The 57,671-nt window shown below is 29.7% G+C and carries 54 protein-coding genes and 2 riboswitches (2 of these 56 running past the window's edge); of the genes, 46 read left to right on the forward strand and 8 right to left on the reverse strand.

What is annotated here, in order from left to right; translation table 11 throughout:
- From BUB33_RS03215 to BUB33_RS03270, 12 genes are all read left to right on the forward strand, one after another.
- On the forward strand, window positions 1-118 hold the 3' portion of the coding sequence (locus BUB33_RS03215) for a sensor domain-containing diguanylate cyclase (RefSeq protein WP_072973097.1). 1,466 nt of this gene lie to the left of the window's left edge; 118 of the gene's 1,584 nt are visible here — the last part of the coding sequence; its start codon lies off the left edge, out of view; it ends in the stop codon at window positions 116-118.
- Window positions 119-143: 25 nt separating this feature from the next.
- Window positions 144-1,358: an RtcB family protein gene (locus tag BUB33_RS03220; RefSeq protein ID WP_072973098.1), complete on the forward strand. Its 1,215-nt coding sequence runs from the start codon at window positions 144-146 to the stop codon at window positions 1,356-1,358.
- A gap of 79 nt (window positions 1,359-1,437) precedes the next feature.
- A riboswitch (SAM riboswitch) is annotated at window positions 1,438-1,527 on the forward strand.
- 66 nt (window positions 1,528-1,593) lie between these two features.
- Window positions 1,594-1,702, forward strand: a riboswitch (SAM riboswitch).
- An 81-nt stretch (window positions 1,703-1,783) separates the two neighbouring features.
- Window positions 1,784-3,046, forward strand: a complete 1,263-nt coding sequence (locus BUB33_RS03225; protein ID WP_072973099.1) for an O-acetylhomoserine aminocarboxypropyltransferase/cysteine synthase family protein — start codon at window positions 1,784-1,786, stop codon at window positions 3,044-3,046.
- A gap of 3 nt (window positions 3,047-3,049) precedes the next feature.
- The gene (locus BUB33_RS03230; RefSeq protein WP_072973101.1) at window positions 3,050-3,922 is read left to right on the forward strand and encodes a homoserine O-succinyltransferase; all 873 of its coding nucleotides are present in this window, start codon (window positions 3,050-3,052) and stop codon (window positions 3,920-3,922) included.
- 17 nt (window positions 3,923-3,939) lie between these two features.
- A complete protein-coding gene (locus tag BUB33_RS03235; RefSeq protein WP_072973102.1) occupies window positions 3,940-5,169 on the forward strand; it encodes a homoserine dehydrogenase in 1,230 nt (409 codons plus the stop codon).
- 16 nt (window positions 5,170-5,185) lie between these two features.
- Entirely contained in the window at window positions 5,186-6,376 is a 1,191-nt protein-coding gene (locus BUB33_RS03240) for an aspartate kinase (protein WP_072973104.1), read from the forward strand.
- Between the two features lie 263 nt (window positions 6,377-6,639).
- Window positions 6,640-7,041, forward strand: coding sequence for a metal-dependent transcriptional regulator (locus BUB33_RS03245; RefSeq protein WP_072973105.1), 402 nt, complete (start codon window positions 6,640-6,642; stop codon window positions 7,039-7,041).
- Between the two features lie 3 nt (window positions 7,042-7,044).
- Window positions 7,045-7,974, forward strand: a complete 930-nt coding sequence (locus BUB33_RS03250) for a metal ABC transporter solute-binding protein, Zn/Mn family (protein ID WP_072973107.1) — start codon at window positions 7,045-7,047, stop codon at window positions 7,972-7,974.
- Between the two features lie 24 nt (window positions 7,975-7,998).
- Window positions 7,999-8,733: a metal ABC transporter ATP-binding protein gene (locus tag BUB33_RS03255; protein WP_072973108.1), complete on the forward strand. Its 735-nt coding sequence runs from the start codon at window positions 7,999-8,001 to the stop codon at window positions 8,731-8,733.
- Window positions 8,734-9,873, forward strand: a complete 1,140-nt coding sequence (locus tag BUB33_RS03260) for a metal ABC transporter permease (protein ID WP_072973110.1) — start codon at window positions 8,734-8,736, stop codon at window positions 9,871-9,873.
- Complete coding sequence (locus BUB33_RS03265) at window positions 9,873-10,991, forward strand: metal ABC transporter permease (RefSeq protein ID WP_072973112.1); 1,119 nt, start codon at window positions 9,873-9,875, stop codon at window positions 10,989-10,991. The genes BUB33_RS03260 and BUB33_RS03265 overlap by 1 nt, the downstream gene beginning before the upstream one ends.
- 45 nt (window positions 10,992-11,036) lie before the next feature.
- A complete protein-coding gene (locus BUB33_RS03270) occupies window positions 11,037-11,540 on the forward strand; it encodes a dihydrofolate reductase (protein WP_072973114.1) in 504 nt (167 codons plus the stop codon).
- 52 nt (window positions 11,541-11,592) lie between these two features.
- Here the strand turns inward: BUB33_RS03270 and ytaF are convergent, their stop codons facing one another.
- Window positions 11,593-12,213: a sporulation membrane protein YtaF gene (ytaF, locus tag BUB33_RS03275; protein ID WP_072973115.1), complete on the reverse strand. Its 621-nt coding sequence runs from the start codon at window positions 12,211-12,213 to the stop codon at window positions 11,593-11,595.
- Between the two features lie 162 nt (window positions 12,214-12,375).
- Between ytaF and BUB33_RS03280 the strand changes: the two genes are divergently transcribed.
- From BUB33_RS03280 to BUB33_RS03300, 5 genes are all read left to right on the forward strand, one after another.
- Entirely contained in the window at window positions 12,376-13,323 is a 948-nt protein-coding gene (locus BUB33_RS03280) for a calcium/sodium antiporter (RefSeq protein ID WP_072973116.1), read from the forward strand.
- Window positions 13,324-13,387: 64 nt separating this feature from the next.
- Window positions 13,388-15,214: a glutamine--fructose-6-phosphate transaminase (isomerizing) gene (glmS, locus tag BUB33_RS03285; protein WP_072973117.1), complete on the forward strand. Its 1,827-nt coding sequence runs from the start codon at window positions 13,388-13,390 to the stop codon at window positions 15,212-15,214.
- A 27-nt stretch (window positions 15,215-15,241) separates the two neighbouring features.
- Complete coding sequence (locus tag BUB33_RS03290; protein WP_072973118.1) at window positions 15,242-16,414, forward strand: hypothetical protein; 1,173 nt, start codon at window positions 15,242-15,244, stop codon at window positions 16,412-16,414.
- Window positions 16,415-16,463: 49 nt separating this feature from the next.
- The gene (locus tag BUB33_RS03295; protein ID WP_072973119.1) at window positions 16,464-16,991 is read left to right on the forward strand and encodes a YcxB family protein; all 528 of its coding nucleotides are present in this window, start codon (window positions 16,464-16,466) and stop codon (window positions 16,989-16,991) included.
- 266 nt (window positions 16,992-17,257) lie between these two features.
- Window positions 17,258-17,851: a manganese efflux pump MntP gene (locus tag BUB33_RS03300; protein WP_072973120.1), complete on the forward strand. Its 594-nt coding sequence runs from the start codon at window positions 17,258-17,260 to the stop codon at window positions 17,849-17,851.
- A 94-nt stretch (window positions 17,852-17,945) separates the two neighbouring features.
- Here the strand turns inward: BUB33_RS03300 and BUB33_RS03305 are convergent, their stop codons facing one another.
- The gene (locus BUB33_RS03305; protein WP_072973121.1) at window positions 17,946-20,075 is read right to left on the reverse strand and encodes a methyl-accepting chemotaxis protein; all 2,130 of its coding nucleotides are present in this window, start codon (window positions 20,073-20,075) and stop codon (window positions 17,946-17,948) included.
- Window positions 20,076-20,237: 162 nt separating this feature from the next.
- The gene (locus BUB33_RS03310; RefSeq protein WP_072973122.1) at window positions 20,238-21,428 is read right to left on the reverse strand and encodes a coenzyme F420-0:L-glutamate ligase; all 1,191 of its coding nucleotides are present in this window, start codon (window positions 21,426-21,428) and stop codon (window positions 20,238-20,240) included.
- A gap of 110 nt (window positions 21,429-21,538) precedes the next feature.
- Between BUB33_RS03310 and BUB33_RS03315 the strand changes: the two genes are divergently transcribed.
- Window positions 21,539-22,423 carry a LysR family transcriptional regulator gene (locus BUB33_RS03315; RefSeq protein ID WP_072973123.1) on the forward strand — a complete coding sequence of 295 codons (885 nt, stop codon included), beginning with the start codon at window positions 21,539-21,541 and terminating at the stop codon, window positions 22,421-22,423.
- 25 nt (window positions 22,424-22,448) lie between these two features.
- Here the strand turns inward: BUB33_RS03315 and BUB33_RS03320 are convergent, their stop codons facing one another.
- On the reverse strand, window positions 22,449-23,771 hold the full coding sequence (locus BUB33_RS03320; protein WP_072973124.1) for a glutathionylspermidine synthase family protein: 1,323 nt from the start codon (window positions 23,769-23,771) through the stop codon (window positions 22,449-22,451).
- Window positions 23,768-25,072 (reverse strand): glutamate--cysteine ligase, encoded by a 1,305-nt coding sequence (locus tag BUB33_RS03325; protein ID WP_072973126.1) that lies wholly within the window; start codon window positions 25,070-25,072, stop codon window positions 23,768-23,770. The genes BUB33_RS03320 and BUB33_RS03325 overlap by 4 nt, the downstream gene beginning before the upstream one ends.
- Window positions 25,073-25,231: 159 nt before the next feature.
- Between BUB33_RS03325 and BUB33_RS03330 the strand changes: the two genes are divergently transcribed.
- Window positions 25,232-26,209 (forward strand): diaminopimelate dehydrogenase, encoded by a 978-nt coding sequence (locus BUB33_RS03330; protein WP_072973128.1) that lies wholly within the window; start codon window positions 25,232-25,234, stop codon window positions 26,207-26,209.
- Between the two features lie 35 nt (window positions 26,210-26,244).
- Here BUB33_RS03330 and BUB33_RS03335 read toward each other — a convergent pair whose 3' ends face one another.
- The gene (locus BUB33_RS03335) at window positions 26,245-27,039 is read right to left on the reverse strand and encodes a J domain-containing protein (protein ID WP_072973130.1); all 795 of its coding nucleotides are present in this window, start codon (window positions 27,037-27,039) and stop codon (window positions 26,245-26,247) included.
- Window positions 27,040-27,076: 37 nt separating this feature from the next.
- Complete coding sequence (locus BUB33_RS03340) at window positions 27,077-27,469, reverse strand: zinc ribbon domain-containing protein (protein WP_072973132.1); 393 nt, start codon at window positions 27,467-27,469, stop codon at window positions 27,077-27,079.
- A 235-nt stretch (window positions 27,470-27,704) separates the two neighbouring features.
- On the opposite strand from BUB33_RS03340, the gene BUB33_RS03345 reads away from it, so the two are divergent.
- The 24 genes from BUB33_RS03345 (at window position 27,705) to BUB33_RS03460 (ending at window position 54,113) form a co-directional block, all read left to right on the forward strand.
- Window positions 27,705-28,082 carry a GntR family transcriptional regulator gene (locus BUB33_RS03345; RefSeq protein WP_072973134.1) on the forward strand — a complete coding sequence of 126 codons (378 nt, stop codon included), beginning with the start codon at window positions 27,705-27,707 and terminating at the stop codon, window positions 28,080-28,082.
- On the forward strand, window positions 28,075-28,965 hold the full coding sequence (locus BUB33_RS03350; protein ID WP_072973137.1) for an ATP-binding cassette domain-containing protein: 891 nt from the start codon (window positions 28,075-28,077) through the stop codon (window positions 28,963-28,965). Before BUB33_RS03345 ends, BUB33_RS03350 begins: the two co-directional genes overlap by 8 nt.
- Window positions 28,952-29,683, forward strand: a complete 732-nt coding sequence (locus BUB33_RS03355) for a hypothetical protein (RefSeq protein ID WP_072973139.1) — start codon at window positions 28,952-28,954, stop codon at window positions 29,681-29,683. Before BUB33_RS03350 ends, BUB33_RS03355 begins: the two co-directional genes overlap by 14 nt.
- A 127-nt stretch (window positions 29,684-29,810) precedes the next feature.
- Window positions 29,811-31,202 carry a Trk system potassium transporter TrkA gene (trkA, locus tag BUB33_RS03360; protein ID WP_072973142.1) on the forward strand — a complete coding sequence of 464 codons (1,392 nt, stop codon included), beginning with the start codon at window positions 29,811-29,813 and terminating at the stop codon, window positions 31,200-31,202.
- Complete coding sequence (locus BUB33_RS03365; RefSeq protein ID WP_072973143.1) at window positions 31,168-32,616, forward strand: TrkH family potassium uptake protein; 1,449 nt, start codon at window positions 31,168-31,170, stop codon at window positions 32,614-32,616. Before trkA ends, BUB33_RS03365 begins: the two co-directional genes overlap by 35 nt.
- Window positions 32,617-32,747: 131 nt before the next feature.
- A complete protein-coding gene (locus tag BUB33_RS03370; protein WP_072973144.1) occupies window positions 32,748-33,980 on the forward strand; it encodes an efflux RND transporter periplasmic adaptor subunit in 1,233 nt (410 codons plus the stop codon).
- Between the two features lies 1 nt (window position 33,981).
- The gene (locus tag BUB33_RS03375) at window positions 33,982-34,695 is read left to right on the forward strand and encodes an ABC transporter ATP-binding protein (protein WP_072973145.1); all 714 of its coding nucleotides are present in this window, start codon (window positions 33,982-33,984) and stop codon (window positions 34,693-34,695) included.
- Window positions 34,692-35,906, forward strand: coding sequence for an ABC transporter permease (locus tag BUB33_RS03380; RefSeq protein ID WP_072973146.1), 1,215 nt, complete (start codon window positions 34,692-34,694; stop codon window positions 35,904-35,906). Before BUB33_RS03375 ends, BUB33_RS03380 begins: the two co-directional genes overlap by 4 nt.
- 181 nt (window positions 35,907-36,087) lie before the next feature.
- Window positions 36,088-37,056 carry an L-lactate dehydrogenase gene (locus BUB33_RS03385; RefSeq protein WP_072973678.1) on the forward strand — a complete coding sequence of 323 codons (969 nt, stop codon included), beginning with the start codon at window positions 36,088-36,090 and terminating at the stop codon, window positions 37,054-37,056.
- A 129-nt stretch (window positions 37,057-37,185) separates the two neighbouring features.
- On the forward strand, window positions 37,186-37,887 hold the full coding sequence (locus BUB33_RS03390; RefSeq protein WP_072973147.1) for a FadR/GntR family transcriptional regulator: 702 nt from the start codon (window positions 37,186-37,188) through the stop codon (window positions 37,885-37,887).
- Between the two features lie 382 nt (window positions 37,888-38,269).
- A complete protein-coding gene (locus BUB33_RS03395) occupies window positions 38,270-40,051 on the forward strand; it encodes a sigma-54 interaction domain-containing protein (RefSeq protein ID WP_143154881.1) in 1,782 nt (593 codons plus the stop codon).
- Between the two features lie 417 nt (window positions 40,052-40,468).
- Window positions 40,469-41,641: a pyridoxal phosphate-dependent aminotransferase gene (locus BUB33_RS03400; protein WP_072973148.1), complete on the forward strand. Its 1,173-nt coding sequence runs from the start codon at window positions 40,469-40,471 to the stop codon at window positions 41,639-41,641.
- A gap of 57 nt (window positions 41,642-41,698) precedes the next feature.
- Window positions 41,699-42,586, forward strand: coding sequence for a 4-hydroxy-tetrahydrodipicolinate synthase (dapA, locus tag BUB33_RS03405; protein ID WP_072973149.1), 888 nt, complete (start codon window positions 41,699-41,701; stop codon window positions 42,584-42,586).
- A 95-nt stretch (window positions 42,587-42,681) separates the two neighbouring features.
- Window positions 42,682-43,938: a dicarboxylate/amino acid:cation symporter gene (locus BUB33_RS03410; RefSeq protein ID WP_072973150.1), complete on the forward strand. Its 1,257-nt coding sequence runs from the start codon at window positions 42,682-42,684 to the stop codon at window positions 43,936-43,938.
- A gap of 247 nt (window positions 43,939-44,185) precedes the next feature.
- On the forward strand, window positions 44,186-44,617 hold the full coding sequence (locus tag BUB33_RS03415; protein ID WP_072973151.1) for a MarR family winged helix-turn-helix transcriptional regulator: 432 nt from the start codon (window positions 44,186-44,188) through the stop codon (window positions 44,615-44,617).
- A 34-nt stretch (window positions 44,618-44,651) separates the two neighbouring features.
- Window positions 44,652-45,197: a glutathione peroxidase gene (locus tag BUB33_RS03420; RefSeq protein WP_072973153.1), complete on the forward strand. Its 546-nt coding sequence runs from the start codon at window positions 44,652-44,654 to the stop codon at window positions 45,195-45,197.
- Between the two features lie 291 nt (window positions 45,198-45,488).
- Window positions 45,489-46,337, forward strand: coding sequence for an undecaprenyl-diphosphate phosphatase (locus BUB33_RS03425; protein WP_072973155.1), 849 nt, complete (start codon window positions 45,489-45,491; stop codon window positions 46,335-46,337).
- Between the two features lie 135 nt (window positions 46,338-46,472).
- Window positions 46,473-48,254 carry a sigma-54 dependent transcriptional regulator PrdR gene (gene prdR, locus BUB33_RS03430; protein ID WP_084725117.1) on the forward strand — a complete coding sequence of 594 codons (1,782 nt, stop codon included), beginning with the start codon at window positions 46,473-46,475 and terminating at the stop codon, window positions 48,252-48,254.
- Between the two features lie 461 nt (window positions 48,255-48,715).
- Window positions 48,716-50,020 carry a proline reductase-associated electron transfer protein PrdC gene (prdC, locus tag BUB33_RS03435; RefSeq protein WP_072973157.1) on the forward strand — a complete coding sequence of 435 codons (1,305 nt, stop codon included), beginning with the start codon at window positions 48,716-48,718 and terminating at the stop codon, window positions 50,018-50,020.
- A 17-nt stretch (window positions 50,021-50,037) separates the two neighbouring features.
- Window positions 50,038-52,101: a D-proline reductase (dithiol) proprotein PrdA gene (gene prdA, locus BUB33_RS03440; RefSeq protein ID WP_072973159.1), complete on the forward strand. Its 2,064-nt coding sequence runs from the start codon at window positions 50,038-50,040 to the stop codon at window positions 52,099-52,101.
- 15 nt (window positions 52,102-52,116) lie between these two features.
- On the forward strand, window positions 52,117-52,365 hold the full coding sequence (locus BUB33_RS03445; RefSeq protein WP_072973162.1) for a CBO2463/CBO2479 domain-containing protein: 249 nt from the start codon (window positions 52,117-52,119) through the stop codon (window positions 52,363-52,365).
- A 2-nt stretch (window positions 52,366-52,367) separates the two neighbouring features.
- The gene (locus BUB33_RS16970; protein ID WP_072973164.1) at window positions 52,368-52,820 is read left to right on the forward strand and encodes a glycine/sarcosine/betaine reductase selenoprotein B family protein; all 453 of its coding nucleotides are present in this window, start codon (window positions 52,368-52,370) and stop codon (window positions 52,818-52,820) included.
- Window positions 52,821-52,841: 21 nt separating this feature from the next.
- On the forward strand, window positions 52,842-53,093 hold the full coding sequence (locus BUB33_RS16975; protein ID WP_072973167.1) for a proline reductase: 252 nt from the start codon (window positions 52,842-52,844) through the stop codon (window positions 53,091-53,093).
- Window positions 53,094-53,105: 12 nt separating this feature from the next.
- Complete coding sequence (locus tag BUB33_RS03460) at window positions 53,106-54,113, forward strand: proline racemase (protein WP_072973169.1); 1,008 nt, start codon at window positions 53,106-53,108, stop codon at window positions 54,111-54,113.
- Window positions 54,114-54,548: 435 nt separating this feature from the next.
- Here BUB33_RS03460 and BUB33_RS03465 read toward each other — a convergent pair whose 3' ends face one another.
- Complete coding sequence (locus tag BUB33_RS03465) at window positions 54,549-55,217, reverse strand: hypothetical protein (RefSeq protein ID WP_072973171.1); 669 nt, start codon at window positions 55,215-55,217, stop codon at window positions 54,549-54,551.
- 229 nt (window positions 55,218-55,446) lie between these two features.
- Here BUB33_RS03465 and BUB33_RS03470 point away from each other — a divergent pair, with 229 nt between their 5' ends.
- From BUB33_RS03470 to BUB33_RS03480, 3 genes are all read left to right on the forward strand, one after another.
- The gene (locus BUB33_RS03470; RefSeq protein WP_072973174.1) at window positions 55,447-55,668 is read left to right on the forward strand and encodes a hypothetical protein; all 222 of its coding nucleotides are present in this window, start codon (window positions 55,447-55,449) and stop codon (window positions 55,666-55,668) included.
- A 257-nt stretch (window positions 55,669-55,925) separates the two neighbouring features.
- Window positions 55,926-56,813 carry an SPL family radical SAM protein gene (locus BUB33_RS03475; protein ID WP_072973176.1) on the forward strand — a complete coding sequence of 296 codons (888 nt, stop codon included), beginning with the start codon at window positions 55,926-55,928 and terminating at the stop codon, window positions 56,811-56,813.
- A gap of 183 nt (window positions 56,814-56,996) precedes the next feature.
- A protein-coding gene (locus BUB33_RS03480; protein WP_084725121.1) for a biosynthetic peptidoglycan transglycosylase crosses the window boundary here: on the forward strand, window positions 56,997-57,671 show its 5' portion. It continues 69 nt past the right edge of the window; the window shows 675 of its 744 coding nt (coding positions 1-675); the start codon lies at window positions 56,997-56,999; its stop codon lies off the right edge, out of view.

The raw sequence follows: 57,671 nt of genomic DNA on the forward strand, positions 1-57,671 counted from the left end.
AGGTGCTTCCTATTTCACTGAAGATGATGAAAACTTTTTATCTGCAATCAAAAGAGCTGACATGGCATTATACAAATCTAAAAAATCAGGGAAAAATAGAGCTACACTTGATATATAATATGATTAAATATAGAGGTGATTAAATGGAATTAAAAGGAAAATATAATATAGCTAAAGTATTTACAGACAATTTAGAAGACGGAGCAAGAGAACAAATAATAGAGTTATTAAATCAAGATTTTATAAAGGACTCAAAAGTTCGAATAATGCCAGATGTTCATCAAGGTATGGGCTGTGTAATAGGTTTTACTGCTAATATGGGAGATAAGGTAATACCTAATATTGTGGGAGTGGACATAGGATGTGGCATGCTTACTGTTGAACTTGGCAATATAGATATGGACTTACCAAGATTAGACGATATAATAAATAAAAAGATTCCTTCTGGAAAATCCACACATATGGAAAGAAAGTTTAAATTTGATAAATTCAATGATTTATACTGCTTTAGGGATTTGAAGGATACTAAAAGAATAGAAAGAAGTATAGGAACCTTAGGTGGTGGCAATCATTTTATAGAAGTTGGAGTAGATAGTAAGAACAATAAATATTTGGTAATTCATTCAGGCAGTAGAAATCTAGGGAAGCAAGTTGCTGAAATTTATCAAAGATTAGCAATAGATTTATGTAGTGGGAAAGGCGATTATTTTATTAAAAGGGAAGAAATAATTGCTAGTTATAAAGCAGAAGGTAGGAGAAAGGAAATAAAGAAAGTTTTAGAGGAACTAAAGAAGGAATACGATGAACTCAAACCTAAATATCCTAAGTCCTTATGTTATTTAACTGGAGAATATAGAGAAAAGTATTTACATGATATGAAGATATGTCAAGAATATGCAAGTTTAAATCGTGAAATGATGGCAGATATTATATTAAATAATTTATTTGGAAAAGGACTTAATGAGTTTACCTACTTTGAAACCATTCATAACTATATTAATTTCAAGGATAATATTATAAGGAAAGGTGCTATATCCGCCTATGAAGGAGAAAAGATTTTAATTCCTATGAATATGAGAGATGGCTCTATAATTGCAGTTGGAAAGGGTAATGCTGATTGGAACTATTCTGCTCCCCATGGAGCAGGAAGACTTATGAGCAGAAATGTTGCAAAGGAAGCAATTACTATGGATAAGTTTAAGAAAAGTATGGAGGGAATTTATTCTACTTCAATAAATGAACATACATTAGATGAAAGCCCCTTTGCTTATAAACCAATGGAGGAAATAGTGAATAATATTGCTGAAACTGCAGAGATAGTAAATATAATAAAGCCAATTTATAATTTTAAAGCATAAAAAATAATTAATAAAATATTTTTTGCTGTTGACATATTTAATTTTATATGCTAATATCATTTTAATAATTTAATAGTTTTCCTTATCAAGAGTTAGGGTAGAGAATTAGCTCTATGACCCTACGCCAACCTGCCATTAGGTAAGGTGGTTCTGCTAATGCCGATAAGATGATTTAATAGAAAATCAACCTTCTTAGCATTAGCTAAGAAGGTTTTTTAAATTACAATTTAATATTTTCTTATCTAGAGAGGTGGAGGGACTGGCCCGATGAAACCCGGCAACAATTTTAAGCTATAAGCTTAAAAAATGTGCTAATTCCTGCAGTGAAAACTGAGAGATAAGAAGTGGAGTTTTATATTCTTTTATATTATAAATCCCTTCTTATCTAGGAAGGGATTTTTTAATTATAAAAGGAGGAATAAAAAATGAAAAAAGAAACTATTTGTGTGCATGGAGGATATAATCCGAGGTCAGGAGAACCGAGGGTTTTTCCAATAATTCAAAGTACAACCTATAAATATGAAGATCCAGATTATTTGGCAGATTTATTTGATTTAAAGCAGGAAGGACATATGTATAGTAGAATTAGCAATCCAACAGTTGCTGCTTTAGAAGAGAAAGTAAGTATATTAGAGGGAGGAGTAGGTGCTGTAGCTGTGGCATCTGGTCAGTCAGCTACTTTAATAGCCATACTCAATATATGTAAAAGTGGAGATCATATATTAGCATCATCAAATATATATGGAGGTACTTTTACACTGCTATCAGTTACCTTGAAAAAATTAGGAATAGATGTAACCTTTGTTAATCAAAACTTGGAACTAGAAGAACTTATTAAATATGTTAGACCAAATACAAGGGCAATTTTTGCAGAAACCATAAGTAATCCTTCTCCTCAGGTATTGGATTTTAAAAAGTTTTCTAATTTAGCCAAGAAGGTAGATTTACCACTTATTATTGATAATACTTTTCCAACTCCATATTTATGTACTCCATTTGAATATGGAGCTAATATAATAATTCATTCAGCTACTAAGTATTTAGATGGGCATGCTACATCTGTTGGAGGGGTAATAGTCGATGGAGGAAATTATAATTGGGATAATGGAAAGTTTAAAGAATTAACTGAGCCTGATCCAGCGTATCATGGTATTCAATATGTTAAGGAATTTAAAGAAAAGGCCTATATTACAAAAGCAAGAGTACAGCTTTTAAGAGACCTTGGCAATTGTTTAAGCCCTTTTAATGCATTTTTAATAAATCTAGGTATAGAAACCTTACATTTAAGAATTAAAAGACATAGTGACAATGCCTTAGCATTAGCAAAATATTTAGAATTTCATCCTAAGATAAGTTGGGTTAATTATCCCAAGCTAGAATCTAATAATAATTATAAATTGGCAGAAAAATATTTACCATTAGGTGCTTCGGGAATATTAGCATTTGGTATTAAAGGAGGAAAAGAGGCCGCTAAAGAATTTATTAAGAATATAAAATTAACTGGTTTAGTAATACATTTAGGAGAAGTAAGAACATCAATACTTCATCCAGCAACTACTACTCATAGACAGTTATCAGATGAAGAACTAGAATTAGCAGGTATAAGTGGAGATATGATAAGAGTTTCTGTTGGAATTGAGAATATTGAAGATATAATAAAAGATTTTGAAACAGCATTGGGGAATTAAAATATGGGATTGATAATTCATAGAAATATTTCAGCAATAGAACGGCTGGTTAAAGACAATATAGATATTAATTATAAAAGTAATCTCAAGGGTTTACCAAAGATATTAATATTAAACTTAATGCCTAATAAAACAGAAACTGAATATCAGTTATTAAAAATACTAGGAAATAGCTTTATAGATGTACAGGTGGATTTCTTATATACAAAAACATATAAACCTAAAAATATAGCTCTAAATTATCTAGAAGAAACCTATAAAACATTAGATGAAGTAAGAAATGCAAATTATGATGGGATGATAATAACAGGTGCTCCCTTAGAATTTGTAGATTTTAATGAAATATATTACTGGGAAGAGTTAAAGGATATAATAGACTATTCTAATAAATATATTAAATCCACCATCTATTTATGTTGGGCAGTAGCAGCAGGGTTATATTATAATTACAAAATACCAAAACATACAATTTATAAAAAGATAAATGGCATATTTATCCATGAGATTTTAAATGAAAATTCTTTATTACTTAAAAGTTGTGGAGAAAAAATAATTTCTCCACATTCTAGGTATTTTGAAATTAGGGAAGAGGACATAGAAAGCTTCCAAGAATTAGAAATTCTATCTAAGTCAAATGATTCAGGAATATATATATTAGCTCAAGTAGAAGGAAAGGAAATATATATTACAGGTCATCCAGAGTACGGAGAAGATACTTTAAGTAATGAATATAGAAGGGATATAGATAAAGGACTATTGCCGAATCTGCCTAAAAATTATTTTCCCAATAATGATTTTAATTTATTGCCTAAAAATACATGGGGAGATTATTCACAGATTTTAATAGATAACTGGCTACGATACTATTTAATATAAGAAAGGGGAGAGAGCCGATGCTAAATATTGGGTTGTTAGGATTGGGAACAGTGGGAACGGGAATTGTTCAGATATTAGAAGAAAGAAAACAATACTTAGAAAACCTAGTAAAACAAGAAATTAATATATCTAAGGTTTTGGTGAAGGACATAGATAAAAGACGGGACATTAAAATAAATAAAGAGAAATTGACTACAGATATTTATGAAATAATCGAAGATGATAATATTGATTTAATTATTGAAGTTATGGGAGGTTTAGATAAACCTTATCATTGTATAAAAGAAGCATTAAATAAAGGAAAAGATGTTATAACAGCTAATAAAGCTGTAGTTGCAAAATATTTAGAGGAATTAACAGAATTAGCAAAAGAAAGAAATAAGTTCTTTTTGTATGAAGCCAGTGTAGGTGGTGGAATGCCAATTATAAAACCTTTAAAAGAGCAGATAAATATAAATGAAATACAAGAAATAAAAGGGATATTAAATGGGACATCTAATTATATACTTACAAAGATGACATCTGATAACTTAGATTTTGAAGATGCATTAAAGATAAGTCAAGGCTTAGGATATGCAGAGGCAAATCCTATTGATGATATTGAAGGCTATGATACTAGAAGAAAACTTAGAATTTTATCAACTATTGCATTTAAAGATAAAATAGATGAAGAAAATATTTCCTGTTATGGTATTAGCAGTATAAATTGTGATGATATAAGAAATATAAAAGGAATGAATAGTACAGTTAAGTTATTAGGCACAGCAGTTGTAAATGACAATAAATATTATGCTAATGTGGAACCAGTTATTTTAAATCAAAATTCTTATTTTGGAAAGGTTGATAATGCAAATAATTTGGTTTCTTTTGTAGGAGATGTAGTTGGAGAATTAAGATTTTTTGGTGAAGGTGCAGGTAAATTTCCTACAGCTAATGCCATAGTAAGTGATTTAATAGATATTACAGCTAATACTTATCCAAGAAATTGTATTTGGGAAAATAAGAATTTAAACAATATAAATCAGTTATATGAAGGTAAATATTATATGAGGATTACTACGGAAAAAGAAATCAAGGATAAAATAGAAGGATATATAATTGATAATAGAATTACAGAAAATATAATTGAAAATAAAGATAGTATTGCATTTACTACTAAATCCATATCAAAAAAGAAATTAGAAAAAGTAGTTGAGACTTTTATGATAAATTCACAAGATTATTTTATTGCAAGATTAGAAGTGTAAAAAAGGGCGTGATTTCGTGATTGTTCAAAAATATGGTGGTAGTTCAGTGGCAACTACTGAAAAAATTATTCAGATAGCTAAAAAGATTATTGAAAGGAAGGAATTCACTAAGGATATTATAGTTGTAGTTTCAGCTATGGGAAAAAATACGGATATTCTTATTGAACTATCTAAAGGAATATCTTTAAATCCGTTGGATAGGGAGTTAGATGTTTTATTATCTACAGGAGAGCAGCAAACAATAGCTTTACTTTCTATGGCATTAAATAATTTGGGGTGTAAAGCTGTTTCTCTAACGGGAGTTCAAGCTAGAATAAATACTAAGGGAAGTCACACTAGATCAAGTATAGTAGACATTGAAGAAGATGTAATAAAAAAATATTTAAAAGAAGGAAATGTAGTAGTTATAGCAGGATTTCAAGGAATTAATCAAGAAGGAGATATTACAACTTTAGGAAGAGGAGGATCAGATACTACTGCTGTAGCTTTGGCAGCTAAGTTTAATTGTCCTTGTGAGATATATACAGATGTAGACGGAATATATTCAATAGACCCTAATGTATATAAAAAGGCTTCTAAAATTCCAAAGTTAAGCTATGATATTGGTTTAGAAATGACTAGATTAGGTGCCAAGGTAATTGATAAAAGGGCATTAGCCCTAGGAAAAAAGTTTGGCGTACCAATATGTATTGGAAATAGTTTTAAAAATGAAATTGGAACAATAATAGGGGATGATAGTATGGAAGAATTAAGAGTTTTATCTTTAGTTGCAGATGATAGTCAAATAGAAGTAAAGATAAAGAACATACCTAATAAAATAGACAAATTGTCTAATATATTTAAGATACTAGGTAAATATGATCTGGATATTGGAATGACGGAAAATAATTTAACAGATAAGAATTTAAATATTTCTTTTATATGTTCTAAAGAATACACTAATTTATTTTCGCCTATAAAAAAAGAGATAGTAAGAGATATAGATAGATTTGTAGAAGTGGAAGTCAATAATACTACAAGGGTATCTATAATAGGTACTGGACGAATAAATCAGGCAGAAGTTACTTCAAAGATATTTGATTTAATAAAAGATACCAATGTAAAATATAAAAAATTATGTACATCTGAATTAAGTTTATCATATTTTTTTGAGGGAGGCGAGATAAAAGAATTAATTAATGGATTGGCACAGACCTTTAATCTATAATAAAATGAAATCTACATGGCAATTTTGAAATGATTATTTTAATTTAGTAAATGAATTTATTATGGATAGAATAAAAAAACCTCATAACCATGATATGCTCCCCTTGTAGTAGACAGCTAAAATAATAAAACTGTGGACTATAAGGGGAGTAGTTTTGATGGAAGTTTTTTTATATCTTATTAAATAGTGTGTTAATAATAAAAAAGGGGGTATTATATAAATAAGTTAGGCATACCTAACATTTATTAATGTGGGGGAAGATTATGAATATAAGTAAGGAAGATTATTTAAAGGTCATTTATGAGCTAGGAGGGGAGAATGATTTAGTTAGTAACAAGGACATAGCTATAAGACTTGATATATCTGCTCCTTCTGTATCGGAGATGATAAAAAAGTTGTTACAAGATGGGTTTGTTGAACATACATTATATCAAGGTATAAGGCTTACAGAATATGGAACTAAAGAAGCTAAAAAAATTAGAAACAGACATCTTCTATGGGAGTTTTTTTTAGTAGAGAAGCTAGGATATAATTTGGATGAAATACATGAAGAAGCAGAGAAACTAGAACATGTAACTAGTGATATTTTAGAAGAGAGATTAGATAGATATTTGAATTACCCTAAGGAATGTCCTCATGGGTCAAAAATAATAAGGGAGGAATAAATAATGAAAAGAATATTGAGTTTGATTATGGTTTTATCTATTGTAATGGTTATGGCAGTAGGATGTGGAAATGGAAATGATATTACAAATGATAATAAATATAAAGTCGTTGTAACTACTACTTTGATTGCAGACCTGGTGAAGGCCATAGGTGGAGAGTATGTAAATGTTCAAGGATTGATGGGGCCTGGAGTAGACCCTCATTTATATAAGGCAAGTGCTGGAGATGTTAAATTAATGCAAGATGCAGATATGGTGGTATATAATGGGCTTCATTTAGAAGGAAAAATGGGAGATATATTTGAGAATATAGAAAATAGTAAAAAGTTGATTTTAGCAGTATCCCAAGATATTGATGAGTCAAATTTTATTGATTTTGTCACCAGTCCTGGAAGTTATGACCCTCATATATGGTTTGATGTAAGTTTGTGGAAAGAGGCTGCTAGAACTGTAGCAATAGGGCTTAAGGAATTAGATGAGGAACATGGAAAGGAATTTGATTCTAATTTGGAAAGATATTTAGGAGAACTTGATGAACTTGAAAAATATATTCAACAAAGAATATCAGAATTACCTGAAGAAAAAAGAGTTCTCATAACAGCTCATGATGCTTTTAACTATTTTGGAAATGCTTATGGTTTTGAAGTAAAGGGACTACAAGGTATAAGTACAGCTTCAGAAGCTGGAACATCTGATGTTAGTCAGTTGGCAAAGTTTATTGTGGAGCGTAAGATTAAGGCAATATTTGTGGAATCATCAGTCCCAAGAAAAAGTATTGAAGCTTTGCAAGAAGCAGTAAAAGCTCAAGGATTTCAAGTTGAAATCGGTGGAGAACTTTATTCAGACTCTACAGGTGATATAGGAACCGATGCTGAAACTTATATAGGCACATTTAAAGCAAATATAGATACAATTGTTGATGCATTGAAATAATTGAGCAAGGGAGAGGGAATAAAAATGGACTACAATGATATAATAGAAGTTGAAGATATGACAGTAGCATATCAAGCAAAGCCTGTATTATGGGACATAGATCTTAATATTCCAAAATCTGTTTTAATGGCTATAGTTGGACCAAATGGTGCAGGAAAATCTACTTTGATAAAGGCTATGCTAGGTTTAATAAAACCTGTATCAGGAAATGTATTATTTAATGGTCAAGGTTATAAGTCTCAAAGAAAACATATAGGATATGTACCTCAATCAGAAAGTGTAGACTGGGATTTTCCAGCTAATGTTTTAGACGTAGTTCTTATGGGAAGATACGGGGAATTGGGATGGTTCAAACGTCCAAGGGAAGAAGATAAAAAGAAGGCTAGAGAAGCTTTAGAAAAGGTAGGCATGATAGAGTTCGCAGATAGGCAGATATCTCAATTATCTGGTGGACAGCAGCAGAGAATATTTCTTGCTAGGGCATTAGTTCAAGATGCAGATATATACTTTATGGATGAACCTTTTAAGGGAGTAGATGCTAAGACTGAGAAGGCTATAATAGCAATATTAAAGGAGTTAAAGAAAAGAGGAAAAACCATAATAGTTGTTCATCATGACCTTCAAACAGTAGAAGAATATTTTGATTGGGTAGTATTGTTAAATACTCAAATCATAGCTAGTGGACCTGTTAATGAAGTCTTTACAGATGAAAATTTAAAGAAGACCTATAGAAGTACAGGTCAAATTTTAAGGAGGTAGGTGAAAGTAGTGGTATTGAATCTTATTTTAACAGATTATACTTTGAGGATTGTATCATTGGGTTCTGCTCTTTTAGGTATAATATCTGGAGTATTAGGCAGTTTTGCCGTCATAAGGAAAGAAAGTTTATTAGGAGATGCTGTTTCCCACTCAGCATTGCCAGGTATAGCATTAGCATTTTTAATGACTCAAACTAAAAGAACAGAAGTGTTGCTACTAGGGGCTTTAATATCAGGACTGTTATCTACATTCATTATTCTTGCCATAGTTAAATATTCAAGAATTAAGTTTGATAGTGCTTTAGCATTAATATTATCAGTTTTTTTTGGAGGGGGAATTGTTTTATTAACACATATCCAAAAAATACCTAATGCAAATCAAGCAGGATTAGAAAAATTTATTTTTGGTCAGGCATCTACTTTGCTTCAGAGAGATGTTAAGGTCATGGCAGTAATGGGAATAGTTTTAATAACATTAACTATTATATTTTGGAAGGAATTTAAAATAGTATCATTTGATGGGGATTACGCAGAGAGTCTTGGCTTCTCTACAAAGAGAATTACTACATTACTTTTCTTTATGATAGTAACAGCTATTATTATAGGGTTACAGACTGTAGGAGTTATTCTTATGAGTGCTATGCTTACAGCACCAGCAGTAGCTGCTAGGCAATGGACAAATAAACTATCTATTATGGTAATTTTATCAGCCATATTTGGAGCAATATCAGGGGTTATTGGTACAATATTAAGCTCAGTAGTTTCAAAATTACCTACAGGGCCAATGATAGTAATAGTCATAAGTATAATAGTAATCTTTAGTTTAGGATTTGCACCTAATCGGGGATTGATATGGAAATATTTTAGGGATAGGAAGAAACAAAGAGAAATAAATGAAGACCAAGTATTGGTAAATCTTTATCATCTAGCTATGAACCATGAGGATATAAATCATAGTCATGATATTTTCATAATCAAGCCAAATAAATCTAAGACTGGAAGAACTGTAAAGGAGCTTACAAGTAAATTAGAATCCCTAAGAAGCAGAGGATTTGTAAAAAAGGATTATTTTAATAAATGGGCAATTACCGAAAAAGGTTTAGAATATGTGGAAAATCATTTTAAAAAGGAGGAGATATAATGTCGCCACAATTAGAAATTCAAATTATAGCAGTTATAGTTGCAGTAGCATGTTCTCTTCCAGGAGTATTTTTAGTACTACGAAAAATGTCTATGATGTCAGATGCTATAACCCATACGATTTTATTGGGTATAGTAATTGGATTTTTTATAACCAATAGTTTAACATCTCCAATTTTAATATTGGGAGCTGCTCTTATGGGAGTATTTACTGTATTTTTAACAGAGATGCTAAATAGTACTAAATTGGTATCTGAGGATTCTGCCATAGGAATTGTATTTCCATTGCTTTTTAGTATAGCCATAATAATTATATCAAGATATGCTGGTTCAGTTCATTTGGATACAGACTCTGTATTATTAGGAGAACTTGCATTTGCACCTTTTGATCGTCTGAAAGTGTTTGGAGTAGATATAGGAGCAAAATCTATGTATTCTATGGGAATTATCCTAATAATAAATCTTTTATTTGTAATAATATTCTTTAAGGAGCTTAAAATAGTAACTTTTGATTCTCCACTAGCAGCTGTTTTAGGATTTTCACCTGCACTAATACATTATAGTTTAATGACTATTGTGTCAATAACTGCTGTTGGAGCATTTGAATCAGTAGGTTCTATATTAGTAATAGCCTTTATGATAGGTGCCCCAGTTACAGCATATCTTATTACAGATGATTTAAAAAATATGCTTATTTTAAGTGGTCTTATAGGTGGATTAAATGGGATTTTAGGTTATCAGCTTGCTTCTATTTTAGATGTTTCCATAGCTGGATCCATGGCTTTGATGACAGGGATAATATTTATATTGGTATTTGTATTTTCCCCTAAAAGAGGTCTTCTAACTACCATTAGTAGGAGAAAACGTCAAAGAATAGAATTTGCAGAGAAGTCTTTAATGTTTCATTTATATAATCATGAGGGTAAAGATAATGAAGCTTTTGAAAGTGGACTTTATACCATTGAAAAGCATCTGCATTGGAATGAAAAGTTTTTAAAATCAATAATAAAGGAATTAAAAAGAAAGGAGAAAATATATATACAAGAAGATATAATTAAATTAACTGAATCAGGAAGGCAATACGCTATAAAAAGTTATGAGGAAATAGTATCAGGATAATTATAATCTAAAACCATATCAGATAAACAACTAATAGGAGGAAATATGATTTTAATATTCGCAGTAGATAATAATTGGAATATTGGATATGATGGGAATTTACTATATAAAATATCAGAAGACTTAAAGAGATTTAGAAGATTGACGGAAGGTAATATAATTATAATGGGAAGAAAAACATTTGAATCTTTACCAGATAAAAAGGCATTACCTAATAGGATAAATATTGTAATTACTAGAGATAAGGAATATAGAGCAGAAGGTGCTAGAGTAATTAATTCTCTAAAAGAACTTTTTCCACTATTAAATGAATTAAACCCTAATAATGAAATGGAAAATTTTATAATAGGAGGAGGGGAAATTGCAAAGCAGACTATCTCCTATTGTAATAAGGCCTATATAACTAAAATATTTAAGACCTTTGAAAAAGCAGATGCTTTTATTCCAAACTTAGATTTACTTCATGATTGGGGTATAATAAAAGAATCAGACATATATAAACAGGATGATTTAGAGTACAAATATGTAGATTATATTAGAGTTAAATAAATATTCCCTACAACTTTAAGTTGTAGGGAATATTTATTTAAGATTTATAGTTTTAGATTAACTTCAATAGTCCCAGTATTATCAATATGATTCCTGATAACCAGGATAAATTTATCTTGGTTTTTTCAACAATCTTTTTACCAATAAATAATCCACTCCAAATGGAAAACATGCCGATAACTAAAGATAATCCTATTACTTGTAAGTAATTGATATTACCTAAACTACTTCCAAATCCAACAGCTAAAGAGTCTAAGGAAAGAGCTGTTGCCAGATATAAAGCTTCTTTGGAGTCAAGATTTTTTGATAGATTAAAATCTGCTTTAGTTTCATCAACATATACATCTATAACAAACCATATGTCAAATAATTTTATTTTGACCTTTTCATTTTCCTTCAATTTATTTTCTAAATATGATTTAAAAATACTTTCAAATAAATAATATATTCCAAGTAATATGAGTATAGTAGCACCTAAGATTAAGGCAATGCTTTCAGGGAGTATTTTTCTTATTTGAATTCCAAAAAAAATGGACAATGCTAAAAAAATAGCACAAACCATATCAATAATTAATATTGATTTGAAAGGCATTTTTATCTTATTTGTCCCATAAGCAATACTAGCCATAAAGGCATCTAAGGATAATACTAATACTAATAATATATTTTCCACATTGAGCACCCCTATTATTTTGAACTATTATTATTTTATTCAGATAGGAAATAACTGTTACCACAATATGGTAAAAGGAAATATCTGGTAATAATAAAAGGCTTATCCAAATATAAATATAGAGTAGTATATTAAAGAATAAATAATTTATAGGGGGATAATATGAATATCATTTTTACTTTATTATTGTTTACTATGGGTTTAATAATGATAGTCAAAGGTGGAGATTGGTTTCTGGATTCCACTGTATGGATTGCAGAAAAGACGGGAATTTCTTTTGGAATAATAGGCGCTACTATAGTTAGTATAGCTACTACATTACCAGAACTTTTAGTTTCAACTCTATCAAGTAAGGAAGGCTTTACAGATATGGCAGTAGGAAACGCCTTAGGTTCATATATATGTAATATAGCATTTATTGTTGGGATATGCTCCTTGATAAAGCCAATAAAGATTAAGGATGATTTCTTTGGCATCAAAGGGGCAATGATGTTCGGATATTTAGCTGCTTTTTATTATTTTGCATCTGACGGAGTGATTAATCATATAGAAGGAAAAATTTTATTATTGTTAGTTGTACCATTTGTTTTAATTAATGTTTTTGAGCATAAGAATGAAAAGGAAAATCCTAAAAAAGGTTTTGAAAAAGGTATAAATAAGGTAGAAGCATTGTCAAATGCTGTTAAATTTGCAGTAGGGTCCTTTCTTATTATTTATGGTGCAAATGTATTAGTAAATTCTGGTGTAGAAATAGCAAATTTCTTGAGAATTCCTAAGCAAGTAGTTAGTTTAACTTTGCTGGCAGTAGGAACTTCTTTGCCTGAATTGGTAACAGCTGTAACGGCTACTATAAAAGATAAGCAAAATATATCAGTAGGTAATATAATAGGAGCTAATATATTAAATATGACTATAGTTATGGGAGCATCTACTTTAATTAGCAATAGAGGTCTTATTATATCAAACCAAACTTTGAGTTTAGATGTTCCTATGGGTACAGCAGTAACACTAATTTTTATATTAGTTGGAATATTTCGTGAAAGAATAGGAAGATTTACGGGAATACTATTACTAGCTTTGTACATAGGATATTTATTTATATTGTTTTAAAAAATTCACACAAATAAAATAAAAAGTGATATAATATTTGCACACTAAATTAGGAGGCTATAATATGTGTGGAATAGTAGGATATATTGGAAATAAAGATGCACAGGAAGTAATATTACAAGGATTAGAAAAGCTAGAATACAGAGGATATGATTCATCAGGTATTGCAGTAAATGGAAATGATCATATTAAATTTAAGAAATTAAAAGGCAGACTTTCAGTATTAGAGGATTGTTTAAAAGAAAATCCATTAATAGGAAGCGTAGGAATAGGTCATACAAGATGGGCAACCCATGGAGAACCGTCAGATGTAAACTCCCATCCTCATCTAAATGAAAAAGAAACTATAGCAGTAGTACACAATGGAATAATAGAAAACTATAACGAGCTTAGAGAAGAATTGCTGAAAAAGGGATATAAATTTAAGTCTCAGACAGACACAGAAGTAATAGTACATTTATTAGATAGTCTTTATGATGGCGATTTACTTAATACAGTATTTGAAACTGTGAATAAGCTTAAAGGGGCATATGCTCTAGGGATTATCTCATCAAACAATCCTGATGAATTAGTTGCCGTTAGAAAAGAAAGTCCATTAGTAGTGGGCTTGGGGCATGGTGAAAATTTCATAGCGTCAGATATTCCAGCATTGCTTAAATATACTAAGGATGTATATTTTTTAGAAAATGGAGAGATTGTTTATTTAACAAAAGACAATGTTAAAATCTATGATGAAAATAGAAATGAAATAAAAAGAGAGAAGTTTAATGTAAACTGGAATATTGAAGCTGCTTCAAAAGGTGGATACCCCCATTTTATGCTTAAAGAAATCTATGAACAGCCATTGGCAATTAAGGAAACTTTACTGAGAAGACTTGACTGCAATGGAAGAATAAAATTAGACGATATTAATCTAACAAAGGAAGAACTAGATAAGATTACCAAGATTTATATTGTAGCTTGTGGTACGGCTTATCATGCAGGTCTAGTAGGAAGATATGTAATAGAAAAATTTACTAATATTCCTGTGGAGCCTGACGTAGCATCAGAATTTAGATATAGAGATCCATTTATTGATGATAATACTTTGATTATAGCAGTTAGTCAGTCAGGAGAAACTGCAGATACTCTTGCAGCCATTAGAGAGGCTAAGAAAAAGGGGGCAAGAATTCTTTCAATTACCAATGTACTAGGTTCATCTGTAGCTAGAGAATCAGATGATGTATTCTATACTTGGGCAGGGCCAGAGATTGCTGTTGCATCAACAAAGGCATATACTACACAATTAGTTGCTTTATATATGGTTGCACTTTATATGGCAAATATTAAGGAGAGTATTACAGAAGATTACTACTTTGATATAATTGAAAAGATTAAAGAATTACCAGAAAAGGTAGAGAATATCCTTAAAGATGTCGATGAAATAAAGAGAATAGCAGAAGTAATTAAGGATAAAAATAGCGTTTTTTATATAGGTAGGGGATTAGATTATCAGACTTCTATGGAAGGAGCCCTAAAATTAAAGGAGATTTCCTATATCCATACAGAAGCTTTTGCAGCAGGAGAGTTAAAACATGGAACCATAGCCTTAATTGAAAAAGGAACCCCTGTTATTGGGGTAGCTAGCCAAGATTATTTATATGAAAAAATGGTATCAAATATACAAGAAGTAAAGGCTAGAGGAGCAACTACTATTTCTATAATAAAAGAAGGATTAGATAAAAATTTAAATCATGCTGACTATACTATTTATATTCCAGAAGTTGATAATATATTGTCACCAGTTTTAACAGTTATACCTACTCAGCTACTTGCTTATTACACATCTGTTATAAAAGGGAATGATGTAGATAAGCCAAGGAATTTGGCGAAGTCAGTTACGGTAGAGTAGATAAAATAAGGTCTATGGGGGATAATCATGAATTATAATTATACAAAAACTAAAAAAGAAATAATAATAAAAAATCTAAAGCTATTGATAGATTATAAGACTTTAATAGCAATTACATTTTTAGCCGTAGGATATTTAAAGTCTTTTAACTATATATTTTTATTAGGTTTTATATATTTTGCATTGTATCTAATGGTTATAGTTAGGTCATTATTAAGCAAACACAAGAGTATATCCTTGAACTTTATCATTGGAGAAGAGGAACTAATAGCTAAAGTAGAAAATAATCAACTGATATTTCCTTTTAGGGATATAAAAGCAATGAAGGACAGTAGGCACAGCCTAATAATTAAGATGGATAAACGGTCTAAGGCATCTCTTAATAGACTTGAAATCCCTTATGATTTAGAGGACAAGCATGTAGAATTTATAAAAGAATTAAAGTATAAATATGAAAATTATAATCCAAAGGATAGAGCTGAGGAAAGCTTTGAAAAATCCATAATAGCATTTAAACTAAACCCTAGAAAAGATGTTATTAGATATATTAAATATTCTAAGAGGATTTATTTCAATGTAATTATTTCAATTATTTGTGTATTTCTTTCAATCATTTTAATACACAAGCCACAAGCTAGTATTATGTTTATATCTATTTTTATCTTATCTTGGGCAGGATATTATATTGATTATAGAAGAATAAAAACAAAAGGAAACTTAATATGCTCAATTGAAAAGATAGATGATGAAAGTCTTGAAATCAAAGGAAGTGCATTTAAAAGCGTTGTAAATATAAAAGACGTTAGACTTTTAAGTATAAATGATAAGGAATATATTATTAAAATTGAAGGAATAACAAATGATTCATATGTTTTTACTAAAGATGAGATAATAGTTGGAGATATAGATAATCTTGTTAATGCTATAGGTGAACCTTGTATAATTATAAGGAGCCAAAAATTACCTTTTTTATCTATGATATTTGCAATAATAAGTATCCTTTGTATCCCTATGGTTCTTACTCCTTTAGGAACAGAATTATCCCTATATTGCAATATTATATTTTTTATAATTTCATTGATTCTTGTAATTATTGCATTAATTAAGAAAAACATAATTAAAAGACTTGCTTATATAGCTTTGTTTTTAGATTTGCTTTTATTAGTATTTTATATTCATATTATTATGGAAGTATGGTAGGACTTTACATATTAGGATAAAAGATTAGGGAATAAGTTGAGGTGAAGATATGGATAATAAATTATTCACAGTAAAGACTTCCATGACTAAGGAAGACTATCATAAGTTTTTATATATAGCAACATTTCGAAGAAGTAAGATAATAATCCCCTTCATAGTTGGATTTTCTGCTTTAATCTCTGCATTACTTGCCTATGGGGAAGGACAGTTTAATACAATGGAATTTTTTATATTTTGGATATTATTTATATTTGTTTCATTTGCTGCAGTAATTTTCAAGGTTGAAAGAAGAAATAAACAAAGAATAAAAACGGATAATACTGGAGTATTTAACTCTCAAGATACCTTAGATTTTTATGAAGATTTTTTAATTGTAAAGAACACAGCAATTGAAGGTCAATCTAAGATTAGATATAATCAGCTTTATCAAGTTCTGGAATCAAAGGATTATTTTATAAATTATTTTAATATTAATCAGGCATCTTTAATAAGAAAAAAGGATATGGATCATGAAACTATTGAAAAGTTAAGAAACTTGTACCAAAAAGAAATGGGAAATAAATATAGAAAAATATAAGGTTTTTCATTAGTTTATAATTATATATGATATTTTAAAATAATAACTAATAAGGTTTGAATATAGTATTGACAGTAGGAGTATTGTTCTATATACTTAATTGATGAGATAAGGGAGTAGTTGGCACAATGAAAATTGTGTAATAAAGTCAACATACTGATAAAATTTATCTGGCTTTATTTTAAATAATGAGACTTGTCTGCAGGAGAAAACTGCAGATAGGTCTTTTTTTTATTAAAAAATTAAAGGATAAAGGAGAATGGAATATGAGTTTATTTGGATTGTTTATTATTGCAGTTGGTTTGTCAATGGATGCCTTTGCAGTATCTATCTGTAAAGGGCTGTCTATGAATAAGATTAGCATTAAAAAGGCTGGAATTGTAGGACTATATTTTGGAATATTTCAAGCAGGAATGCCTTTAATAGGATATTTTTTCGGAGTAAGATTTCATGATAAGATTACATATTTGGATCATTGGATAGCATTTATATTACTTGTGTTTATTGGATTAAATATGGTTCGAGAGTCAAGAAATTGTGAATGTGAAATTGAAGATGGTTCTAAATCTCATAACAGTATAGATTATTCCCTTAGTTTCAAAAACATGTCTCTTTTAGCAATCGCAACAAGTATTGATGCTTTAGCTGTAGGAATTACTTTTGCATTTCTTAATGTAAATATTGTTCCAGCAGTTTCATTTATTGGAATTGTTACATTCATATTATCAATGATTGGTGTTAAGATAGGAAATACATTTGGAAATAGGTGTAAATCAAAAGCTGAACTTGTAGGAGGGTTAATTTTAATATTTATGGGTTCTAAAATTTTACTTAGCCATATGGGAATAATAAGTTTTTAGAAAGTTAGTAATTAATTTTGCCAAAACTATTTTATTCATAAAGATAGTTTTGGCAAAATTTTATTATAGGCAATGGATTTTATATGAAACTATATTAATTTTCTGTTAGTTTTATTTTATTAATTAAACTATATAGATTATCAGCTAGTTCTGATAAGGAGTCTGTTGAACTAGTTAATTCACCCATTGAAGCCATTTGTTCTTCTGTAGCTGCTGAAACATCATTAATTTCCATAACAACTTCTTTGGTAATGGTTTCCGTTCTAATCATTGAATTCATGGCATTGTAAAGATTATCTTCAACATTATTTAAGGTTATGGTACTTTCATTCATTTCTTCAACTACATTATTGAATATTGTTGCCATTTCATCAAAGACCACCTTTGTTTCATTTACAGTTATAATACCTTTATTGATTTCACAATCACTATATTCCATACTTTGGTTTGCATAAGAAATAATATTTTGATTATTTTTAATTAATTTATTTATTTCATTAGTAGAAGATTTTGTTTGATCAGCTAGAAGTCGAATTTCTTTAGCTACAACAGCGAAGCCCCTACCATATTCACCAGCTTTGGCAGATTCTATTGCTGCATTTAATGCTAGTAAATTAGTTTTTTCTGCTATTTTTTCTATTATTATTAGTATCCTATCCATTTCTTTGGAGCTAATATTAATATCTTTTAGTGAACTCTTTACTTTTTCTGAACTATTATTAATATTTATCATTTGTCCAATTAATCCATCAATGGATTCTTTGCCTTTATAGGCATTAGAATGAGCCTTATCATTAAGAAACTTTATATCCTTTATTTGTTCCAATACAAGGTTGAAGCTATTATTTACATTTTTTATTTCATTTGATACCCTAAGTATTTCCTTTAATTGAATATTAGCTTTAGAATTTATATTATTTGCTGCTTCAGCAACTGAATTTGATGATGCAAAGGATTCTTGGGTGATAGCAGCTAATTTAACAGATGAAGAAGATAATGAGTGAGATGAGGTTTGAATTTCAGCAGCAAAAAATTTAATATTGTTTATTACAGATTGAATTGCTTTAGCCATTATACCAATCTCATCTTTTCTATTTCTAATTTTTTCATCTATGGAAAAACTAAGATCTAATTCAGCCAAGCTTGTAGTTTGATTGCTAATGCTCACTATTCTATTAGATAGATTTTTAGATATAAAATAAGATAATATTATACCAAATATAAGAGCTAATAAACTTATAGAAGGCAAATAAGTGTTTAATTTATCTAATTCTGATAGAATTTCTTTTTCCGTAATATGAACTAATATTGTCCATCCTTTCGATGGAATTGGAGCATAACCTATATATTTTTTCTCACCGTTTTGCTTGTACCAATCTATTCCAATGTTTTTGCTTTTAATTTCTTGTAAGATATTATCTATCCTTTTCTTTGAATCTTCATCAACTTCACCAATGGAGTCTTTGAAATCTATTTTAGTATTTTCATTTTGTTTAATTATTTCTAGAGTAGGATGAGATATTACATTTATATTTTCATCTATTATATATGCATAACCTGTTTTACCAATATGTATATCTTGGGCAATACCATAGAATTCTTTAGCATCTTTATATGCTACTATTACTCCTACTACCTTTCTATCATGTTTTAATGGAGCTGCCATGGCAATATCTACTTGTCCAGATTCTTCTCTATAAAATGGTGCAGAAAAAGATGGAAGTCCTAGGTTAGCTTGTTTAAAGAACCAAAGATTACTAATGTCTACTGTTTTATTATTATCTAATCTAAGATATCCCTCTGTACTAGCTATACCAATATTTGATAAATTAAGCCTTTTTTTTTCTGCCTGAAGATACTCTATTTTTTCTTCCCATGAATTATCTATATTACTCAATAGCTCTAAGGAACCTAAAGAATCAATTGAAATTAAATAATTCTTAATTCGTTCATCTACTATAAGACCTGAATCATGAGCTTTATTGAGAAGTAATTTTTTTGATGTGTTTATTAGAGAATTTTTTGCAATTACATAGGCTGTTAAGCTAATTGTTCCAGATAATAATATAATAATTAATATAACTGTAATTAATAATGAAGTACCTATTTTTCTAAATTTAAACAATTTGTTAAAATAAGAACTTGTATTTCTAAATTTAGATAATTTATTAAAATTATTAACTAAATTTTTAAATCTAGACCTTAATAAATTAAGAATTTTCAACTATATCATCTCCTTAGAATGACTTTATTAACAATTACTTCTTAGGTTAATCTTAACATTTCAATGTTAAGACTATGTTAAAAAATGCCAAACTAATATTAAGTATATGTAAATTTTAGAGATATAAAAACTGCCAATCTAATTAGATTGACAGTTTTTAATTTATTTTATATAATTATCGAAATATCCTTGAATATAAATTATAGGGGTTCCTTTATCTCCACTACCGGAAGTTAAATCTGATAAGGAGCCAATTAAATCAGTAAGTCTTCTTGGAGTAGTTCCTTGAGCTGCCATGTTTCCAACAAGCTCTGATTCTTTATTCTCAATATATTTAGAGATAGCTTTCTTTAACTCCTCACCCCTTAAGTCAGCAAAATCATTATCAGCCAGATACTTTAGTTTTACTTCAGAAGGAGTTCCTTCTAATCCTGATGTATATGCAGGAGAAACTACAGGGTCAGCTAATTCCCAAATCTTACCCACTGGATCTTTAAAAGCACCATCTCCATATACCATTACCTCAACTATTTTACCTGTTTTTTCTTTAATTGATTCTTGTATTTTATTCACAATAGGTTGACAATCTCTAGGAAATAATTTTATTTTATCTTCTGTTGATTTATTTGACCCAAGCAAACCATATTTTTCGTTATATCCACTGCCATCTATTGAATAACTTAGAATATCGTCAAGACCATAGACATTCTCTCCGCCATTTTCCTTCAATATTCTCTTAGTTCTAAATCTAGTATGAATATCACAGGCAATTACATTTTTTGTATAATTTAAAATAGTCTTTGGATCATTAGAAAATATTATTTCACAATCAATACCATATTCAGATATTAGGGATTTATAATATTCAATATAATCTACACCAGTAAAGGGATGTAAAGTATATCCAAAGTATTCCCTGAATTCTTTTTCATTCAATACATCTGTCCAAGGATTTACTCCCTTTACATCAAGTACATCCATATCTACTAAATGATTACCTACTTCGTCAGAAGGATAACTTAACATAAGAACTATTTTCTTTGCACCTTTAGCAATACCTCTTAGTATAATGGCAAAACGGTTACGGCTCAAAATAGGAAATACTAGACCTATTGTTTCATTACCAAACTTTTCCCTTATGTCATTTGCAATAGCATTAATGCTGGCATAATTTCCCTGAGCACGTGCAACTATAGATTCTGTTAGCGTAACAATATCTTTGTCTTGAATTTTAAAACCTTCTATCTCTGAAGCTTTCATTACACAATTAACCACTATATCTGCGATATCATCCCCTTCTTTAATAATAGGGGCTCTTAGACCTCTAACTACAGTACCTACTATTCTTTCCATTTATATCGCTCCTTTTAATATCCTATTTGATATCTTACACATTTAATATATAATATATTATGGTATAAGTAAAATAAATATCTAGTATAATAGATATAAGGAGTGATTATATGTCTATTAGGTTGGAACTTTATAGAATATTTGATAAGGTGGCAAAATGTAAGAGCTTTTCAAAGGCTGCTAATGAACTATATATGACACAGCCTGCCATAAGTCAAGCCATAATGCAATTGGAAGATGAACTGAAAATTAGACTCTTTACTAGGACACCGAGGGGAGTAATACTTACTAATGAAGGGAAGATATTATTTGAATATACTAATTCTGCAATTAGTTTATTAGACAATGGTGAAAAGAAAATAAGACAATCTAGAGATTTAAAGCAAGGAGAATTAAAAATAGGAGTTAGTGATACGATTTCTAGATATTATTTATTACCTTATGTAGAAAAATTTCATAAAGATTATCCAAATATTAAGTTAAAAATAATTAATCAAACTACAGATGAACTTTGTAAATTAATAAAATCAGGGGAAATTGATATTGGAATATGTAACTTACCAATAAAAGATAACTCCTTAGATATAAAAAAATGTAAGGATATACAAGATATTTTTGTATTTGGTGAAAGATATAAAGATATGGTTACAAATTCCATTACCTATGAAGAACTGTTAGGATATCCCTTAATATTTTTAGATAATAGGTCTAAGACTCGACAATATGTAGAAGGATATTTATTTTCTAAAGGTATAAGGATAAATCCAGAAATTGAATTAGGCTCACATGATTTATTATTGGAATTTGCAAAAGTAGGATTAGGATTAGCCTGTGTAGTTAGAGAGTTTTCGAAAAATTATTTGTTAGAAGGAAGTCTGTATGAGTTAAATCTTGTTGAGGATATTCCCAAGAGAGGTATTGGTATTTGCTCATTAAAGGGAGTTTCATTATCCCCTTCATCTGAAAAATTTATAGAATATCTTGATATAAAATAAAGTTAGATAAAAATCTAACTTTATTTTATGGTTTTACTAAAATATTTGGCAGAGTATAATAGTCTGTTATTCCCGAGATTATATTATTTTTTCCTATTCTAGTATATATTCCTGCAAATTTTTCTTTATACATAAATAATCCAACTATAGACTTAAATTCTTCTACCTTTAGCCCATCATTTTCAAAGACTATATGCTTTCTAGTAAATGGCTCAAAGAATTCTTGATACAGGTAATCTTTTTCCCAAGATTCATCTAATCTTTTTTTCCATTCATCTTGGGTTAAATCTCTACCAGCATATACTCCCCTTGAGGCATTTAAATCTAGGGGTTTCATAATATATTTATCTTTATTATTTAAAACCTTGTTATATACTTCTTTATCTCCTTTAAAGAGTCCAGTTACTGGGATATGTTTCTTTATAAATTCTCTTTCATCTTCTGATAAAAACTCTAGAGTATCCTCATCATGTAAAATCTTAAATATTATTTTATTGTGAATTATTTGAGATCTAATAGAACCTACTGAGCAAAAAGCCTTGTTTCTATATGCTTCAATAAAATCTGGTATTTCATTGGCTTTTTCTATTAATTCGAAGGTAACAATTCTTCTATATACTAAATCTATTCTATAATCTTTAAAATATAGGTGTTTATCTTTATATTTTAAATCCCTAGGATCAGCTATTATGGCATTATATCCTTTTCTAATAAAAGCATCTTTAAATACTTCAAATTCTTTAGATGTACCAGATTCTGTAAAATCAACTATTGCCACATTGGGCTTTTCTATTTTACTATTCCATTTTCTAAATATACTAATACTATCTTCAACCCATTTATCTATTAACTCAAATAAAGATAATTTATATTTTTTCCCAAATTCCTTTAATCCCTTTGTTTCTAAGAGGATATTTCCTATGGTATTATCTTCATTCATAGCTGAAGAGCCATCTGTATTTAGTTCACAGAACTTGAAATTATCTAAATCTTTGTAGAAAATATCAAATCTGCCTATAGGAACATTAATATCATATCCATTATCTATAAGTATAAGTTCTTCTAGAAGGGGACTATATTCAAATTTTTTTCTGAACTCCTTTGAGTCGAGATATTTTTGTGTTACCTTATTTGTGATGGATATTAAGATGTCACCAATTTTATTAAAGTTTTCTACATCTTTTTCTGTATAAAACATTGGATGATAGAGAAAAGGTACTGGTTTACCCTTATATATTGCACTGGAATTCTTCACTTTTTCCATAGCTTCTTTATAATCTATAACATAAATTTCTGGATTAGATTTAATTAGGTCTATATATTCCTCATTTATATCCTTATAATTCATTTTCTCACCTCAAATATATTATTCAATAAGCACCAACTTAAAGATTTCTTTTTACCATCTTTAAGTTTCTCCTTAGTAATCTCATAAGGATTTTTATTATCATTTATCATCTTTTCAAGAGGTAGAATATATTTAATTTCGTCTGGATTTAACCCTTCTTTTCCCAATTTTACTAACCATTGACCTGTTTCAAGAACAGTTTTATCTTTAAATTTGCCTTCTAATCCATTTGCTATAATATCTTCCTTAGATTTTTTTATATCTTCTATGGTTATATCTTTAATATATTCATATGCTTTATCTAGGTTTTTCTCATTGTAGAAGATACCCTTTAATAAGGCTACTGCTGAAAAATTTAAAGGATATGGGATGGAATCCATCATTCGTATTTCAATATATTTTTTAGTTCTTACATCTGGGAAAAACATGGTTAGCAGGTGTTCTAATTCATCTTCATGGTAGTCATTAGGATTGAACAACTCCTTTACCTTTTTTTCTCCTGTTGGAATTACTTCTTTGTCTTTAAATATAAAGATTGGTGGTCTGTTTAAAATATATTCTGCATATTTTTCATAGCTAAAATCATCTTCCAGTGCATTATCTACTATTCCCGACCTATCATCATCACAGTTATTCCATATATAAGTTCTTAAACCATGCTTATTCCAGATATCTCCTTCAAAATATAATGCATTATCAAATAATGCATATAATACTGGTGATAGTCCATTAGCTACTTTAAATTTTTTCTTATAATCTTCTTCATCTTTAAAATCTAGAGATATTTGTAGTGCAGCTGTGCCTTTCATCATATTATGAGCATGGCTGCCCTTAGTTTTAAAATAGTTGAACATAAAATCATATCTTTTTTTAGGCAATAGTTTTATATCATCTATTTTGGTTTCAGGATGATAACCTGTAGTGATTAATCCTTGATTTTTCTTATTAAGGATTGGAATTATTTCTTCCATAAATTCTATATATTCTTTTTCAATATTTAATATATCTTTTTGAGCATCTATACTAAGTTCCAATTGACTTCCTGGTTCTAGGGTTATAATTTTATTTCCTTTATTTAATCCTAATATATATTCTCCTTCATAAACACCTTTCCAACCATTCTTCTCTAATTCTTTTAGGGTTTCAGCTACCCCATTTTTACCATAATAGGAGATGGTTTTTAAGGTATCCTTATCTATTACATAATGTTCAAATTCAATTCCGATTTTAAAATCTTCTACTTTTTTTTCACTATTTTTAAAATACTTTACGATTTCTTTTACTTGTTTACTGTAATCCATCTATATTTCTCTCCCTTAGGTATTATGTATTTCGTGGCTCTAGATATAGTTACCCATAAATTATAATTTTAATAATATTATACTAATTTAACTATAATATTATAATATATGTATTAAAGTGATATAATTTTATATTATAATTTATTATGGAGGTGTAATATGAAGAATAAAATAAGAATTGGAATAGTAGGGTATGGAAATCTTGGACATGGAGTTGAATTGGCAATTAGTCAAAATCCAGATATGGAGCTTATAGGAATATTTACGAGAAGAGAGCCTAATTTATTAAATACAAAATCTAATGTAATACATATTTCTAAAATATTGGATTTTAAGGATAAAATAGATGTAATGATTCTTTGTGGAGGCTCTGCAAAGGACTTAGATGAGCAATGCCCTATGGTAGCAAAAAGTTTTAATACAGTAGATAGCTTTGATAATCATGGGAGAATTCCTGAATACTTTGAGAAAGTCAATAATATAGCATTAAAATCAAATAAGTTAAGTCTTATATCTGTTGGATGGGATCCAGGTCTTTTTTCTCTTAATAGATTATTAGGTCAATCAGTTTTACCTAATGGTAAGGATTATACCTTCTGGGGTGAGGGAATAAGTCAAGGACATTCAGACGCCATTAGAAGGATAAAGGGTGTAAAAGGTGGTGTCCAATATACCATACCTGTTAAAGAGGTTTTAGATAAGGTTAGAAATTGTGAAGATATAAATGTTTCATCTTGTGAAAGGCATAAAAGAGTTTGTTATGTAGTATGTGAAGACAATGAGGATTTTCATAGAATAGAAAATGAGATAAAAACTATGCCAAATTATTTTGCAGAATATGATACTACTGTGCATTTTATTTCTGAAGAAGAATTAAAGGAAAAACATAGCAAAATGCCCCATGGAGGATTTGTTATTAGAACAGGTATTACTGGACATGGTACTAAACAAAAGATGGAGTTTAATTTAAATCTTGAAAGCAATCCAGAGTTTACTTCATCAGTGTTAACCGCCTATGCTAGAGCAGTTTATAGAATGGCTTGCGAAGGGAAAATAGGTGCAATAACTATCTTTGATATTCCTTTAGGTTATTTATCTCCTAAGACAGGGGAGGAATTGAGAAAAGAATTACTATAGGGAAAACCCCCTAGTTTTATAAGGGACTAGGGGGTTTATCTTATATTTTTATATCTTTCTATATTGTCATCACTTAAAAATTCATAAGCATTATTTATTTCTTGAAATATTTTTGTTGCATCTGGTGATTTGTTTAAATCTGGGTGATATTCTTTGGCTTTTTTTCTATATGCTAACTTTATTTCATATTTATCTGCATTATATCCAACTTCTAATAGATCACAACTTTTTTCATACTTACTTTTAAATTCTATAGATGGATTTACATAGGAGTTTCCATAATTGTTGTTTTGATAATTTCCGCCATAGGTATTATATCCACCATATCCACTATTTCTCCTTTGAGAGTTTTGGTATTCATTCCATTGTCTAAATCTTTCTTCCCATTGTCTTTGTTCTTCTTCCTGTCTTCTCTGCTGCTCTCTTCTCCTTTTTTCTTCTTCCATTTTTTTATATTTATTCCCATATTCGTTAAATGAATTAAATTGGGCCTTCTTTCCATTTATAAAATTATCAGCATGATCAAATAGAAACTCTGTTATCATATATTTGATATATTTTAAATAGGATATAAATTTGGTTCCCAATATTGGAAATATAACAAGGAATAGTATAATAAAAAATGTTATAGGATTAAGCAATAGTGCTGGTCCTAATATTATAATTAATAGGCAGCCTCCCATTGATATAAGAGTAAGAAATCCTTTTCCTATATTTATTACAATTCCTACTATAAATCCTACAATACTAATAAAAACATCAAATATTATAGAAATAATACTAGCAATGCCATATAAAAATTTACCCCAAAGTTTTTTTAGTATATTCATTTACTTTTGAGCCTCTCTTTATTAAATTAATTAATTTCTATGTTCTTTTCTCAAATTTTTCTTTGCATTTTGGACAAGTAACCATGAGTCTTCCTTTTCCTTTTGGAAGTCTTAGACTTGAATGGCAATTTGGGCATTTAATATATTTATGAGTCTTACGGTCTTTTATTTTATTTTCTGTTTTTTTGAACCAGGAATAAACTGGACTCATAAAAATTGCAAATTTATAATTTTCCATTCTGCGTTTATTTATATCCTTAGAAAATATTCTAAAGATACTTATTACCAAAGGGATGTAACCAATATATAGCAATAAATAAATATTAGTTAATCTACCAAATAAGGTCAAAAATAAGGATAGTAGTATTAACAATGTTGAAAGTTGATCTCCTCCATATCGTCCATTCATAAATTTATTTAACCAATTCATTTTCATTCTCCTACTTTATATTTTGTTAATATCTTACTATTAATAATAAGATATTTCAAGTATAACCATATATAGTCTTAAAATAACTTAGATTTAATTCACTTAGAACAAGAACTGTAATAAATTTGATTTTAATTTATTTTTTAAATCTCTAAAAACTTGTTGACAAGAAATAGCAAGACTTATATACTTAATTACGTAACTAACTAACCATTTAAGTTATGGGGGTGATAATTTGTTAGATTTAAATTCGGATAAATCAATTTATATACAAATAGCTGAATTAATAGAAAATGATATTCTATTAGGAAATTTAAAAGAGGAAGAACAAGCACCTTCTACAAATCAATTTGCAAAGATATGTCAGATAAATCCAGCAACGGCTGGAAAGGGACTAAATATTTTGGTGGAAGAAGGTATACTTTATAAAAAAAGAGGTATTGGTATGTTTGTAGCAGAAGGGGCAAGAAAAAAGATAATTAAAAAGAGACAAAACTTGTTTTTTGAAGAAATATTACCTGACATAATAGTGGAGGCAAATAGACTGGAGATATCTATAGAAGAAATTATAAAGTTTATTGTAGAATTTAAGGGAGGGAAACAAAATGCTTGAAATAAGAAATTTAAGTAAATCTTATGGAAGAAATAAGGTGCTTACTGATATTAACCTAGATATTGAAGAAAATAAAATCTATGGATTGCTTGGAAGAAATGGGGCAGGAAAAACTACTTTATTAAAATTAATAGCTAGTCAAATATTGAAAGATGATGGAGAAATAAAATTAGATGGGGAAGAAATTTTTGAAAATTCAAAGGCAATGGAAGATATTTGTTTAGTAAAAGATTTCCCAAACTCTGTTAAAGAAAGGAAAGTAAAGGATATATTGGCCTTAGGCAAGATTATATATAAAGATTGGGATGAAGAATATAAAAATTATTTAATAAGAGAATTCAATCTAAATATAAGGAAAAAACTGCTAAAGTTATCAACAGGAAATAAAACCATTGTAGGGTTAATCATAGGACTTGCTTCAAGATCTAGAATTACTATATTTGATGAGCCTACTATAGGACTTGATGCAGCAATGAGATATAAGTTTTATAATTTACTTCTTGAAGATTATGAAAAAAATCCTAGAACAATAATAATATCTACCCATTTAATAGATGAAGTAGCCAATTTGTTTGAAGAGGTGATTATCCTTAATAATAAGAGAGTTATGCTAAAGAATGAAGTAAATGCACTTAAAGAAAAGGCATATTTTTTATCTGGTCGTGAAGATTTAATCAATCCAATTATTAAGGATAAGAAAGTAATTCACAAAGAAGAATTTGGTTCTACTAAAATAGTGGGTATATATGGTGATTTAACAGAGCAGGAAATAAATTATGCAAGAAATAAAAATATTGATATAAGTAATATACCTCTTCAAAAACTATTTATATATATTACTGAAAATATTTTGGAAGGAGAGTCTTTAAATGAATTTATCTAAAAGAATTTTTAAATTTCAAAACTATGACTCAAAAAGAACCATAGGTGTATTCTGGGGAATTATATTATTAATTAATATATCTGTATATATATTAACTCTATATTATAAATCTAGAGTTAGGATAGGGTTAATGAATAATGACCAGTTATCAATAGCAGGTTCCAATATTATGCCTATATTTATTTTCTTTATAGTCAACGGTATTATTATGTATCATGAATATTTCTCATTAGCTCTTAGTTTTGGAGTCACAAGAAAGGATTTCTATAAATCAGTGATAGTGGACAATGTTATTGTATCCTTCATTTTTGCTGTTATTCAAGGTGTTTTACTTATTATTGATAAATATATTGCCCAATATTCAGAATATAAGCCAATAGTGAATTTTGGATTATTTAATACCTCAACTAATAATATATTATTTATAATTTTAAGTTTAACTACAATTTTCCTTGTATCTGCTTCAATTATTAACCTAATAGGAGTTTTACAGTATAGATTTGGATATAAATTGTGGATAGGATTTGGTATAATGTTTTTTATGGTACAGTTATTAGGTGGTTTTTTTATTAAGTTAGTAAACACAGTTTCAAAGATATACTTATATTTAGAATCAATATTTAATAAATTTACTGTATTTACAGTAGCTTTGTTAATAATCATTGCATTCTATATTTTAGGGTATATTTTTATAAGAGAAGCTGGTATTAGAGAATAGATAGACAAATTGAAATTTATAATACAAAGCTAGAGAATAGTTCTTTAGCTTTGTATTATTATAATAATTGTAGTTTTCCCTATTATTCTATAGAGCTATTTGGTATATTAAATAAGAGGTGACGAATATGAAAGTAATGGTAGTAGGTGCTGGTAAATTAGGATATAAACTAGCAGAATCAATGGTACTAGAAGATATAGATGTAACGGTAATAGATAACAATCCAAAGGTAATAAATTATGTAAATGAGCATTTAGATGTTCTAACGGTTTTAGCAAATGGAATAGATATAAACATTCTTAGGGAATTAGATATAAATCAGTATAATTTATTGGTAGCGGCTACAGATAGTGATGAAACTAATACTCTCATTTGTTCTTTGGCAAATAAGCTAGGATGTGAAAAAACAATAGCTCGTATTAGGAATCCAGAGTATATGCAACAATTGGATTTTATAAAAGCTGAAATGGGAATTGACCATATAGTAAACCCAGATTTGGCAACTGCCCAAGCCATGGAAAAATATTTATTAAAGAATTATAGTTTTTACTCAGGAGAATTTGCCAGTGGAAAAGTTAGGATGATTGATTTTAACATTGAGCATATAGAAGAATTTATTGGTAAAAAATTAGCTGAATTGGAAAATTTTGATAGATTGTTAATTACAGCAATATCTAGAGACGGAGATATAATAATTCCAGATGGTTCAACACAATTATTATCAAATGACACAATTCATGTTATAGGTAGAAGTGATGATATTAGCAATTTAAACAATAGATTTTCCCATGATATAACTAAGAAGGATATAGAGAGGGTAATGATTCTTGGTGGCAGTAATATTGGTTTTTATTTAGCTCAGAAATTATCAGGGGCAAATATATCAGTTACCTTAATAGAAAAGGATAAAGAAAAATGCCAAGAACTATCAGAACTACTTAGTGATGTACTTATAATTCATGGAGATGGGACAGATATTCATCTCTTAGAAGAAGAAAGAATATCTACTATGGATGCATTTGTTGGAGTAACAGGTTATGATGAAGAAAACTTACTTATGGCTTTGATGGCAAAGCAATCTGGAGTTCCAAAGACAATTTCCAAGATTAGCAGACAAAACTATACAAAGATAATTGATAGGTTAGGAATAGATGCGGCGTTAAATCCTATTTATATTACTGCAAGTAATATATTAAAATATATCCGTGGTGGGAAAATAGTATCTGTTTCATTGCTTATTGGTGGAGATGGGGAAGTAACAGAAATAATAATTGGAAAAGACCTGCCTATAGTTGGGAAAACCTTAGAAGAATTAAAATTACCTAAAGGTATAATAATTGGTGCCATAGTTCATAATGGAAAGGTTGTAATACCCAATGGTAAATCTGTAATACATGCTAATGATAGAATAGTGGTGTTTTGTCTAAGAGAGGACTTGCCGACCCTAAAGATGTTTTTTAAGTCACATAAGGGAGGGGTATTAAGTGAATTATGGAATCGTGCTAAATGTGTTAGGTAATATATTAAGAGTGGAAGCAATGCTAATGATGCCTTCTTTTTTTATATCTTTATATACAAATCAGAAGGATAAATTTTCATTCCTAATAGCCATATTGCTAACAGCTATACTTGGTTTTATATTGACTAGAAGTAAAAGTCACGATAGGCATATAAATGCAAAAGAAGGTTTAGTTATTGTTTCCTTAGGTTGGGTATTAATATCTTTGCTTGGTGCCCTTCCTTTATATATTTCAGGTAGTACACCTACATATATAGATGCATTTTTTGAAATAGTATCGGGATTTACAACTACAGGTGCAACAGTAATATCAGATGTAGAAGTATTACCTATGGGGATTTTATTTTGGCGTTCTTTTACACATTGGATAGGAGGCATGGGAATACTGGTCTTTACTTTGGCATTGTTACCAGCCCTTGGGATAGGAGGATTTCAAATATTTAAGGCAGAAAGTCCAGGGCCTATTGCGGGAAAGATAGCTCCTAGAATAAAGGACACAGCTAAGATACTCTATATAACCTATTTTACTATTACTGTAATTCAGGTTATATTATTGAAACTTGGAGGGATGTCCTTATTTGATTCTTTAGTTTATACATTTGGGACAGTTGGTACAGGTGGATTTGCTAATAAAAATTCCAGTGTAGGTGCCTATGATAGCACTTATATTCATCTTGTAATAGGAAGTTTTATGGTATTATCAGGTGTAAATTTTTCCCTATACTATTCTTTGTTTAAGGGGAAAATAAAGGATATATTTAAGGATGAAGAGTTAAAGCTTTATTTTACCATTGTTTTTATGGCAGTAATTGCAATTGCCATCAATTTATTTAAAAATACATATTCTACTCTAGGATTAGCCTTTAGAGATTCGTTTTTTCAAGTTGGTTCTATTATTACAACAACTGGTTATTCTACAGCTAACTTTGATATATGGCCAACTTTTAGTAAGTGCATTTTGCTACTTCTTATGTTCATAGGAGGAAGTGCAGGTTCTACTGCTGGAGGTATGAAAGTTATTAGGATACTAATTATATTAAAATTAATAAAGAGAGAGATACTTAAAATTTTCCATCCACGGGCAGTTATTCCAGTTAAACTCAATGATAAGGTTCTCCCTAATGAAACCATAGCAAGCATAAATAGTTTCGTTGGATTATATATGATAATATTTGTATTATCAACTATTTTAATATCATTAGAAGGTGTAGACTTAGAATCTGCTGCTAGTTCTGTTGCTGCAACACTAGGAAATATTGGACCTGGTTTAGGATTTGTAGGCCCTACTAATACATTTAATGGATATAGCCAAATTACAAAGATATTTTTCTCCTTGTTAATGCTCTTAGGAAGACTTGAGTTATTTACTATAATAGCATTATTTGCACCAAAGAACTGGAGAAAGGAAGTATGATTTTACAATTTTAACCATTTTGTTACTTTTTTGTAACCCTTATGAAATTGACATGTTAATCATATATCTGGTAATCTAAATAATGATACGATATAATACCGTATACATTATATATGGAAGGGGCTTTATTTATGAAAAAAAAGATGTTTATCATAATATTAGGAATAGTCATCTTATCAGTAATTGCAGTAAGAAATATATTAAAGAAAAATCAAAAGCCTAATAAAGCTATGGTTCAAACTACAACTATTAAAAAAGAGGACATAGAATCTCATATTCAAGCAACTGGAAAGATATTTTCTATGGATAAAAGAGACGTAGTATCAGATGTAGAAGAAAAGATTGAAAAGATGTATGTACAAAAAGGTGACAAGGTAGAAAAAGGTCAAATATTAATGAAGTTAGAAGAAACCAATATTCGATATAAGATTAAGGATGCAAAACTTAGACTTTCTATGGAACAGGAAAATTTGAGACAATTAGAAAAACAAGGAAATACAGAACTTGAAATAAATTTGTCCAATGCAAAGATAAAGTATGAAGATGCTAAAAATGCATATGAGAGAAATAAAGAATTATATGAAGGAAGTGTAATTTCCAAGGTAGATTTAGATAAATCAAAGGATGAGATGGATCAGCAGTACAATGATTATATTCTAGCTGAAGAAAAACTAAAGAATTCTAACAATGAAAACTCAATTATTATTCAAAAACAAAAGATTGAAACAGCAAGATTAGAAGTGGAAAAATTAGAAAAGGATTTAGCGAAACACACAATAAAAAGTCCTATTACAGGAACAATTGTAGATACTAATATTTCAGAAAGTGGGATTATACGATCTAGTGTAGCTTTAATGTCTATTCAAGATATAGAGCATTTAGAAATTGTATTAGATATGAATGAATATGAGTCAAGTAAAATAGAATTAGGAGATTCTGTAAAGATTACAGGAGATTCCTTTCAAGGAAAAGTATATGAAGGCAAGGTGAAATATATAGGTTCCATTGCAAAACAGTCCAATGGAGGGCAAGGAAAGGAAAGTGTAGTAGAAATAAAAGTGGATATCCAAAATACTGATGAATCTTTAAAGCCAGGTTTTTCAGCAAAGGTAGATATTCTTACAGAGAAAAAAGATGGTGTGTTAACAGTTCCCTATGAGGCAATATTCACTAAAAAAGATGGAACAAAAGTTATTTTCACAGTGGAAGATGGAATAGTGAAAGAGAAGGAAATAAAAACAGGAGTAGAAAGTAATTTTTCCTTAGAGATTATAGGGGATGTAAAAGAGAGTGACGAAGTGATCTTGAACCCAACAGAAGAAATAACAGATGGGACTGAAATCATAACAAATAAGGTGATTTAATATGATTAAAATAGAAAATTTAAAAAAGATATATACAAATGGAAGTATATCTGTAGAAGCTTTAAAGAATATTAATCTAAAGGTGGAGGAAGGAGAATTTGTATCTATTATGGGACCTTCTGGTTCAGGGAAATCTACATTGATGAATATATTAGGGTGCTTGGACAAGCCGACAGAAGGTATTTATGAATTAGATGGTGAGAGTGTTCAGAAGATGAATGACAATCAACTTGCCATGATTCGTAATAGAAAAATAGGCTTTATTTTCCAATCCTTTAACTTGATCCCTCGTGTAAATGCTTTGAAAAATGTGGAACTTCCTATGATTTATGCTGGAATTCCTCCTAGAGAGAGAAAGGAAAGAGCCATAAAGGCATTGGAGAGAGTTGGCTTGAAGGAAAGGATGGGGCATAATCCTAATGAACTATCAGGTGGACAAAGGCAAAGAGTTGCTATTGCTAGATCCTTAGTAAACGACCCTTCTGTAATTTTTGCAGACGAGCCTACAGGAAATTTGGACACAAAATCTGGAAATGAGGTTATGGCCATATTCCAAGAACTTAATGCGGAGGGAGTAACTATTATAATGGTTACTCACGAACCAGATATAGCACAACATACCAAAAGAATGATTGTGTGTAGAGATGGACAAATCATAGAGGATAGACCTGTTGAAGGACAAATTATTCTTAACAAACAGGAGGAGAGAATATGAACATATTTGAGAGCATACAAGTATCCTTAAGTGCTATTCTTGCAAATAAGATGCGTTCCCTCCTTACTATGTTGGGAATTATTATAGGTATATCATCAGTTATTACAGTAGTGGCATTGGGAGAAGGAGGCCAAAAATTAATAGATAAGGAATTTGAACAATTCGGTGCAGGTCGTGCATATCTTTCTATGAATTGGAGTGAAAATCATTTAACGAAAGATTTACTAACCCATGATGATATAGATGTACTTAGGGATACTTTTCCAGATGATTTAGAAGCTATTGTACCTGGTGTTAATGAGCGAGGGAAGGTTAGAACTAAAAGTAAAAAATTTGATATAAAGCTTACTGGTGCAGATGAAAATTATATTAAAATAGAAAATGTAGATATAATAAAAGGTAGATATCTGACAGATGCAGATGTAAAGGGAAAAAGATCCGTAGCCATAATAGATAAAGGTATGGCATTAGATGCATTTGGAAGGACTGATATCTTAGGAGAGAGTATTGATATAGAGCTTGGAGAAAGCCAGATTTCATTGGTTATAATAGGAGTCTATGAAAAACCAAGAAGCAGTCTTCAAGGAATGGGAGAAAAAGGCCATGGGAGTATATTTTTACCCTATACAAACTTAGAACAAATGACGGGTGGAGGAGATAGGTTTTGGGATGCCCAGCTGAGTATTAGAAAAGGTATAGATACAAAGGCTGTTACAAATAAGATGATTAGTTTAATAGAAAGAAGACATGGAAATGAAGGGGAAAATAAGTATATAATTCAAACGGCAGAGGGAGAATTACAGTCTATAAATAAAATTACTGGAATTATAACAGTAGTTATCGGTGCTATTGCAGCTATTTCTCTTTTAGTAGGAGGAATAGGGGTTATGAATATTATGTTTGTTTCAGTTACAGAAAGAACAAGAGAGATAGGAACAAGAAAAGCTATAGGTGCAAGGAGAAAAGATATCCTATTACAATTCTTAGTAGAATCTGTTATTGTATCAGGAATTGGTGGAATAATTGGAACGATTATCGGAGTAGGTTTAGCCTTTATTGTTTCAAGTTTTATTAAGATACCACCTAGTGTATCTATAAAGACCATTGCTATTGCTTGGTTATTCTCAGCTGGAGTAGGCATTTTCTTTGGTATTTATCCTGCTAATAAAGCATCAAAATTGGATCCTATTGATGCCTTAAGATATGAATAGTATTATTAAACTAATAAATATCACCATTACAAACAATATATGTAGTGGTGATATTATTTTTTTGATAATTATATAACTATCCTAGACAATTATATATTATGGTGGTATTATATAATTAGTGGTAAGACCATTAAACCAACAAACCAATAAAGGGATTTATGATATGGAGGGAACTTATAAAATGGAGAAAAATAGAAGTACTAAAATATCAATTATAGGTGCAGGTGCAGTAGGAGCAACAGCTGCCTATGCAATAGTTATGGAAGGATTAGCTTCAGAATTAGTTATAGTAGATGTTAACAAGTCAAAAACAGAAGGAGAAGTCTTAGATTTAAGTCATGGTGCTGGATTTATAAAACCTGTAAATATTAAATCAGGAGAGTATAAAGATACTAAGGATTCTGATATAGTAATTATAACAGCAGGGGCAGCACAAAAAACTGGAGAGACTAGGATTGATCTTGTAAATAAAAATATAAAAATACTTGAATCAATAATTCCTGAAGTTGTAAAATATAGTCCAAACTCAATACTCTTGGTAGTTTCAAATCCAGTAGATATACTGAGCTATGTAGCTTATGAGTTATCAGGATTTCCAAAGGAACGAGTTATAGGTTCTGGTACTGTTTTAGATACATCAAGATTAAAGTATGAAATAAGTAAAAGGTTAAATGTAGATGCAAGAGATGTTCAAACTTATATTATGGGAGAACACGGCGATACAGAATTCCCAGTTTGGAGTCTGACAAATATACAAGGTATCAAAATTGATGAATATGCTAAAGAAGCAAATTGCAAATATGATGAAGATTTTAGATATGAAGTACATGAAAATGTTAAAAATGCAGCCTATGAAGTTATAAATAGAAAAGGTGCTACATTTTATGCCATAGGATTATCTATAAAACGTATAGTAGAGGCTATATTAGGTGATGAAAAATGTATATTACCAGTATCAGTGTTGATTGAGGATTATTACGGGATAAATGATATTTATCTTGGAGTACCAGCAATCATTGGAAGAAATGGTATTGATAAGGTATTAAAGATAAATTTAGCTGATGATGAAGTTCTAAGGTTAAAGAAATCTGCAAATGTTTTAGAAGGAGTATTAAAATCATCATTATCAGAAGATGGAATAGCAATATAATAAAAAGTCATCTTTATTTAATAAATAAAGATGACTTTTTATTATTTAGGACTCTAGTTATTCCTTGAAATAGAATAATTTATTAGGTAGAATATAGGGAGGAATTAAATTGAGAAAGGAAGAAATATTATGTTTACTCCAATTAAAAATACAACTGTTTCTGAGAAGGTAGTTGAACAAATTAAGGATATGCTTTCAAAGGGAAATTTAAATAAAGGTGATAGGCTGCCATCAGAGAGGCAAATGGCTGAAACCTTAGAAGTAAGCAGGTCTTCTGTAAGAGAAGCACTAAGGGAATTAGAAATGATGGGATTAATTGAATCTAGACAAGGAGAAGGAAATTTTATTAAAAGTAATTTTGAGGATATATTATTCGAACCATTTTCTACAATTTTTTTAATAAAGGAAAGTAATGCAAAGGAAATATTGGAACTTAGAAATGTAATAGAAAAAGGAACTGTAGTATTAGCCGCTGAGAGGATTACAGCAGATGAGTTGGAAGATATAAGGAAAATTTTAGATACTGCTGAAGACTTAGATTCGGAAGAAGAATTAGCAAAACTAGATATAATATTTCACTATAAAATAGCACAGGCAAGTAAAAATTTTCTTTTGCAAAGTATATTAAATGCAGTTTCATCCCTTATTGAGGCATCAATAAAAGATATAAGAAAAAACATAATGATAAAGGAGGAACATAAAGAAATAATAAAAAAACAGCATTTGGATATATATGAATCCCTAGAGTCACATAACCCCAAAATTGCTGAAAGGGCTATGTCAAATCATCTTGATTTTGTTAACAATGAAATGAAAAAATCTATAATATAAATGGCATCTTTATTAATAAGTAAAGGTGCCATTTTACTAATATTTAATATATATTTCAAGAAAAGATCTAAGAAAATATTTGCCCATATTCATAAATTTACGGTGAAATTATACAAAGAGCTTTAAATTATGATAATATACTAAGTATAGTATAAGAGAATGGATATTGGCATAATTAATAAAATGAAAATTCAAAAAAATTAAAGTGAAAAATGACATCAAAGGTTTTCTCATAAAATTTTACTTTATTACTAGATATAAATAAATCTATGTTATTAAAGATTAATTGACGTTCATAGAAGGACTTTTACCTCCATAATATAATATTTATATTACTTTAAATATAGAGGTGAAGACCATTTTGAAATTTGGGGTGAGAATTTTGAGTAAAGAGTTAAACGTATTTGTTCAGCAGTGTGCAGAAGCAATTGGTAACTCATTAGATGTAGAAGTAACGATTATAGATGATAATTATATAAGAGTAGCAGGTACTGGCAAATATAAAAAAGAAGTTGGTAAAAAGATACCAGAGTATTTTGTTTCTGCAAGTGTTATCAAAACTGGAAAGAGTTATATGATTGATAGTGCTAGGGATAATGAAATATGTAATAAATGCCAAGAGCATCATAATTGTGATGAAAAAGGTCATATAAATATTCCAATAAAAGATGGAAAGAAAATATATGGAGCTATTAGTATACTCTGTGTAAATGAAAAACATTTTAACGTTTTATTAAAAAAACAGAAATCATTGCAAAAATTTCTTAAAAATATAGGAGATTTACTTATATCCAAGTTTAAAGAAAATGAGTATGTAAAACAATTAGAATTAAATAATAGTCAATTTAATGTTATATTTTCTTCAATGAGCGATGGCGTATTAATGACAGATGAAAGAGGATTCATTATTAATTGTAGCGATGCTATAAATAAGTTGCTTAAATTATCTAAGAATAAACTATTAGGAAAAAATGTGAAAGAGCTTTTTCCTAATATAGAAATGGAACAAATTAAAAACAATGAGGATAATACTCAATTTATGGAGATTAAACTTAAAAATAGTAAGAAAATATTTTTAAGTTTAACGAGTCCAATAATTATTGATAATGTATTTAAGGGTTTAGTTATTGTATTGATGGAAGATACAAAGATTAATACTTTAATTTACAATAAAATGAATGTTCATCAGATTTTTACATTTCATGATATGATTGGTGAGAGTGAGGAGTTTACTGATATCATTGAAATGGGAAAAAAGGCAGCTGTTTTTGATTCGAATGTATTGATTTTAGGTGAAAGTGGAACAGGTAAAGAGTTATTTGCCAGATCTATTCACAATCACAATAAGCCTGCCAACAGTCCATTTATAGCTATTAATTGTGCAGCTATACCTGAATCCCTTCTTGAGTCAGAATTGTTTGGATATGAAGAGGGAGCTTTTACAGGGGCTAAACAGACAGGGAAACCAGGGAAATTTGAACTGGCAAATGGTGGTACTATTTTCCTTGATGAAATAGGAGATATGCCTCTACATTTACAGGCTAAGATTTTAAGGGTATTGCAAGATAGAACAATAGAGAGAGTTGGAGGTATTAATCCTATTCCAATTAATGTAAGGGTTATAGCTGCTACTAACAAGAATTTAGTAAAAATGGTGGAAACTAAGGAGTTTCGTGAGGATTTATACTATCGTTTAAATGTTTTTCATATAGAAATTCCTCCTTTAAGAGAAAGACCTAAGGATATTCCCTTATTAATAAATTATTTTCTTCAAATGTATTGTGATAAATTTGGAGTAAGAAAGAAAAAGATAGAACCTGATGCAATGGTTTTGCTTATGAATTATGAATGGAAGGGAAATATAAGGGAGCTGCAGAATACTATTGAATATTTATGCTGCATCTGTGAGGATGAAAAAATATATATAGATGATGTAAAGACTAAAATTCATTTTAATGATAATAATGATGATATAGTTATTCCTTTGGAAATAAATGAAGAAATAGAAGTCATTCCTATTAATGAGCTTGAAAGGAAAGAGATTAAAAAGGCATTAGATAAATATGGTTATACTACAGCAGGAAAACTTCAGGCAGCTAAGGCACTAAATATAGGTAAGTCAACATTATATAGGAAGATTAAAGAATATAATATGGATTTTTAAAATGAAAAGCCTTTTGAATTTCTCAATACGAGATAATTCAAAAGGCTTTTTTCTATTTATTTTGTAATAGAGAGAATAAATTCAATTCCCGAAATAGGAAATTTTCCAACTTTGGGAATGGAAAAGACTTAAAAATTCTCAAAATTGGAATTTTAGAATATATATATCCCTAAAAGCGGCATTTATTAGGGGAATATTGGACAATTTTATTGGCATGAGTTTTGCACTAATATAGTGCTAAAGAAAATAATAGGTAATAAAACCTTGAGTAATCTTAAAATAAAAATAAATATAAGTAGATTTCAATTAAACTTTGAATTTCAACTTTTTTATTTAGCTTTTAAAGGAGGTGTATTTATTAAAATCTTTTGAAATTCAAAGAACTAAAAATTACTTAAAGACAAGGAGATTTTAACTATGAAACAAGCAAATAAAGTAGAGAATATTCCTTTCTCACCTATTAGAAAAATATTTGATCAAGTAAATGTTTTAAAATCACAAGGAAAAGAAGTAATTAGTTTAGGAATTGGAGAGCCAGATTTTGATACCCCTACACATATTGTAGAGGCTATGTATGAAGCTACAAAAAAAGGAGCAACTCACTATACTCCTAATAAGGGAATTGTTGAGTTAAGACAGGCTATTGCTGATAAGCTTCTTGAAGATAATCAATTGAATTATACTCCTGAAGAGATAATATGTACCGTAGGAGTTTCTGAAGCTGTATATGTAGCTTTAAGTGCTTTTTTAAATCCAGGAGATGAGATTTTAATTCCCGACCCATCTTGGCTAAATTATGGGCATGTTACAACTCTTAACGATGCAAAGGCAGTTTATTATCCTATTACATCTGATAATAATTTTCAAATCAATGTAGAGGATTTAGAAAAAAGGGTGAGTAGCAAAACAAAAATCATTATTATACTTGACCCAAGTAATCCAACTGGAAGTGTTCTAAGTAAAGAAACCATAAATGAAGTAGCAGAATTTGCTAAGAAACATGATTTATTAGTAATATCAGATGAAATATATGAAAAGATTATTTATGATGATAAAAAACATTATAGTATTGCAGCCTTACCAGGTATGAGAGAAAGAACAATAGTGTTAAATGGTTTTGCAAAGGCTTATGCAATGACAGGTTGGAGGTTGGGATACATTGCTGCACCAGCAGAATTAATTGCACCTATGGCAAAAATACATTCATATATGGTAACAAGTGCAAGTTCAATGGTACAGTGGGGAGGAGTTGCTGCACTTAAAGGAACTCAAAAACCTCTCAAGGATATGGTTGAAGAATTTAAAATAAGGAGAGATTATGTACTTAATGAAATAAATAGTATAAAAGGGCTTTCTTGTATTAAGCCAGAAGGAGCTTTTTATCTGTTTGTAGATGTTAAAGATACAGGAATGGATGGAGAAAGCTTTGCCAAATATCTCTTAGAAACAGCAGGAGTCGCAGTTGTTCCAGGAACAGCTTTTGGAAGTAGGGCAACCCATGAAGTTAGAATTTCATATGCAACATCTTTAGATAATTTGGAAAAGGCAATGGCAAATATCAAGGATGCTTGTAATAAACTATCTATTTAGTATAAATAAGTTTGGTTTAAAAATATAAATTAAAATAATTTGAATGGAGTGGATAAAATGTTTAAAGGAATATATACACCTATAGTTACACCTTTTGATGCTGATGAAAAGATTAATTATGATTATATGAAACATAATTTGGAAAAATGGGGACAAACAGATTTAGATGGTATAGTAGTATTAGGTTCAAATGGTGAATTTGTTTATCTTAGTAAAGAAGAGAAACTAGAATTAGTAAGTTTTGTTAAGAAGAATTTTAATCCACAAAAGAAGATTATTGTAGGTACAGCTTGTGAGTCAACAAGAGAAACTATAGAACTTTCAAAAGAGATGGCTGACAGAGGAGCTGATGCAGTACTGCTACTGCCTCCAAATTACTTTAAAGGTAGAATGAAAGAAGATATATTATATAAATATTATACTGATGTAGCAGACGCAATTTCTATACCAGTAATGATTTATAATATGCCAGGCAATACAGGTATAAATCTTTCATCAGGATTAATTGCTAAATTATCAAAACATTCAAATATAGTAGGAATAAAGGATACTTCTGGTAATATAGTTCAGATTTCTGAAATTGTAAGAGATACAGATGAAGATTTTGCAGTATTTGCAGGAAATGCAGGGTATTTATTACCTGCTTTAGCAGTAGGTGCAAGGGGGGCTACATTGGCTCTTGCTAATATTATGCCAGAAGAATGTTGTAAACTGGTATCGCTATTTAAAGAAGGAAAATTAGATGAAGCTAGAGAACTACAGTTAAAATTAATAGAAATTAATTTTGCTGTTACGGGAAGATTTGGTATACCTGCATTAAAATATGCCTTAGATTTACTTGGATATAAAGGTGGTCATCCTAGAAGACCTTTAGTTCCACTTCCAGAAGAAAATCAAAAAATAATAAAAGAACTTTTAATAAAATACGGAGTTTTAAATCAATAAGAAGGATTTAATATTGTATAGATAAAAATTCATAACCTCAGTAGGCAGGTGTCTACTGAGGTTAATGAAAACCTAATGTACTAGGAGGAAGAGTTATGAAAAAGAAGAAACTTGGTTTAAGTGCAAAGGTATTTATTGGGTTTGGACTTGGTATTATCCTAGGTATTATATTCAAGGAAAAAGTACTAGTTCTTAAGCCAGTTGGAGATATGTTTCTAAGATTAATAAAGATGATTGTTGTACCATTGATTTTATTTTCTATAACTGCAGGTGTCTGTAGCATTGGTGATATGCAAAAACTTAAGAGAATTGGATCAAAGACTCTTTTATATTATCTTTTCACCACAACTTTAGCTGGGGGAATATCATTGACCATTGCAAATGTAATAAACCCAGGTAAAGGATTATCAGTGGAAGAAATAGTAGCTACTGAAACAGTATATGAGGCTGCAGCTACACCATCAGTTGGAGAGACAATACTTCAAATGATTCCAGATAATATTTTTACAGCATTTACAACAGGAAATTTAATGCAAATCATTGTATTTTCATTGTTTGTAGGCATTGCCATCATTATAATGGGTGATAGAGGAGTAAGAGTTCGTAACTTTTTTGAATCTGGAGCTGAAATTATGTATACAATTACGGGAATGGTTATGGAAACATCACCCTATGGTGTAGCTGCCCTAATAGCATGTTCCGTTGGAGCATATGGAATGAAAATATTTGGACCCCTTGCAATATTTATTGGAACAGTTTATTTAGCTTTAATTTCTGTTATCCTTATGTATGCAGTCATGCTAAAATTAATTGGTAAGGTATCCCTTAGACAGTTTTTTAGAAAGATTCCAGAACTTTGGTTAGTTACTTCAAGTACTACAAGTAGCTCTGGGAGTCTTCCTATTACACTTAATGTGGCTAAGAATAAGTTTGGTGTAGCTGAGGAGTTAAGCAGCTTTACATTACCACTGGGGGCTACAATGAATATGAATGGTGGTGTTTGCTTTTATGCAGCAAGTGTTATATTTGTTTCACAGATTTACGGAATAGAGTTATCCTTTACACAGCAGGCAATGACTGTGCTAATGGCAACCTTAGTATCCGTAGGAGCACCAGGAATTCCAGGTGGAGCCATAGTAATGTCTACTATGTTGCTTTCAACAATGGGTTTACCTTTGGATGTTGTTGGAATGATAGCGGGCATCTTCCGTCTTATTGATATGGGAACAACAACAATCAATGTAACAGGTGATGTTGTTAGTACAATTTGTATAGCACGTGGTGAGAATATGATAGATTACTCAGTATATAATGACAGTACAGCAAAAACTACTATTGGTGTAAGTAAATAAATATGTAATATACAAAGTAATTAGGCTTTTTTAAGAAAATGGTCTTGAATGTATTTTATCTATTAATAAAAAAATCCTTCTATTTTTATAGAAGGATTTTTGTGGTTAAGATTATTATAGTAGAAAGAGAAAATAATTATTGTTTAAATAAATATAAGTTGACAAATTAAATAAGATAATGTAATATTTAAATATAATCAATTGAGCTAAATTTAATTTACATAAATCATTTTGTGAAAGGAGAAAAATGAGTAAATACGAAAAAATAAAATTAGATAATCAAATATGCTTTCCACTATATGCTTTATCAAGAGAAGTTATTAAATTATATAAACCAATACTTGATAAGTATAATCTAACATATACTCAATATATAACCATGTTGGTAGTATGGGAAGAAGAAAAAATTATATTTAAAGATTTAGGCAAAAAATTGCATTTGGATTCAGGAACACTTACACCTGTAATAAAAAGACTAGAGGAAATGGGGCTGATTATTAAATACAGAAATAAGGAAGATGACAGAGTTGTAACTATAGAATTAACGGAAAAAGGAAAACTGCTTAAAGATAAAGTAATTGAAGTTCCAGAAAGAATATACTGTAAATTTAAAGGGAAAGAAGAAAATCTTATATTATTAAAAAGGTTATTAGATGAGTTATTAAGTGAATATAATTAGGATAGTTAAACTTTAAAAGGAGGAATAAAATATTATGAAGATTTATGATTTTTTAGTAAAGAATATAGATGGTGAGGAAGTATCCCTAGAAGATTATAAGGGAAAGGTTATGCTAATAGTCAACACTGCAAGTAAATGCGGCTTTACACCTCAGTATAAGGATTTACAAAGACTTTATGATGAATATCATGAAAAAGGATTTGAAATTTTAGGATTTCCATGCAATCAATTTATGGAACAAGAGCCTGGAGGGGCTGAAGAAATCAAGTCTTTCTGCAGTCTTAATTATGGGGTAAGTTTTCCAATGTTTGATAAGATTGATGTAAATGGCAAGCTTGCTCATCCATTATTTAAATATCTAAAGGAAAATGCTCCATTTAAAGGACTAGATATGGGGAATTCTACCAATAAGATTATAGATAATATACTAAAAGAAAAATTTCCTCATTTTTCAATGGGAAACGAAATAAGATGGAATTTTACAAAGTTTTTAGTTGACAAAAATGGAAATATCATAAATAGATTTGAATCTTCCGTAGACCCTATGGATATTGAACCATATTTACAGGAAATATTATAGTGAAAACTTCTATAAATAATTATTAAATTTAGATACAATTTAATAAAGTTAAATTTAAAAGGACTTTAAATTACAGGTTTTAAAGTCCTTTCAAATTCTTATCATAAGGTTTAAAATATAATATAGCAAAAAATATTTTATAAGATATTGTGATTTAATATATATTTAAAAATGATTACCTTGAAGATTATTTAGTATATGGTGTATAATATCCATATGTTTATAAATATACTATACAGGGGTGACAGTGGATATAATCTAAAAGTTTTAATAATATAGGGGGATTGATTCTTGGAAACAATAATTTTAATAATAAAATCAATAATATTAGGTATTGTGGAAGGGCTGACTGAATTTTTACCAGTTTCTTCTACGGGACATTTAGTTATATTTCAAAATTTAATAGGTTTTAAAGGAACAAATTTAAGTTATGTTGAGATGTATACATATGTTATACAATTGGGAGCAATATTAGCAGTAGTTATTCTTTATTGGAATAAGATAAAAGAAACCCTTATAAACTTTTTCCCCCAGAAGGTGGGATATGAAAAGTCTGGTTTTAGATTTTGGTTTATGATATTTATAGCATGTATTCCTGGAGGAGTTTTTGGAATATTGTTAGATGATTTGGCAGATAAATATTTATTTAATCCTGTAACTATAGCTATAACTCTATTTTTTGGTGGTATATGGATGATATATGCTGAGAAGAAATTTAGAAATAAAAGGGGCAAAGGAAAAGGATTAAATGTTACAGCAAAACAAGCTATTACAATCGGTTTATTTCAATGTCTAGCCATTATTCCAGGAATGTCTCGTTCAGCTTCAACTATCATAGGTGGATGGGTGGCAGGACTTTCCACTATTCAGTCTACAGAGTTTTCATTCTTTTTAGCTATTCCTGTTATGGTAGGAATGAGTTTTTTAAAGATATTAAAGATTGGAGGAATAGCTATTCTTACAATTCCAGAACTTATTTCTTTAATAGTAGGATTTGTAGTATCTTTTATAGTAGCACTGTTTGTGATCAATAAGTTTATCTCATATTTAAAGAAAAAACCTATGAGAATATTTGCAGTCTATAGAATGGTCTTTGCAGTGGTAGTATTAATAGCAGGATTTGCAGGAATATTTCACTAAGATATATTTGTTTAATTATGGGGATGAGGTAATTGATTACTTTATCCCCATACATTTATGGAAAATTACACAAAGAACCTTAAATTATGATAATATACTAAATATAATATAAGAAAATATCAAGTAGGTGATAAAGTGACTGAGCATTACATTGCAGACTTCCAAAGTATTGTTGATATTATGAATGAAGAAATTATATTTATTGAAGAGTCAACATCCATTGAGATCACTTTAAGAGAAATGCTTATGAATTCAAAATATGAAGTAGTTATAGTAAAAAGTTATGATTATAAGAATAATTATAATAATATATTGGGAGTTATAACAATTTCAGATATAGGTAGATTAGTTAGGGATAGAGTAAATTTAGATGATAAAATTGGGAATTGGATAAATAGTAATGTAGTAACTATTAGTATAGAAGAAAATATAAGAACAGCAAAGATTCTTATGAAAGAAACTGGTACTGAAAGATTATTGATTTTAAGAGATAAAAAGTTAGTTGGTATGCTTACACCTTTAGAGTTATTTAGACATCAAGATTTAAGAAAAGATGAAATAGAGCTTCAATTGAGGCTTATATTAGGCAATCTTCATGAAGCAGTCTGTGTTATAAATACATCTGGTATAGTTACATTTTGGAATGCCAGTTCCGAAAAACTATATGGTATAAAGACAAAGGAAATAGTAGGCTCTCATATAGAAAAATTCTTTCCCAATGCCTTACTCCTTAGAGCTTTAAAGGAAAGGAGAACCTTTGAAAATTTAAAGCATAGACCTAAGGATGAATCCGATGTCATAATATCTGCTATACCCCTTATATATAAAGGGGAACTAATAGGAGCAGTATCTACTGATAGGGATCTTAATGAAATTACAAATTTATATATGGAATTAGATAGAGAAAAGACAAAGGTAGAAATTTTAAAGCAACAAATGAAAGAAATAACCCAGGATAAATATTTCTTTGGTAAGATTATCGGTAAATCTAAGGCATTAATAGATGCTATGACTATAGCTAAACAAGTAGCTAGAACAGATGCCAGTGTACTTATAACGGGAGAAAGCGGCACTGGGAAGGAAGTATTTTCAAGGGCAATACATCAAGAAAGTGATAGAAAAGGAGATTTTATCCCAGTAAATTGTAGTGCTATACCCTCAAATCTTTTGGAATCCGAATTATTTGGATATGTGGAAGGTGCCTTTACAGGTGCATATAAAAAAGGCAGAGCAGGAAAGTTTGAATTAGCCAATGGTGGAACTTTATTTTTAGATGAAATTGGTGATATGCCTTTACTTATGCAGGCAAAGCTCCTTAGAGTATTGCAAGACGGTATAGTTTATCGTGTGGGAAGTGGAAAACCTATTAAGGTAGATGCAAGAATAATTGCTGCAACAAATAAAGACTTATACCAACTTATGGAAGAAGGTAAGTTTAGAGAAGACCTTTATTATAGACTAAATGTAGTATCCATAAAGATACCTCCCCTTCGAGAGAGAAAGGAAGATATACCTGAACTTATAAATGATTTTATTGCAGAATTTTCAGAGAAAAATAATAAGAAGGATATTCAGATATCTCCTGAAGCTATGAAAATATTATCTGATTATCATTGGAAGGGCAATATAAGAGAGTTGAAAAATACGATTGAAAGATTGGTAATTCTATCAAAGGATCATATAATTGAGAGTAAGGATATACCTGCAGAGATTATAAGTAGTATGAATATATCCCCTTTTATAGCCTTAGACATAGATAATTCATTTGATTTAAAGAAGGCAGTAGAAAACTTTGAGAAAAATATAATCATAGATGCCTTAGCCACAGTAAAAGGTAACAAGGCTCAAGCAGCAGAATTGTTGAATATAAAAAGATCCACCTTATATTATAAACTGGATTTATATAATTTAACTTAATATACTAAAGTAGATAAATTAGTAATAGAATGTCAATTAACTGACATTTGGATACAAAAAACTGACACTAGATTTTGCTACTATTCTATGGCAATAAAAAATGATAATATTAGTATTAATATGTATAAAATTTGTCAATCACTAAGTTCGTATAAAATTTATCTATAGTATATAAGAATTTCACAAGTCTAAATTATGTCAGATATCTGACATGATTTAGACTTGTTTTTACTTTTAAAGAAAAATATGTAATAAATAAGAAAATAAATTGTAGATTGAATAACCTTTATTTTTATTTAGAACATTGTATAAATCAGGCTTAGGACATTGTGATTTATAATAAATAAGTTTTATGCAATAAAAATATTGAAATCATAAGATGATGGCATAATAGTTGCATAATAAATATTAGTGAATGACAAATAGATAATTATCAACATTTATTGTTGGGAGGGGAAGGAATGGCATTATATCGAATTCCACTAAAGCAACATGTAGGTGCTCCTTGTGTGGAAGTTATAAAAATAGGAGATAAAGTATTAAGAGGACAATGTATTGCAGAGCCAAATGGTCTTGGAGCTAAAATACATTCTAGCGTAACTGGTAAAGTTATAAATATAACAGATGAATTCATGGAAATTGAAGGGGAGATTATAAACAAAGAAGATTATGTAAAGATAAAAAAATGTAAATCCATATCAGAAACTGCCTATGAAGCAGGTATAGTAGGAGCCGGTGGAGCTGGATTTCCAGCTTATATAAAGCTAAAATCAGAAATTCCAGATGGAGTTGTAATTGCCAATTGTGTAGAATGTGAACCTATTTTAAACCATAATATAAAACTCTTAGAAGAAAATCCTGAAATAGTCATAAAAGGATTACGATATGCTATGGAAGCTACAAAGGCTCCAAAGGGATATATAGCAATAAAGGCAAAAAATCAAGCTGCTATTTCTTCCTTAAGGAAAGTAATTGGTAATGCAAAGGATATTGAAGTAAAAGAGCTTAAAGATATTTATCCTATGGGTGAGGAAAGGGCAATTATCCATGAGATATTTGGTACATGGCTTACTCCAGAACAGCTGCCTATTGAGGCTAAATCTGTAGTTATGAACGGAGAAACCTTAGCAAACCTTACAAGAGCAGTTGAGGATTTAAAACCTGTAATTGATAAAGATATTACAGTAGGTGGAAAGTTAAAAAGTGGTAAAGAGGCAAATGTTTTTTTTCAAGTACCTATAGGAACTCCCATAAGTATACTTATTGATAAATGTGGAGGAATTGATGGAGATTATGGTGAGGTAGTAATAGGAGGACCATATACAGGAAAAGCTGGAGATATTCATAATTCTGTAGTTACAAAAATATCTGGTGGTGCCATAGTAACTATTCCATTGCCAGAATATAAAGGACCAATTGGACTTCTTGTATGTGCATGTGGTGCAGATGAAGTTAGACTTAGAGATATAGCTGAAAAAATGAAGTCAGAAGTGGTTGCAGTAACAAAATGTAAAAATGCTGTAGAAGTTAGAGGAGTAAATAAATGCTTAACCCCGGGAGATTGCCCAGGACAAGTTCAGGGAGTAATGCATCTTAAGAAAAATGGTGCCAAGAGGATTTTAATATCAAATTGTAGTGATTGTACAAATACGGTAATGTGTTGTGCTCCTAATATGGGAGTACCAGTATATCATCATACAGATCATATATTTAGAACAGTTGGTCATGAATTAACAAGAAGACTTCCCATGGAGGAGAAAAAATAAATTAAGGAGGCGTGAGTATGTCAATAAGCATTGAAGAAGCACAAAAATTAAAAAATGAATTTGCTGTAGTTTGCTGTAGAACAGAAGCGGGAACTATAATATCGGCAGATAACCTAGAAGACCCAAATATATTTCCTGATCTTATAGATTCAGGACTGCTTTCAATCCCAGAAAATGTTGTTAGAATAGGACAAGTTATTGGAGCTAAGATTTTAAAGACCATTGACTCATTAACACCTATTACTTCTGATATAGTTGAAGGATTAAAAGAAATGGAATTATTAGGTGCAGATATAAATAATCATGAATTAACTGAACCAGATAAAAAGGCAGTTTTCAAAAATAATATGAAAACTGGAGACATAATAGGAGTGGCTGATTTAGAAGCTCCAATGAATTTTGAAAAACTTGAGGATTCACTTCTTATTAAACTTGATGAAAGTGTATTAACAAGAGGTGAAGTTATTGGAGCAAAATTGAAACAAGATGTACCAGCTTTAACACCTGTTATCCCAAATATGTTGGAAGGATTTGATGTAGAAGAAACTTTAGTATCACCAATTACAAATGAAGTGGCTGGTGGAGTGCTAAAAATAAAAATTGCCGAAGGCAAAGGAATAGATATTGAAGTTCCCTTAGGAAAATATTTTCCATCATTACCAGTGGTAGAACAGACTGGGAAAAAAGAAATTGCCGAGGAAATAGTAAGGGAAGTTCCTCCTAAGGAAGTTAGAAAGCTTATTAAAAAGCATTTTCAAATAGATGAAGTTAAGTTTGGATTAGAAACAAAAATTGAAGGAACTACTCTTTATATTAGAGAGAATATTGATGAAGATGCACTAAAGGTAGATGAACTAGTTAGGAAAATAAAAGTTGAGATTATTACTCCTGATAAATATAATATGTATTCAGAAACCATAATGGATGTTCAACCTATTGCTGCAAAGGAAGAAGGAAGTAAATTAGGAACTGGAATAACTAGGGTACTTGATGGTGTAATTATGATGGTAACTGGAACCGATGAGAATGGAGTTCAAATTGGTGAATTTGGTTCATCAGAAGGTATTCTTGAAGAAAATATAATGTGGGGAAGACCTGGTGCTCCTGAAAAAGGAGAAATATTTATAAAGACTCAGGTAACAATTAAAGAACATACCAATATGGAAAGACCAGGTCCCCTTGCAGCTCATAAGGCTACAGATTTTATTACACAAGAAATTAGAGAAGCTTTAAAGAAACTAGATGAGTCTTTAGTAGTTTCAGAAGAAGAATTTGTACATCTAAGAAGACCTGGGAAAAAGAAAGTTGTAATAGTTAAAGAAATCATGGGGCAAGGAGCTATGCATGATAATTTGATACTTCCAATGGAACCAGTTGGAGTATTGGGAGCAAAGCCAAATGTTGACCTTGGAAATGTTCCAGTAGTTTGTTCTCCATTAGAAATATTGGATGGAGCTATACATGCACTTACCTGTATAGGACCTGCAAGTAAGGAATGTTCAAGACATTACTGGAGAGAACCTCTTATAATAGAAGCACTCCGAGATGAAGATATAGATTTATGTGGAGTTATATTGGTTGGTAGTCCTCAAATTAATTCTGAAAAATTCTATGTATCTCAAAGAGTGGGGATGACTGTTGAAGCTATGGATGTAGATGGTGCAGTAGTAACCACTGAAGGATTTGGAAACAACCATATTGACTTTGCCAGTCATATAGAGCAAATAGGTATGAGAGGAATATCAGTAGTAGGTGCATCTTTCTGTGCAGTACAAGGAGCATTAGTAGTTGGAAATCAATATATGACTCACATGGTAGATTTGAATAAAACAGAAGCAGGAATTGAAAATGAAATACTTGGATGTAATACTTTAACACAGGATGATGGTCTTAGAATATTGGCTATGCTAAAAGCTGCAATGGCTGGAGAAGAAGTATTGGCACCGGAGAGAAGTTGGAATCCAGAAATAAAGGAAAATAATTTACAGCTAATAGAAAAAACTCTTAAGAAGGAAATAAAGAGGCAAGATAATGAAACATCACTTCCTATGAGTCAAAAGAGAAAGGAAAAATATAGTTAGAATTTAGGTGTAGATATGAAATATATTGATGAAGTAAGATATTTAGAAGGTATAATAGTTGAAATATCTGATGGTGCTGTAGGTATAGATTTTAAAGGGAGAATGGGATTTTTAAAAATTCCAATGAGAATGTTAATTACGGACTACCCATTGGAAATAGGGCAAGAAGTTGGTCTTAATATGAGTTATATAGAAGTAATAAGTCCAGTGCCTAATGATAAATATGTCAGTAATTTAGATAAAAAAAGTAATAAGGAGGTATAGTAATGACCATGACAGTAGTAAGAGGGTTACAGTCTGAAATATATGTACCAATTACACCACCGCCAGTATGGACTCCTGTAACTAAAGAATTAAAAGATATGACTGTTGCATTAGTTACAGCAGCTGGTGTTCACGAGAAAAAGGATAAGAGATTTAATCTTGCAGGAGATTTTACATTTAGAGAGGTTAGGGATACAACTCCTTCAAGTGAATTGATGGTATCCCATGGTGGTTATGATAACGGAGATGTTAATAAGGATATCAATTGTATGTTTCCAATAGATAGATTACACGAACTTGCAAAGGATGGTTTTATAAAATCCATAGCACCTGTACATATTGGGTTTATGGGTGGAGGAGGAAATCAGGAGAAGTTTAAAAATGAAACAGGGCCTGAGATTGCAAGAATATTGAAAGAAGAAGGAGTAGATGCTGTACTAATGACTGCAGGCTGAGGTACTTGCCACCGCTCTGCCGTGATTGTGCAGAGAGCAATTGAGGAAGCAGGCATACCAACAATAATAATAGCTGCCCTTCCACCAGTAGTAAGACAAAGTGGTACTCCTAGAGCAGTGGCTCCTTTAGTACCTATGGGTGCCAATGCAGGAGCACCTCATAATATAGAAATGCAGTATAATATTTGTAAGGACGCTTTATTAAAGTTAGTAGAAATTGATACAGCTGGTAAAATAGTTCCACTTCCATATGAATATGTGGCAAAGGTTTAAAGGAGGTAAATAATGAAATTTTCTAACAGTTTACACGCTATTGATTCCCATACAATGGGAGAACCTAATAGAACTATAATTGGTGGATTACCAGCCATATCTGGAAGGACTATGCCAGAGAAAAAGGAATATTTGGAAAAGCATTTAGATTATATAAGAACAGCTGTAATGCATGAACCAAGGGGACATAATGATATGTTTGGCTCTATAATTACTACACCTACTTTACCAGAAGCAGATTTAGGTATAATATTTATGGACGGCGGGGGATATCTAAATATGTGTGGACACGGAACCATTGGTGCTGCCACCATTGCAGTAGAAACTGGAATGGTAAAAGTTACTGAGCCAATTACAGAAATAGTACTAGAAGCTCCTGCTGGATTAGTTAAAGCTAAAGTAAAGGTTGAAGATGGAAGAGCCAAGGAAGTATCCGTAGTTAATGTTCCCTCATTTTTATACAAAAAGGATATTCAAGTGGAATTGCCTGATGTTGGAAGGGTTACATTTGATATCTCCTTTGGAGGAAGTTTCTTTGCCATAGTAAAAGATAGTGAATTGAAGGTTAATATTGGACCTGAGAACACTAATATAATAATAGAAAGAGCCATGAAATTAAGGGATATTATAAACAAGGAAATTGAAGTTAAACATCCAACACAAACACATATAAAGACAGTTGACTTAGTAGAGGTCTATGGCAAGGCTAAGAGTGACGATGCAGATTATCAAAATGTAGTTATTTTTGGCTCCGGTCAAGCTGATAGGTCACCATGTGGCACTGGTACAAGTGCAAAGATGGCAACATTATATGCTAAGGGAGAACTAGGTATTAATGAACCTTTTGTATATGAAAGTATAATCAAAACTAAATTTAAAGGTAGAATTCTAGAGGAAACTACAGTTGGTGAGTTTAAAGCTATAGTACCTGAAATAACTGGTTCTGCTTATATAACAGGATTTAATCATTTAGTAATAGACGAAGAAGACCCAGTAGGATATGGTTTTCTTTTGAAATAAAATTATAATAATTATTTAACTTGGTGTGATAGTAGAAAGCTCCATATCAATTTACTAAACAATTGGTCGAAGCAATATAAAGTAATTAAATAAATTTGAAGCCTTGCGAGTTAAAATACGTTATATTGTCAACTGAATTGTTTGCTGTTTCTTGAAGGATGAACTCATGAATTATGGAATTGGTGAATTGCCGATTTATGAGTAGTGATTGCATATTGTAATCTTTTAATATCAGAATCATTATCCATCATAGGATTTTAGATATAAAGATATTATATAAGAAAGATTTAATATATAATATTCTTTCAATCTATGCCATGGACTAATCATCTTTCAATATCAATGAAGCTCTCTACTATCACGCCAAGTTATTTTATATTTTTATAACTGATGGAAAAGTTCTATTTTTAAGAAAGACCATCTGTCAATGTTCTCTTAAAAGTCTTTCTTATATTGATTTATAATATCTTCACAACTATCAAGGTAATTGAATTTTGGACTAAACTCAACGGATTCAAGACTCATTGCCATATCAATTCCTTCAGATATTCGGTCTGCAAGATAATTGTTTGTCTTAATTTTTTCAGATAAAGGAATTGTATTATATATTATTGTAGTAATTACTTCTGCCTCATAAATATATGGAGTTTGATTTCCTTCCATATTAAAGGCATAGCCTGTTCTCTTTTCCTTTGTTTTTTTATTCTTTCTATTTGCAAGGGGGCGTAGATATGTTTCTGAAAATCTTCTAAGTAATTTGGCATATTCCAGTGCTGAATCTAAGTTCATATTTTTAGTTTCATCAATTTTTATTTTTAAGCTTTTCTTAGCTTCCGAAATACTTTCTGCTAACATGGCTTTTTCAAAAAACAAATCTTCTAATAGTAGAGTTAATTGGGGGATATCTATTTCTGTATCATCTTCAAATTCCACCTCTATAGTTTCATCAAGAGCATCCTTATAAGAAGCAGATTTTTTATGAATTTCTGTTATGGAATATATTTTAGAATCCATACCGTAATTTGATAGATATATTAACTCTTCTATGGTTCTATCGAGAAAATTAGCGTATCTTCCAGCTTCTTTCATAGTCATTTTATTCATAACTATCACTCCTATTCTGGTTTTATATAGTTTAATGGTTAATATAATTAGAATACCATAATTTAGTATAAATACAATTACAAGGAGATTACACCATTATTACAATCATATGACACACTAGGGCATGTTGATTGTTAAGATTAGATATGAATTATAGATTGCCAAAGCCATTTCAATACAAGTTAGGTTTGAACTACTATTGATAAATAGTTGACAAATACTTTTCAGGTTGATACTTTATATTCATACTATACAATATGATAATTATAAAAATAAGAGTCAGTATCTTGAAAGTACAATAAGAAATATAGAAAGACTAATTAAATTAATAGAATTCAATGCTGATGATAAAGAAATTGATAAATTAGTAAATGAACTTATTGAAATGCAGAATGATATTCTTGAAAATCCTTTAGATGCCCATAAAACTAAACCTTTTTATCTGAAATAATAGTTTTTACTTCTATAACAGGATTTAACCATTGGTAATTCATCATCTTCATAATGTGATGTTTTTTATTTTAAATATGACATACTGCTGTCAGGTTATAAGGGCTATACTAAGTCTATAATTAATAATAAAAATAATTTTAGAACTTTTATTTATCCAAGAAAGAACTAAGTATAATAAATGAATAAATTACATGGGCTTAAATTGTATTAAAATATAAATGAACAATATTTATGGAAGGAAAAGGGATTATAGTCATGAAGTATATTCCAGCGAAAACAATAATTTCAGGTTATACTGCTAAAAATAATTGGTTTGATATCAATTATAATATGAATATATATAAAGGATGTTGTCATGGCTGTATTTATTGTGATAGTCGTAGTGAATGTTATGGAATAGATAATTTTCATGAGGTTAGGGCAAAGGATAATGCATTAGTTTTAATTAGACGTGAACTTAAATCAAAACGCAGGACTGGTGTAATAGGTACAGGAGCAATGAGTGATCCATATAATCCCTTGGAAAAAGAACATTGTCTAACAAGAGGTGCTTTAGAGCTAATTAATGGTCATGGTTTTGGTGTTTCAATTGCAACGAAAAGTAATTTAATTACAAGGGATTTAGATATTTTAAAAGAAATACAAAAACATTCTCCTGTATTAGTTAAAATTAGTATAACAACTTATGATGATGAACTATGTAAGAAGATTGAACCTAATGTAGCAGTGTCATCCAAAAGATTTGAAGCAATTAAAGAACTTACTAAAGAAGGTATATTTGTAGGTATATTACTTATGCCAGTATTACCATTTTTAGAAGATAATGAAGAAAATATAAAGGGAATAGTGGAATTAGCCTATGAAAGTGGTGCAAAATTCATATATCCTGCATTTGGAGTAACATTGAGACAAAATCAAAGGGATTGGTATTATAAAAAACTTGATGAAGAATTTAAAGGTATAAAAGAGAAATATATAAATTGCTTTGGCAATAATTATAGTTGTTATTCTCCAAGAGCAAAGGTATTATGGAAATTATTTAAAAAAGAATGTGAAGGGTTTGGCATATTCTATAAAATGGAGGATATTATTGCTGGATATAGAAAGCCATATATTAATAGTCAACTTTCCTTCTTAAAATAAAATATTTACAATAATATAAACTTTATTGGTATTGAAAAACCATGTGCTAAATATATTTCAGCCTAATTTTAGGCTGATTTTTTCTTATCTTACAAAACTGTATGATAATTGTAAGGTAAAACGATGGTTATTGTTATATACTTTCGGTATAATTAAATTATAAATAAAAAAGGATGAGATAAAATGAAAAATTTTATAAATAATTTATTTTATATTGTAATAGCCTATAATTTAATTACTGTTGGTGGTATAACAGGAAAGGAAGCTTTTTATTCTATAGGTGAAGATAAGAAAAGATTGAATAAAAATAATGCTATAAAAACAATATTAGCAATATTTCTTAGTATAAGCATCTTAGCCATGTCTATGATAACACCTATTGTTTTAAATGGATATGAAATGTATAAGGAAGCAATAAATAAAAAAAGCTTAGATTATACTATTGAAGAAATTAGAGGACAAAGTAATTTTATATCATTAAATAATATATCAGATGAATTTTTAAATTTAGTATTAAAATCTGAAGACCATAGATTTTACAAACATTCAGGTTTTGATTTTATAGCAATAGCAAGAGCTATGTATAACAATATAAAAGCAGGTAAAATTGTGCAAGGAGGTAGTACAATAACTCAGCAACTTGCTAAAAATTCATATTTTTCTTTTGATAAAAAATATGAGAGAAAAGTTGCAGAAGTATTTGTTGCCAGAGATTTGGAAAGAAAACTTACTAAAGATGAGATATTGGAATTGTATTGTAATGTAATATATTTTGGAGAAGGTTGTTATGGAATAAAAGATGCTGCTAAATATTATTATGGAATAGAAGCAGATAAATTAACATTAGAGCAAGCTAAG

This window comes from Tissierella praeacuta DSM 18095, assembly GCF_900128955.1.
Classification (GTDB): Bacteria; Bacillota; Clostridia; order Tissierellales; family Tissierellaceae; genus Tissierella; species Tissierella praeacuta.

Bases quoted from the DNA above. Each gene is read 5' to 3' on its own strand.
- BUB33_RS03220 (WP_072973098.1), top strand. From the start codon at position 144: ATGGAATTAAAAGGAAAATATAATATAGCTAAAGTATTTACAGACAAT.
- BUB33_RS03225 (WP_072973099.1), top strand. From the start codon at position 1,784: ATGAAAAAAGAAACTATTTGTGTGCATGGAGGATATAATCCGAGGTCA.
- BUB33_RS03230 (WP_072973101.1), top strand. From the start codon at position 3,050: ATGGGATTGATAATTCATAGAAATATTTCAGCAATAGAACGGCTGGTT.
- BUB33_RS03235 (WP_072973102.1), top strand. From the start codon at position 3,940: ATGCTAAATATTGGGTTGTTAGGATTGGGAACAGTGGGAACGGGAATT.
- BUB33_RS03245 (WP_072973105.1), top strand. From the start codon at position 6,640: ATGAATATAAGTAAGGAAGATTATTTAAAGGTCATTTATGAGCTAGGA.
- BUB33_RS03250 (WP_072973107.1), top strand. From the start codon at position 7,045: ATGAAAAGAATATTGAGTTTGATTATGGTTTTATCTATTGTAATGGTT.
- BUB33_RS03255 (WP_072973108.1), top strand. From the start codon at position 7,999: ATGGACTACAATGATATAATAGAAGTTGAAGATATGACAGTAGCATAT.
- BUB33_RS03265 (WP_072973112.1), top strand. From the start codon at position 9,873: ATGTCGCCACAATTAGAAATTCAAATTATAGCAGTTATAGTTGCAGTA.
- BUB33_RS03270 (WP_072973114.1), top strand. From the start codon at position 11,037: ATGATTTTAATATTCGCAGTAGATAATAATTGGAATATTGGATATGAT.
- BUB33_RS03280 (WP_072973116.1), top strand. From the start codon at position 12,376: ATGAATATCATTTTTACTTTATTATTGTTTACTATGGGTTTAATAATG.
- glmS (WP_072973117.1), top strand. From the start codon at position 13,388: ATGTGTGGAATAGTAGGATATATTGGAAATAAAGATGCACAGGAAGTA.
- BUB33_RS03290 (WP_072973118.1), top strand. From the start codon at position 15,242: ATGAATTATAATTATACAAAAACTAAAAAAGAAATAATAATAAAAAAT.
- BUB33_RS03295 (WP_072973119.1), top strand. From the start codon at position 16,464: ATGGATAATAAATTATTCACAGTAAAGACTTCCATGACTAAGGAAGAC.
- BUB33_RS03300 (WP_072973120.1), top strand. From the start codon at position 17,258: ATGAGTTTATTTGGATTGTTTATTATTGCAGTTGGTTTGTCAATGGAT.
- BUB33_RS03310 (WP_072973122.1), bottom strand. From the start codon at position 21,428: ATGGAAAGAATAGTAGGTACTGTAGTTAGAGGTCTAAGAGCCCCTATT.
- BUB33_RS03315 (WP_072973123.1), top strand. From the start codon at position 21,539: ATGTCTATTAGGTTGGAACTTTATAGAATATTTGATAAGGTGGCAAAA.
- BUB33_RS03320 (WP_072973124.1), bottom strand. From the start codon at position 23,771: ATGAATTATAAGGATATAAATGAGGAATATATAGACCTAATTAAATCT.
- BUB33_RS03325 (WP_072973126.1), bottom strand. From the start codon at position 25,072: ATGGATTACAGTAAACAAGTAAAAGAAATCGTAAAGTATTTTAAAAAT.
- BUB33_RS03330 (WP_072973128.1), top strand. From the start codon at position 25,232: ATGAAGAATAAAATAAGAATTGGAATAGTAGGGTATGGAAATCTTGGA.
- BUB33_RS03335 (WP_072973130.1), bottom strand. From the start codon at position 27,039: ATGAATATACTAAAAAAACTTTGGGGTAAATTTTTATATGGCATTGCT.
- BUB33_RS03340 (WP_072973132.1), bottom strand. From the start codon at position 27,469: ATGAATTGGTTAAATAAATTTATGAATGGACGATATGGAGGAGATCAA.
- BUB33_RS03350 (WP_072973137.1), top strand. From the start codon at position 28,075: ATGCTTGAAATAAGAAATTTAAGTAAATCTTATGGAAGAAATAAGGTG.
- BUB33_RS03355 (WP_072973139.1), top strand. From the start codon at position 28,952: ATGAATTTATCTAAAAGAATTTTTAAATTTCAAAACTATGACTCAAAA.
- trkA (WP_072973142.1), top strand. From the start codon at position 29,811: ATGAAAGTAATGGTAGTAGGTGCTGGTAAATTAGGATATAAACTAGCA.
- BUB33_RS03370 (WP_072973144.1), top strand. From the start codon at position 32,748: ATGAAAAAAAAGATGTTTATCATAATATTAGGAATAGTCATCTTATCA.
- BUB33_RS03375 (WP_072973145.1), top strand. From the start codon at position 33,982: ATGATTAAAATAGAAAATTTAAAAAAGATATATACAAATGGAAGTATA.
- BUB33_RS03380 (WP_072973146.1), top strand. From the start codon at position 34,692: ATGAACATATTTGAGAGCATACAAGTATCCTTAAGTGCTATTCTTGCA.
- BUB33_RS03385 (WP_072973678.1), top strand. From the start codon at position 36,088: ATGGAGAAAAATAGAAGTACTAAAATATCAATTATAGGTGCAGGTGCA.
- BUB33_RS03390 (WP_072973147.1), top strand. From the start codon at position 37,186: ATGTTTACTCCAATTAAAAATACAACTGTTTCTGAGAAGGTAGTTGAA.
- BUB33_RS03400 (WP_072973148.1), top strand. From the start codon at position 40,469: ATGAAACAAGCAAATAAAGTAGAGAATATTCCTTTCTCACCTATTAGA.
- dapA (WP_072973149.1), top strand. From the start codon at position 41,699: ATGTTTAAAGGAATATATACACCTATAGTTACACCTTTTGATGCTGAT.
- BUB33_RS03410 (WP_072973150.1), top strand. From the start codon at position 42,682: ATGAAAAAGAAGAAACTTGGTTTAAGTGCAAAGGTATTTATTGGGTTT.
- BUB33_RS03415 (WP_072973151.1), top strand. From the start codon at position 44,186: ATGAGTAAATACGAAAAAATAAAATTAGATAATCAAATATGCTTTCCA.
- BUB33_RS03420 (WP_072973153.1), top strand. From the start codon at position 44,652: ATGAAGATTTATGATTTTTTAGTAAAGAATATAGATGGTGAGGAAGTA.
- prdC (WP_072973157.1), top strand. From the start codon at position 48,716: ATGGCATTATATCGAATTCCACTAAAGCAACATGTAGGTGCTCCTTGT.
- prdA (WP_072973159.1), top strand. From the start codon at position 50,038: ATGTCAATAAGCATTGAAGAAGCACAAAAATTAAAAAATGAATTTGCT.
- BUB33_RS03445 (WP_072973162.1), top strand. From the start codon at position 52,117: ATGAAATATATTGATGAAGTAAGATATTTAGAAGGTATAATAGTTGAA.
- BUB33_RS16970 (WP_072973164.1), top strand. From the start codon at position 52,368: ATGACCATGACAGTAGTAAGAGGGTTACAGTCTGAAATATATGTACCA.
- BUB33_RS03460 (WP_072973169.1), top strand. From the start codon at position 53,106: ATGAAATTTTCTAACAGTTTACACGCTATTGATTCCCATACAATGGGA.
- BUB33_RS03465 (WP_072973171.1), bottom strand. From the start codon at position 55,217: ATGAATAAAATGACTATGAAAGAAGCTGGAAGATACGCTAATTTTCTC.
- BUB33_RS03475 (WP_072973176.1), top strand. From the start codon at position 55,926: ATGAAGTATATTCCAGCGAAAACAATAATTTCAGGTTATACTGCTAAA.